Raw genomic sequence first — 53,199 nt, forward strand, 5'->3', positions numbered from 1 at the left:
AAGATCGGCGACGACATGGCCTTGCGCCGGATGGAGCGTGGCGGCATCACTCTCACCGGCACCAACCAAATGGTCGCCGAACTCGTCGGCAACTGGACCACGCCGGAAGGCAGCCAGGTGGTCCAGGTCGTGATGGAGACGTTACAGGCCTGACGCCCCTCACCCCACCTTCAGCGACAGCTCCGTGCCGCCCTTGAGCGGCAGCGTCATCGAGACGAAGCCGTTCTTGGGGTCGCGGATGAAGGCGAGGTAATCGGGCTCGGCGTTGTCGTTCATGACGTAGCCGCCGACGCGCAGCTGCGGCGCGACGATCTCGATCACCTCGCGCGCGAGCGAAGGACTTTCTTCGCGCGGCCAGCCGTCGATCAGGATGAAATCGACGGGCCCGCCGAGATCGCGCAGCGTTTTCCGTGCATCGCCCTCGCGGATCTCGGCATAGTCGGAAAGCCCGGCCTCGGCGAGATTGCGCCTGGCGGTCTCGACCTTGGCCGGAACGATCTCCGAGCCGATCACGGTGCCGCCGCCATTGTCGCGGATTGCCGCCGCGAAATAGAGCGTCGACATGCCGACCGAGGTGGCGAATTCGGCGACGCGCCTGGCACGCAGGCCGCGGCAGAGCAGATAGATCAGCTCGCCCTGCTCGGGATGGATCGAGAAGCCCTGTTCTGCATAGGCGTGAGGGTCGCGGCTGCCGAAGGAGCCGCGCGGCCCGCCGCCGGGCGGACGCTGCCGTGCCGCCTGCATGCGCGCAATGACGGCGTTGACGCGCGGATCCTGGATCGGGCTATGCGATTGAAGGTCCATGATGGTGCTTCCCTGAAGGTTTCGGGATCGACGTTACGAGCGCAGGATCTCTGCGGCGGCGCGGTCCAGGATGCCGGCGATGCGGCGTGCCTCGGCGGCGTCGCAGCCGTGCTTGCTGCGCAGCGCGCGCTTGAGGCCATGGCGGGCGCGGTGCAACTCGTCGGACGCATCCGCATCAAGATCGGTGACGCCGGCAAAGGCCTCGCGCACTTCTTCCATGCGGCCCCCGATCCGCAACAGCGCCTGAAGGATCGCATCCGCCGTGGTGCGGTGCTCGGCGAGATACGCCTCGCCCTGCGCCGTGATGCTGTAGCGCTTGCGTCCGGCATCCTGCTCGACTTGCGCGTGCGCGACCTCTTCGAGATAGGTCAGAGCCGGATAAATCACGCCCGGGCTCGGCGTGTAGAAGCCATCGGAGCGCTCCTCGATGGTCTTGATCAGTTCGTAGCCGTGCGCCGGATTTTCGGCGAGCAGCGCCAGGATGACGAGCTGGAGGTCCTGCGAGGATAGCCGCCGCGCGCCGGGAAAGTCGCCGCCAGGGCCGCGCCCGAAGAAGCCATGCCCACCGCGGCCAAAGCGATGCCGGCCGCCGTGGCGGCCCATGGCAAAGGCGAAGCGGAGCTCCTGGTCATCTCGACCATGTCTATTGTGGTGCTTGTCACGAAACATATCCTATGTCTCCGTTGTTAGATATATCGTAAGATAGGTTTTGAGATATGGAATACAAGGCACAAGTCCGTGATTGTCCGCCGAGGCCCGTTTCACCAGCGAAATCAGCGCACGGGCTTGACACACCTCTGACATACCGCTGGTATGTCAGCTATGTCCACGACCTCCCTGGACCGCGACCGCGCCTACTCCCTGCTCCGCGACCTCGTCATCTCCGGCGAGTTCGCGCCCGACGAGCCGCTGTCCGAACGCAGCCTGTCGACCCGGCTGGCGCTCGGGCGCACACCGATCCGCGAGGCGCTGAAGGCGCTCGCCAAGGACGGCCTGCTCACCATCCATCCGATGCGCGGCACGTTCGTGCGGCAGATGTCATTCGACGACCTGCGCGAGATCCACGAGTTGCGGCTCGCGCTCGAAGGCATGGCGGCCTATCTCGCCGCGGCACGCGGACCGACCGAGCCGCTGCGAAACGTTGCTGAGGAGCTGCGCAGGATCCAGTCCGGTGCGACGCTCGATATCGAGGAAGCGCAGCAGGTCGGCTGGGCCTTCCACGACGAACTCTTTCGCGCGACCGGCAATGGCCGGCTGGCGCAGGCCTACGACAACCTGCGCGCGCAGAGCGGCCTCGCCCTGCAGAAGATGCGGCAATACAGCGTCGAGCGCACGCGCCAGGCCGTCAGCGAGCATCTCGATATCTACGCAGCCGTCGACGCCAACGATCCCAATGCCGCGCAGCAGCGCATGTGGCGGCATCTCTCATCCGCATTCGAAGCGCGCCTCACCGCGCTCGGTGCCATCCGCACGCAATATCCAGGACAAGGAGACCATCACGCATGATCGGACCGCTGTTCAGATTGCCGCTCGTGTTCCAGATGCTGATCGGCCTCGTCCTCGGCCTCGGCGTCGGACTGATCTGGCCGGACTTCGGCGCGAGCCTGCGTCCCATCGGCACCGCCTTCGTCGAGGCAGTGAAGATGATCGTCATCCCGGTCGTGTTCGCCGCGGTCACGCTCGGCCTCTACCGTATGGGCAGCGAGCTGAAAATTCTGGGCCGCATCGCCGCAATCAGCCTCGGCTATTTCTATGTCGCGACCGTGATCTCGATCATGATCGGCCTGCTCCTCAACGCCGCGTTCCATCCCGGCGCCGGCGCGCCGCTGGCCGCGACCGGCAAGGTGCCGCAGAACCTCGCAGTGTCCGTCGACTGGATCAAGTTCTTCATGGACATGATCCCCTCCAACATCGTCGCGGCGATGGCCGAGCAGAAGATTTTGCCGACGCTCGTCTTCGCCATCCTGTTCGGCCTCGCGCTGGCCTCTAGCGGCAAGGTCGGCGAGCCCATGGTCGCCGTGCTCGAAGCGGTGATGGCGGCGATGTTCAAGATCACCCGGTGGATCACGTCACTCGCGCCGATCGCAATCTTCGCGGTGATGGCGTGGCTGTTCGCCACTCAGGGGCTCGCCACCGTGGTCGCGCTCGCAAAGCTTGTCGGCGTCATGTATCTCGGCCTTGCGATCATGGTCGTGATCTTCTGGCTGATGCTGCTCGCGATCGGTGAGAAACCGATCGCCGTCAGCAGAGCGGTGATGGAGCCGATGATCCTGGCCTTCTCCACCCGCTCCTCGGAGGTGACGCTGCCGCTGCACATGGAGAAGCTGCGGGCGATGGGCGCTTCCGAGCGCATCGTCTCGGTGGTGCTGCCGCTCGGCTATGCCTTCAACCGCGACGGCGCCATCATGTATTTCGCGCTCGCCGTGACCTTCCTTGCGGAGGCCTATGGCGTGACGCTGACCTGGTCGACGCTGTTCACCATCGTGATGGTCACGACCATCGCGAGCAAGGGTAGCGCCAATGTTCCCTCCGGCGGACTCGTCGCCATCGCCATGGTGCTGTCGGCGATCGGGCTGCCGATCGAGGCGCTCGCGATCATCGCCGGTGTCGACGCCTTCCTCGACATGGGCCGCACCGCGATCAACGTGTTCGGCAACACCGTTGCCGTGAAGCTGGTCGAGCGGTTTGCCGGCGACGTAGTGGCGGATGAGGCGCAGCCGGCGACGGCGGGCCTGCAAGTGCAGGACGCCTGATGTCTGCGCAAGAGAGCAACTGCGACGACATCGTCGACCTGCGCAGCGACACCGTCACGCTTCCGACCGAGGCGATGCTGGAGCGCATGCAGTGCGCGCCGCTCGGCGACGACGGCCGCGAGGGCGATCCGACGGTCCGCGAGCTCGAGGCCCGCGGCGCCGCGCTGACGGGCAAGGAGGCTGGCCTGTTCGTGCCGAGCGGCACGATGGGCAATCTGCTGGCGATGCTCGCCCATGCCGAGCGCGGCACGGATATCTTCGCCGATGGCTGCGCGCATCTCCTCAATTCCGAGATCGGCAGCGTCGTCACGATCGCGGGGCTCGTGCCCAAACCCATGCCGAGCCACCGCGGCGCGATGGACGAAGCGACGCTCGCAGAGGCGATCCGCGCCTCGGGCCGGCCCGGCATGATCGCGATGGAGACGACGCATAATGGTGCCGGCGGCACGGTGCTGCCCCTCGCCCACATGGCGCGCGTCCATGCGCTCGGGCAGGCGAAGGGCATCGCCGTGCATCTCGACGGCGCGCGCCTGTTCAATGCGTCCGTCGCGCTCGGCGTGCCGACGGCGCGGATCGCCGAACACACCGACAGCGTCATGTTCTGCCTGTCAAAGGGGTTGAGCGCGCCGGTCGGCAGCCTGCTCTGCGGAAGCGAAGCCTTCATCGCGCGGGCGCGCGGCTTCCGAAAGCTCGTCGGCGGCAACATGCGCCAGTCCGGCGTCGTCGCCGCCGCTGGCCTCGTGGCCCTGGAGACCATGATCGAACGCCTGTCCGAGGATCATGCGGCGGCGAAGCGGCTCGCCGCCGGCCTGGCGTGGCTCGATCCCGCGCTCGCCGATCCCGACCAGGCGCAGACCAACATCCTGCGCATCGACGTCTCCGCGAGCCGGAACGACGCAGCCGCATGGGCCGCGGACGTCAAGCAACACGGCATTCTCGTGCAGGCGAGCGGCCGCATGCAGCTCCGGCTCGTCACCCATCGCCACATCGATGACGCCGCGGTGGACCGCACGATTGCCGCTTTCGCGGCGGTCGGCGGCTAGTCGCGCGGCGTTGCAAGCCACATGCGGCGTGGTATCGCTCGGGCCATGACTCCGAGACGCTTTGAAGCCCGCTGCCTGCGCCTGCCCGCCGTCACCAAGGTGGTGCAGTGGGAGGGCACGTCCGTGTTCAAGGTCGGCGGCAAGATGTTCGCGCTGGGCGGCGGCTTTGCCGCGCGCTCGGGCGGCTACATGTTCAAGGTCTCGAACATGGCCTATGCGATGCTGATCGAGCATGGCATCGCGCGGCCGGCGCCTTATCTCGCGCGCGCCAAATGGGTGCAGCTGGTCGGCAACGACGCCCTGCCCGACCCCGAGCTCGCGGCCTATCTCGACCAGGCGCATGCGCTGATCGAAGAAGGTCCGCAAGGAGCTCGGGCTGATCTGACCGTGCGCTCAGCCGCGCCACGTATCACGGCTTCTTCTCGCCGGGCTTGGTGTTGCGCAAGAGATTGTCGCGCAGCCGACTCACCGACTTCTGCACGACCGGAAAGTCTTCGCCGAGGCCGGTGGCCTCGATCAGGGATTCGCCGAGATCCTTGTCGAGCAGCTTTCTCCCTGCGGGCGTGAGGCTCACCCGCACCTGCCGTTCGTCGGCGGGATCGCGTTCGCGGCGGATGTAGCCCGTCTGCTCCAGCTTCTTCAGGATCGGCGTCAGCGTGTTGGATTCCAGGAACAGCTTTTCGCCGAGCGCGCTGACGGTCTGCCCGTCCTCTTCGGCGAGCGCCACCAGGGCGATGTACTGGGTGTAGGTCAGTCCGACCGTGTCCAGGATCGGCTTGTAGGCGCGGCCGAAGGCCAGATTGGCCGAATAGATCGCAAAGCACAGGAAATTCGACAGTTTGCGGTCCGGTTTGGCGGATTTGGCGGGACGGGACACGGGAACCTCCGCAATTCGTGATCTCGCGCCCATATAAATCGCATGCGATTAAATCGGAAGGGCTTGACCGAGGTGTCGGCGCCATTTACTTCAACGCGCACACGATTAGATCGTATACGATATAACTCGATCCTGAAAGGACCCCGTCATGACAACCGCAGCAAAGGTTCTCTTCTCGGGCAAGGCCCACGTCACCTCCGGCTCCGACGGCGCCGCGCGCTCGGCCGACGGCCAGCTCGACATCAAGCTGGCCCAGCCGCACCCGGCCGCCGAAAACCTGTTCGCCGCCGCCTGGTCGGCCTGCTATCTCGGCGCGATCGGCCTCGCCGCCGCCCAGCGCAAGATCAAGCTGCCGACTGAGCCGTCCGTCGACACCGCGATCGATCTGAACAATGCGGGCGGCGCGTTCTTCCTGCGCGCGCGTCTCGATGTGAGCGTCCCCGGCGTCGACCGCGCCGTCGCGCAGGAGTTGATCGAGGCCGCGCACGGCATCTGCCCCTACTCCAAGGCGGTGCACGGCAACATCGAGGTGACCACCACCCTCGTCTGACGCGCAACAGCATCACTGACGCGGACTGGCCGGACCATCGGCCCGGTCCGGCGCGATGCAGCCAACCGGCCGACACAAGGAGCCGACAATGAGCAATTATCTTTTGCGGGCCGCGCGCGTGCTGGCGAGCGCCGCCGTGATCACGATAAACCTTGTCACCCTGTCGGCGGCCGCGCACGCGCAAGCCGCGGGCGTGACGCGGACCGACCTGCAGCGCCACGATCTCAGCGTGCCCGGACGCGAGGCGGTCCAGGTTCGCGTCGACCTCGCCCCTGGCGTCGCATTCAGCCGCCACACCCATCCGGGCGAAGAGATCATCTATGTGCTCGCAGGTGCCATCGAATACGACGTCGAGGGCAAACCGCCGGTGACGCTGAAGGCCGGCGACGTGCTGTTCATTCCGGCCGGAACGGTGCATGCGGCGAAGAATGTCGGCAACGAGACGGCGAGCGAGCTTGCGACCTATATCGTCGCGAAGGACGAGCCGCTCTTGACGCTGGCGAAGTGAGGCCTCCCCGCCCGATTGACCTCCACACGATATCTGACTAAAGTCAGATATATGCTCGACCCCGTCTCCCGCGTCCGCCGCTTCAACCGTGCCGTCACCTCCGCCGTCGGCGCGCTCGACACCTCGTTCCTCGGGCGCGGCCGGCCGCTCGGGGCGGCGCGCGTACTGAACGCGATCGGGCATGGCCGCTCGGATGTCGCCGAGATCCGCGACTATCTCGGCCTCGATTCCGGCCTGATGAGCCGGCTGCTCCGCAGCCTCGAGGACGAAGGGCTGATCGAGACCACGGCGCACGAGGACGATGCGCGCCGCCGTGTCGCGAAGCTGACGCGCGCGGGCCGGCGCGAGTTTGCCGCCTACGAGGCGCTCTCGAACGCACAGGCCGAAGGCTTCCTCGACCGCCATTCGCAAGCCGAGGCGCTGCTGGCGGCAATGGACCTGATCGCCTCTGCGCTGACACGCGACCGCATCTCGCTCGACGAGATGGATCCGCGCAGCGCCGAGGCACGCTACTGCCTCGGCGAGTACTACGCCGAGCTCGGCCGCCGCTTCAAACAGGGCTTTGATGTCACGCTGTCGCGCGATCCCGATGCAGCCGATATGCGCCGCCCACGGGGAACGTTCATCGTCGCGATGTCGGATACGCTGCCGATCGGCTGTGTCGGGCTGAAGGGAACGGATCACGGCTACGCGGAGATCAAGCGTCTGTGGGTTGCGCCCGCAGCGCGCGGGCTGGGCCTCGGCCGGCGCCTGATGCATGCGACGGAAACGGCCGCGCGCGAGCTCGGCATCAAGCTGTTGCGGCTCGACACCAACAGCGCGCTGCCGGAAGCCGGCCAGCTCTACCGCAGGACCGGCTGGAGCGAGATCCCGCGCTTCAACGACGACCCCTACCCCGATCTGTTTTTCGAAAAGCGGCTGTGAGCAAGGCCGAACCCCCTCTTCCCGCGTTATGATCGGAGGCGCAGGAGTTTTGCCATGACGAAGTCCGATCTCGCCGACATTTACCGCGACTACATCGCCTGCCTGAACCGGCAGGATTGGCCGGCGCTCGGACGGTTCGTGCATGATGACGTCGTCCACAACGCGAGGGGGCTCGGGCTGCCCGGCTATCGCGCGATGCTGGAGCGGGATTTTCGCGAGATCCCGGACCTCAATTTCAACATCGCGCTGCTGATATCCGATCCGCCGCGTATCGCCTGCCGGCTGAAATTCGATTGCACGCCAGTTGGTAAGTTTCTGGGGCTCGATGTGAACGGCAGGCGCGTCTCCTTCTGCGAGAACGTGTTCTACGAGTTCCGCGATGGAAAGATTTGGCAGGTCTGGTCGGTTATCGACAAGGCCGCAATCGAGGCCCGGCTTGGGTAGCTCGCATTGGCGCTTAGACTCGTGATTCCGGGACGCGCGACAGCGCGAACCCGGAATCCAGAAGTTGTGACGCGAGATTCCGGGTTCGATGCTCCGCATCGCCCCGGAATGACGGCATCCTCCCTCACGCGGTTGCCGGCGCCGCTTCGGCTTGCGGCTTGGCAAAGGGGCGGAACGTCATCGCCATCAGGAACGCGCCGAGGCCCATCGCCCACGAGCCGATATAGAGCCACGCGTAACTCGAGAAGGCATCGTAGATCAGGCCGCCGGCGAGCGGGCCGGTCGCCATGCCAAGGCTGCCGGCCATCGCCGTGCCGCCGATCACCGTGCCCATCATCCGCAGCGGAAAGTTCTCGCGCGCGAGCACCGCATAGAGCGGCATGGTGCCGGCATAGATGAAGCCGAAGATGGCCCCGACCGCGTAGAATGTCGTGAGCTGACGCGCGAAGACGTAGGCGAGCGCGCCGAACGCCTGCAACAAGAGGCCCGAGACCAGTACGCGCTTGGCGCCGAAGCGATCGCCCATGAGGCCGAAGGCGATGCGGCCGCCCATGCCCGCAAAACCCTCGACGCTGTAGATCGTCACCGCCGCGATCAGCGGGATGCCGCAGCTCACGGCATAGCTGACGGTGTGGATGATCGGGCCGGAATGGGTGGCGCAGCAGAAGAAATTGGTCGCGAGCAGGATGAGGAATTGCGGCGAGCGCAACGCCTCGCCCATCGACATCTCCGCCTGCGGCGCGCCGCCGTCCGACGGCGCGGCCGGCGCATGCGCGAGCGCGGGCGGACGGCGCACCAGCAGCGAAACCGGGATCATGATGGCGCCGACCACCAGCGCCACGATCTGCATCGAGGTGCGCCAGTCGTGGTTGGAGACGAGCCAGGCCGCGAGCGGCGACATCGTCATCGGCGCCATGCCCATACCGGCCGACACCAGCGACACAGCGAGGCTGCGATGGGTGTCGAACCAGCCGGTGACGGTCGCCATCATCGGCGCGAAGATCGCCGCGCAGGAGGCGCCGACCAGAAGGCCGAAGACGAACTGGAACGCGATGAGCGAGGTCGCATGGCTCGCGCCGAACAGGCTCAATGCCAGCACCGTCGATCCCGTCAGCACCACCGGCAGCGGCCCGAACCGATCCGTCGCCGTGCCCCAGGCCATGCTGGTGAAGGCCATCGCCAGAAAGCCGATCGTCATCGCGCTGGAGATTCCGGTCACCGACCAGCCGGTATCCCTGGCGATCGGCTGCAAGAACACCGGCAGCGAAAACATGCCGCCGATTGCGACACAGCCAAGCAAGCCGCCCGCCACGACGATCACCCAGCGATAGATGGAAGGGGTCATTTTGGTCTCCCGTCAGGTCTGTCTGGGTGGAAGACGAATGGGAACGGCGGGGGCCGACATCGGCAATGACCGGACACGACGTTTTTTTGAGGGCGGGTTCCGCGGGGCTCCGGCGAAACCTCTGTACGATATTCCGAATTTCTCATGAAGCGAATTTCGTTGCTGGATCGACGCCCAGGCTTGCGGCTGAAATTAGGTCCGACTTGAGCGCTTTATGCTCCACAACAAAAATATCGAAAACAACCCCATGCAAAGTAGCCGGTGGCTGCCGGCGCCTTGCCCGACCATGTCAGCATGCGATTTGACACGTCGGGCAAAACACCGGCACGATGTCATCATCCAGCCGAACTCAATCTCGCCCCAGACGCCTGCCGATCGCGAGGATAGGCCAGCATGTAGAACGCAGCCACGTGCGTGATCATCAGCAGCGGCACGTAGATGATCGGGATCGCGTAGACGGCGCCCAACTCCCCCGCCAGCGGCGCCAGGCCAAGCTGATTGCCGTGATAGTAGTCGACGAGGATATCGCCTGCCCCGACGAGATTGAACGCAACGACGAGCGGCCAGAACAGTGCGGGCAGTCGCACCGTGACGAACGCAAGCATGGCCAAAAGTCCGGTTGCGAAGTCCGCATAGGCGGCCGTGCTGGCGAAACCGGCGGGCAGATCGTGACCGACCACACCGGGAACCAGGAAGACCAGCCCGAAGAAGCGGAAGCTGTGCAGAGCCGCGATGGCGCGTTGTGCCTCGATGCGGTCGATCGACTTGAGCCAAGGCCACCCATACGTGCTGAAGCAGAGCAGCCATGGCACGTAACCAAGCACGAGATGAATCTGGAAAATGGTTGCCGGTGACATTTTGCGCTCCCTCTCAAGCCTGAATTGGCGCGGCCTCGAACACCGCGGTCAGGATGCCGAGACGGCCTTCCAGGAGGTTTCGCCCGAGGTTGGCGGAGAGCTGGGCGAACTGCGGCCCCATAACCACACCGAGATTTGGCGAAGGCGGCGGCCCGGACGCGCGTAGCTGGGCGATCCAGGCCTTGGCGGCTTCGGTGTCGTCCTGCCAGACGAGCATGCGGAAGCCGGCTGCCTCGATCGCCTCGCGCGTGGCGGCAGCGGACAAGAGGAAACTCGTCGCCGGCGTGCGCGCCCACGGCACCGGATAGAGCGGCTCGCCGCCCCCCATTACGACGTCGAAGGTCGCAAAGCGGCCGCCGATCTTCAGCACACGGCGGATCTCGCGATAGAGCCGCCCCCGGTCCGGGACATTCATGGCCACGTGCTGGAGCCACGCGACGTCGAACCGGCCGTCGTCGAACGGCAGCTCCATCGCGCTTGCCGTCTCAAACGATACGCGCCCGCTTTGACCTGTGCGCGCGGTCAGGTAGCGCGCGGCATGGACAAACGGATCGCTCAGATCGACGCCGATCACTCGGCAGCCGTAGGTCGTCGCGAGAAAACGCGCCGGGCCGCCGACACCCGCACCAACGTCGAGAACCGACATGTCGGCCGCAATTCCAGCGTGCTTCGCAAGGTCGGCGGTCGCCGCAAGGCCGCGGGTGTGGAACTGGTCGAGGGCTGCCAGTTGCTGGGGGGCGAGCGGTTGATCCTCCGGCCCGAGCGCAGCAAGCGCCGCCTTCAGCCGCTCGGTCAGGCCACTCGCCGCATAGTGGTCGCGCACGCCATCAAGGACATCGGTCATTGCAGGACTCCGTGAAAGCTCGACTTCTCGCGGCAGAAATACAGCCGCTTCCGCCAAGCGACTATCCACGATAATGTCGACGGGCTATGAAGCACGACTTCACAATCAGGCAGAGCCCGCTCGACGGCGTGGAGGCCTTCCTCGCCGTTGCCAAGCATCGCAATTTTCGTCGCGCGGCCGCCGAGCTCGCCGTGACCCCGTCGGCGATGAGCCAGGCGGTACGCACGCTCGAGGAGCGCGTCGGTGCGGCGCTGTTCGCCCGCACGACGCGCAGTGTTGGATTGACCGAAGCCGGCGAACGGTTCCTGTCGCGCGCAAAACCCGCCTTCGAGGAGCTCGTCGCCGCGAGCGAGGCCGCGCGCGACCTCGGCCAGCGCCCGGCTGGGTTGCTCCGCCTCGCCGTTCCCCGATCTGTCGTGCCGCTGATCCTCGAGCCGGTGATCGCCGCGTTCTGCCGGGCCTATCCCGAGATCGAGGTGGAGATCGCGGCAAGCGAGGAGATGGTGGATCTCGCCGCGGGCGGCTTCGATGCCGGAATCCGTCTCGGCCAGCTCATCGCGCCGGACATGATCGCGGTGCGGCTGACGCAGCCGTTCCCGTTCATGGTCGTCGGCAGCCCCGATTACTTGCACGGGCGGAAGCGGCCGCAGCGCATCGACGATCTTCGCCAGCACGCCTGCCTGCGCCTGCGTCGCGCCAACGGATCGATCGCGCACTGGCCTTTCGTCGACGGCAACAAGTCCGTCGAGGCCGTCGTGTCAGGGCCGCTCATCGCGCACGACTATTCCACGCTCGTCGGCGCGGCGATCCAGGGCGTCGGACTTGCGCAGGTGCCCGGTCCGCTCGCGAGGGCCCCGATTGCAGATGGCCGGTTGCAGGCACTGTTGACCCCCTTTGCCGTCACCGGGCCAGGCGTCTTTCTGTACTATCCCGGGAAACGTCAGGTCTTGCCAAAACTGCGCGCCTTCATCGAGCACGTCAGATATCGCGGCGCCGATGCACCGCGCGGCGCGATGAGCACTCGGGGATCACGCAAGGCTGATCGCGTAAAGAGCCGTTGATGATCGACCCTGCGCGGGACGAGAGCTCTGCGCATGGTTCCGCGGGGCCGGCTCTTGTTGCACCCCGGACACCCCGCATAAGCTCGGACGGTGAATCTCCGGGACAACACCATGCCAAAAATCGACATCGCTGCCGTGCCGGCCCGCAAAGGCTCCGGCTATCCGGCGCCCTTCAACGCCCCTTGCGCCGAGCGCATTCGCAAACGGCTCGGCAATGCCGGCGGACTGACAGACTTCGGTATCAACCTCATGCGCCTGCCGCCAGGCAACTGGTCGAGCCAGCGCCACTGGCATTCGCACGAAGACGAGTTCGTCTATGTGCTGGAGGGCGAACTGACGCTCATCGAGGACGACGGCGAGACCGTGCTGCGCGCCGGCGATTGCGCCGCCTTCCCGAAAGGCAGCGGCAACGGCCATCACATGATCAACAGGTCGGATACGACTGCAGTCTATCTCGAAGTCGGCTCACGCTCGCCCGACGACCTCATCACCTGCTCCGACATCGACATGATGAGCCCGGCGTCCGACGGCCGGTTCGTGCACAAGGACGGCACGCCGTATGCGGACGGCTGATGCACGCTTGCGGTCGCGACAGGTCTCGCAAAGAGGCGGATCCGTCCGACGGATTTTGCACAGCCGCGCCTAGGCTCGACTAGGATGCGGACTCATTAAGGCGCAGCCATAGCCTGATTGACGCGAGTTGAACGAAGGCAAGGTAGTTGGCAGCAAGCCTATCATAGCGCGTCGCCACCCGACGACATTGTTTGATCCTGTTGAAGAACCGCTCGACCCGGTTGCGAGCGCGGTAGAGATAGGGGCTGAAGCAGATCGGATCGCTGCGGTTGCTTTTCGGCGGGATGTTGGCCCACGCGCCCTTCTTCATGGCAAGCTCCCTGATCCAGTCCGCGTCATAGCCACGGTCGGCAAGCAGCATTGACCCGGATTTCAGACGAGACAGCAGTTGTCCGGCAAGTCGAACGTCATGGGCCGCACCGGGGCTCAGCGCCAGCCGCACCGGCAGACCATTGCTATCGACCACCGCATGGATTTTGCTCGTCAAGCCGCCGCGGGACCTTCCCATCGATTGGCGCTGGTTCCTTGTGATGCGGGATCCGTGCTGATGCACGCGGACAATGGAGGTGTCGATCATCTGGACAGCGGCATCATTGGCAGCGGCAAGTGCGTCTATGATGCGGCCCCAGACACCGACCCGTCGCCAGCGGACCAACCGGTTGTAGCAAGTGGTGTATGGGCCAAACGCCGCTGGTAGATCACGCCAGGGTGCTCCTGATCGGAGGACCCAGAAGATGCCATTGAGGACACGTCGGTCGTTCACCCGAGGAACGCCACGCGGCTTGTTCGGCAGCATCGGCCTTATGGCAGTCCATTCATAGTCGGCGAGTTCGTAGCGCATGATTTGAGCCCCCAGTTTGGGAGTTTGAATCACGGGAGTCCGGCCAAACGCAACGCTTCTGGCTCGGCCCCGGTTCGGCGCTTACGGGCAGAAGCGGACATCAACCTCCCGACAATCCCTGATGAATCCGTCCAAAATGACCCCAAGGCGACATTGCGTCCCGTTTCTGTCGGCCGGCAATGGCGCGGTTCACAACAGTTGACTGCCATGTCCCTGCGCCCGCTGGCAGGATCGAGTTGGCGTGGTCTTCGGCCAGTATAGCCGCATGACCAGATAGATCCGGCCTTTCGGAGCGGGTAGCCAGTTGGCTTCCGTCACGCGATCTCTTTGGAGCGGTCACGTCTGCAGGTGGCCGATCGCGACAACGCTGCAGGTAACGCGATAAAGCTGAACTCGTGTGAATCGCGGAGTCGGGCCGGCTGCAGGACGGCGTGACCCTTTTTCGCAAAAGTCTCGCTCGCAAAAGTCCCGGCGGTCGACCCGAAACGCTGCCTCTACGGCTGCCGATGTGCGGCGTATTACCTCGGGGGCTGCATGTTTATTGCGGACCCCTTATGCGATATGCTCCCTGCCTCAAGCCAGCTGCACATGCATCCGCCACGGCACGGCGTACGGAGCATAGCTATGGCCGAAGTCATCTCACTCAAAAAAGCTGCGCTTGTTCCTGGCAATAGAACGGGTTCGAGCCGTGCGCGTCGTGCATGAAGTAGCCTCTGCAAATTGCGGCCGTCGTGGCTTGAAGACCGCCGCTCGGCAGGAGGTGCCAATGACCCGCGTCAAAATGAGTCCAGTCCTGGAAACGGCTCTTTTATGCGCAGCCCTTGTGGCCGCTGTGCCTGCAGCTGCGGGAGAACAAATGACAGAAAAGAAGGGGACAACACCTTACGTGACACACTTCATTTTTCGCCCGATCATGAGCATTGACATCCCGGGACTTGGCACTGCCACCAACCTGGAAGCCGTCGGGACCACGCAAAATATGAAGGGAGAAAAGATGCTCGACAAGATGTCGGCACGTTGCGCAGCGCTGAGCGTCGCATCAGGCGATAAGAAATACATCGATGGCGCTTGCGTGCTGGCCGACAGCGACGGTGACAAAATCTTCTCGACGTTTGATACGCGCGACGTCGACAAAACGCAGCCAGACATGAAGTGCGGCACGCATATTATTACCGGCGGCACCGGCAAGTACAAAGGCATAACAGGCACCGAGCCATTTGCATGCATAGCGATGCCGGCTCTCGCTGGCCCAGGCGATTATACCGCAATGGATATCCCGCATAACACCGCGTGGGAGATCAAGTGATCGGCTTCATCGGATGAGGCGCGCTTCGTCCTTGTCCTTGCGGGCGTGTCGGCATTCAAAACCGATACGCTCGCGGGCACGGCGAGTGCACAATCTCAGCACGGCACGGCCGGGGCGCTGGGCCTCGATATGCCTTCGGTGCCGCTGCTGATGAGGTGGTCGAATGTTTCGACTAATGTTGCGGCGCATGGGTCCGGAATTGGCCCATCGCGACATTTGCTGCGGTTGCACAAAGGCGGTCGGTGTCGGGGCGAACCGGACATCGACGAAGATTTATGAGTACGCGTCCTAGTTCGCCAGTCCCTGCACACCGATCCAGTCGTTGATCAGCCTGGCGATGTCGTCCGAGTTGCGGTCCATCATCAACATGTGGGTGTTGCCCCTGATCCCCATCCTGGGCAGCTCGAAGGTATCGACCTTGCCGCCCGCAGCGGCGATCGCCTGCCCCCATTTGGTCGGATTGACGACGAGCTTCGACCAGACCGGGACGCGGTCGATGAAATCGCCCCACACGATCAGATGCGGCACGCCCTTGAGTCGGGTTGCGTCGGCCTTCGCGGGATCCGGCGCGCCCGACGGCTCGATGGCGATCAGCGCCTTCACCTTGTCGGGCGCATTGAGCGCGGCCGTGAAGCCGAAATTACCGCCCTGGCTGTGGACCAGGATGATGCACGGGCACACCTTCTGCACCAGGGCGTCGTAGGCCTTCTGCGTGGCCGCATCGTTGGTCGCCCAGCGCGGAATGCCCTGCTTGGCGAACTTGTCGAACGCCTCGACCGGAAACTGCTCCCCGTCGAATGCTTCGCGTTTGCCGCCGACTTCATAGCTGGGCCCGATGCGGAACAGCTCCCAGGCCTCTTTCTTGGGCCGGAAGAACGGCTCGCTCTTGAATATCTCCGGATAGCGCGCCCAGGAGGCGCGGCCGCGTTCGACCGCATCCGAGACGTAGACGTCATAGCCCGCATTGAGGAAGAACTGCTGCCAGCCCGGCTTGCCGTCGGGCTTGGTCTCCCACGTCACGCCCGAAAGCCCGCCGCCATGCCAGAGCAGCAGCGGCAATTTCGACTTCGGCGCTGCCTGCTTGACGAACTGGACGTACATCTGCTCGACCTCGAACTCGCCGTTCGGATCGACCTTGATCGGCGGCGCGCCGGGCGAGAACACGATCTCCTTCGAGGGCAGCCCGCTCAGCGTTTCCGTGTGTCCGCCGACATGGAAGCTGCCGACCTCCTTGACCAGATAGTCGGCCGCGGCCGGCGTTGCCGCAGTGATCGTCGCTGCCAGGGCGATCGCGATAGTGCGCATGAAGTTTTTCCTCCGCTGTCGATGCTTGTTGTTGCTCGCATTGTTAGGCCACGCGCCGATGCAGAGCAAATTCGGACGCAGCTTCCAGCAAAAATGTCGAAAACAACCCAATGCACAGTAGCCGCCCCTGCGGGATCAATGACTTACGATGCGAGCAAATTACGATGCCAAGCCACGATTTGACTCGTCGGGCAAAACACCGGCATCATGTCATGATCCCGCCAACACGATCGCATCAGCCTAACTGAGCCCACTTGGCGCGCTGACGCCATTCGCTCACGGTCAGCCATACCGCCGAGACCAGGAAGTAGATCGCGCCGACCGCAGCATAGCCTGTGACGTTCGCGATCGACGGAGCCGCGGGCATCGTGGCTTGAACGATGAAGAAGCCGCCTGCGAGCGCTGACTGGCCACCGCTGAGCACCATGGCCCACTGCGCGCCAAAACTCCTCCAGCGCCGGATTGCCGTTCCGAGTTGGAGCAATCCGGACAGGATCGCCCAGGCACCGAAGACTCCGAGCACCCGGTTCATGCTCATCTGCAAGGCAAGAAGGACCGCGACAGTGGTCGCAAGGCTGACCAGGACGTTCAGAGCCTGCGTGCGATTTTGATTCAAGCCGCCGCTGCGCAACGCGTCCACGAAGTTGGCCGTGGCGTCCCATGCGGGATAGAGGACGAGCAAGGCGCCGGCGATCACCGGAGACGATGACCCGACAGCAAATGCAGCAACGACCCAGGCGACGGAGAACGCCGCCCGGATGAAGTAGTATTGCTTCAGCCACCGCTCGCGATCGGCAAGAACGAGATCCAATTGATAATGCGCCACTGCACTGCCTCCTTTACCTACTAGTTGGTAGTCTTCACAACGAGACTGCTTTCACCCCGGCCTGCCTGCGGGGTGTCGTAATCGTCTGGCCGATGTTTTTCAGTGCTTGGTGGACAGCCGATCCAGAAGCGGCTCGATGATCACACCGAATATTTTGGGATCGCCATAGGCGCGCGCCGACAGCATCGCGCCGTGAATGGTCGCCATGAATCCTTCAGCCTCGATCCGCGGCGTGCAGGAGAGTTTTAGCCGCCCCTTCCGCTTGCCACGCTCCATCACCGACGTCAGCCAGGACGCGAGCGAGCGGAAGTGCGCGCGGACTTCAAGCGCCACTTCCTCCGGCAAGATCGGAAGCTCGCTGGCAAGCAGCGCACAGACGCAGAAGGGAGCCGTCGCGTCCGAGATGCACGCCTCCCAGTACCCGACGTAGCTTTTGAGCTGTTCGCGGGGGTCCGGGATATTGCGCTCGAGTGCCGCCAGTCCCGCCTCCGCTTCCTCCCGATATCGCGACACGAGGGTGCGGACCAGATCGACCTTGCTGGCGAAATGGTGGTGGATGCTCGGCTTGCGTATGCCGACGACTTCGGCAACGTCGGCGTAGCTGAAGCCGTTATAGCCGCCCGCGATGATCAATGTGCGTGCGCATGCCAGAATGTCGTCGGCAGTCGAGGAAATGTTGGTCATGGCGGACTAACTACCTTCCAGTTGGTAGGCACGTCAAGAACGGGATGCTTCAAGCATCCGTGAGTGGTAGGAGCCTGCATGACCATTCGCCCCCTCGTCCGCTACCCCGACCGGCGGCTCGCGATGCCGGCCCGCCCCGTCACCGCCTTCGACGACGCCTTGTGCGAGCTCGCAGCGGACCTGCTCGAAACGATGCGCGCCGCGCCCGGCATCGGCATCACGGCGCCGCATATCGGCGTGCCCTTGCGCATCGTCGTGCTCGAGCTCGACGACAGGGACGGCCCGCAGACCTATGTCAATCCGGAGATCGAATGGGCCTCGCCCGAGATGATCCTGCACCGCGAAGGCAGCGTCTCGATGCCCGGTGTCAACGACGAGGTCCAGCGCCACGCGCGCGTGCGGATCAGTTATCAGGACCTCGACGGCAACATGCAGACGGAAGACTCCGGCGGCCTGCGCGCCGTTTGCCACCAGCACGAGATCGATCAGCTCAACGGGATGTTCTGGATCCAGCGGCTGTCGCGGCTGAAGCGGGAGCGGCTGGTCAAGCGGTTTGAGAAGATGTCGCGGGGGTGAAGGACTCAGCGCTTTCGCGTACGTGCCTTGCCGTATGATGCGAGGAACGTGCGCACGCCGGCTGCAGCGTGACGTCGGAGTTCCGCCGGCTTGGGAATCGCCTCGTCACCGAGCAGCATGGCCCGATTCAACGGCTCGGCCATGATCAACCAGTTGAACTGGGAGGCGGCGACAGCCGGATCATCGATCGCCAGCAGGCCACGATCGGCCAAACGCTCGAACAGCGATGCGATCGCCGCCATCGCGCGCCTCGGTCCATCATCAAACAGAGTCTTCGCCAATTCGGGGAAGCGGCCGACCTCGCCAATCACCAGACGGCGGAGCTGCATGACGCGCGGCGTGAGCACGACTGTGAGCTGTCGGTACGCATAGCGCTCAAGATATTCGGGCAAATCTTCGCCCTTGGCGATGTCCGGCATCTCATTGTGGACCTTGTCCCCGGCCCGTGTGCTCACGCTGCTTACGATCTCCACGAACAGCGCCTCCTTGCCCGGAAAATTCTTGTAGACGGTCTGCTTCGACACCGCCGCCAGTGCCGCGATCTCATCCATATTCGTGGCGAGATAGCCCTTCTGCAGAAAAATCTCTGTTGCTGCATCGATGATCGCGCGCCGCTTTCGCGCCGAGCGGCCCTGATTTTCGGACTCCTTCGAAGCACCCGCTGATGGCGTGGCCATACCCTTCCTGCTCGTTGACTTACAGTACTGGACAGTCTAGTTTGATTTGGGTCGACATGCAATGTGGGGATCGATGATGCACGTCCAGTTTGCCGAGCTTCCGGTGTTTGATCAGGAGCGAGCCAAAGCGTTCTATGTCGCGCATTTCGACTGCCGCACTGTTGCCGATCAGCCCATGGGAAAAGACCGGTGGCGATGGATCGAACTCAAATTTGCAGACGCCGAAACGACGCTGCATTTCGTCAGGCGCAAGGATGACGTGCCATCCGCTGAACCGGGCCTCGTTCTGGTGGATGCAAATGTCGAGGCGACGGTCGAGAAACTCAAGACGCGCGGCGTGGAAATCGTCACCGAACCAATGCAGGCTCGCTGGCAACCCGGGCGCACTGTCGCGGAGTTTCGCGACAGCGAGGGCAACCGCATGGTGATCGCCAGCAGATGACCCCCTCACCCACCATGTTCGCAACATGCGCCTGCGGCAGCGTCGAACTGAAAGCGTTCGGCCGGCCGATCGTAAGCGCCGTCTGCTACTGCGACGACTGCCAGAAGGGAGCCGAGCAGATCGAAGCTTTGCCAAATGCCGGCGCCGTGCGCGATCCCGATGGCGGCACGGCCTATATCCTCTATCGAAAAGACCGCTTCGAGTGCTCCAAGGGAGCCGAGTTGCTGAGGCGTTACAAGCTCAAGGAAAGTTCGCCGACAAACAGGGTTGTCGCCACATGCTGCAATTCGGCGGTGTTCGTGGATTTCGATAGAGGTCCGCACTGGGTCTCAGCCTACAGAGCGCGATTTCACGGAAAACTTCCGCCCCTGCAGGCGCGGATCTGCACAAAGTTCAAACCGGATGGCGTCGTGCTTTCCGACGACGTGCCGAGCTATCGAAGCTATCCTCCAGGCTTCATCGTCAAGCTTCTCGCATCGCGCATCGCGATGTCGCTGGGTAGATAGACTCGCAGGATTGGGGAGAGACTTGTCCGCCGCAGCTCGACGAGCTACGGCGGACAAGTCGGCTACCCATCCTACGAGTGAAGTGATTTCAGCCGCCCGCCGTCAGGTCTCTCGCTGCTCTCAAACGGCGGCCGGTCTTAGGCCTCATCATCGAACGGCGACGACCATCTCAAGTTCGACGGGCGCGCCTCTCGGCAACTCGGCGACCCCGATAGAGGTGCGCGCGTGGCGCCCCCGCTCCCCGAGCCGCTCGATGAGTCGGTCCGAAGCTCCGTTCATGACTTGCGACTGTTGGATGAATCCTGGTGCCGAGGCGACATATCCGACGACCTTCAGGACCTGAACGATCTTCTCCTCGCCGCCCGCGGCATGGCTGACGGCGGATATGCAGAGATCAACGCAGAAAGCGGCAGCCTCCTGGGCAGCCTTAACGTCGACATCTGCACCGACCTTGCCGGAATAAAGGAGATCCTCGCCACGGCGCGGCAACTGGCCGCTCACATAGGCCAGTCCATTGTGAATGACGACCGGCACATAGTTTCCTCCGGGCTTGTTCAGATCGGCAGGGCTATTCGTGGACATTTCAAGGCACCTTTCCCATCACAGAGTTCAGCAAGTTCATCCGGGTTACCGTAACACCCTCGGCCGGCATTACCATTCCCGATCCAGCGACGCTGATTGCACCGTCACTGCAATTCTCCTCTCACGCCGACGCTGCCGCGTCTATGGGTTCGCTTCGCTTGAGCCATCCTACCAGTGAAGCGATTTCAACCGCCCGCCACCAAGTCCTTCGCCAGTGCCATGTAAGCCGGCAGCGTCACGGGATCGTTGGCGGCGTTGCCTGCAACCGGATGCGAGGCGTAGCGCGCGATCACCATCTCGGCTTTCGGATCGATATAGATGCCCTGGCCATGAACGCCGCGCGCCATGTAGGCGCCGTGCGCGTTGTGCGTGACCCACCATTGGTTCCGGTAGGAGGCGCCAGGCAATGTGGTGTAGCCAGCGGGCTTGAACTTATCGGGATCACCGCCGCGCGCGATGTCTTCGACCACCGATGCCGGCACGATCTGACGGCCATTGAAGCGGCCGTGATTGCGCATCGTCTCGCCGAAGCGGGCGAGATCGCGCAAGCTGGTCGAAAGGCCGCCACCGCCGCTTTCGGTCCCGATACAATCGACGTGATAGTGCGCATCCTCTTCCGCGCCCATCGGTGTCCAGATGCGCTCGGAGAGGAGATCGGACAGCGTCATGCCGCTCGCACGCCGGCAGATCCAGGCGAGCACGTCGGTGTTGACGGTCTTGTAGGCGAAGGCCTTGCCATGCTCACCCTGCTTGCGCTGCACGCGGAGGAAATCGAAGATCGTGGTCGGGCCATCATAGCCCGGCTCGATCGGCGCCATGCCGTTGGCGCGCCGCAATCCCCAGACGGCGGAATTCCTGTCGGTATAGACCTCGGTGTATTCGAGGCCCGTGGTCATATCCATGACCTCGTGGACCTTCGCATCGCCGAACGCGCTGACCTTAAGCTCCGGCACATAATCCGTGACCGGGGCCTGCGGATCGATCCTGCCCTCCGTGACCAGAAGGCCGGCGAGCACGCCGGTGAACGACTTCGTGACCGACATCGCGATATGCGGCTTGTGCGGCTTCAACGCGCCGAAATAACGCTCGTAGATCAGCTTGCCCCGATGCAGCACGGCGATGCCGTCGGCATAGGTTTCCTCCAGCATTTTCGCAAACGTCATCGGACGGCCGTCCATGGTGACCGATGCAGATGCACCGATGTCATGGTCCTCACGCGGAAGCACGGACGCGGGTCCCGCTCCGCGCCAAACGTTCACCGTGGGCACCAGTTGGCGCACATTGCTCCAGGCCCAGCGCAGCTCGGGGAAACTGCGGAACGAGCCGTCCTGAAACGCGATCGTCCGATCCGGCGCCGGCGGAAAGCCCTTCATCCAACCAAGCGTTTCGGGGTCGGTTTCGGTGGCGGTTGTCGAGGCGGACATGAACACATGCTCCGGAAGCGGCGATGAGGATGTCGTATCATGGGAGGGCATGGCGGACATCCCTCGACGCCAACATGCAGCCCCCAGGAGTTGGAGGAGCTGCGCGCCGTCTGCCGCCAGATCGTAGGATGGGTGGAGCGAAGCGATACCCATCAATCCCGTTTTATAGCCACGATGGGCTTTTGCTGCGCTCTACCCATCCTGCGCCGGCAGCCATACAGGTCCGGTCCGCATTCAAAAGCCGCCCTCTCCGTCAGTTCGGTTCGTGACTCAAAGTGGTCACTTGATTTAAAGACCATTTGGTCTATATCTTTCTAATGAGCAACCGAACCTCAGTGCCGTTGCCCCGCGGTCGCCCGCGAAGTTTCGATGCGGAAGCCGCCGTCGAACGCGCGATGGGTGTGTTCTGGTCGCGTGGCTATCATGCCACGGCGCTGCCAGACCTCCTGCGTGCGACGAAGCTCTCGCGTGGCAGCCTTTATGCTGCTTTCGGTGACAAGCACTCGCTCTTCCTGCGCGCGCTCGATTGTTACATTGCCGATGCCGTGACACGGATGGATATCGAGCTTGACCCTCGCAAGGACCCGGTGGACGGCCTGCGGGCCTACCTTGCTGGGTATGTTGAGCGCACGAGCGGCGCCCACGGTCGGCGCGGATGTCTGGTGATTGCCACAACCATGGAACTGGCCGGGCGTGACGCTGACGTTAATCGTCGCATCGCGAGCTTTTTCGAAGTCATGGAGGCGCGGGTGGCGGATGCACTTTCCCGTGCGAAGGCGGCGGGCAGGTTAGCCGACGGTGTCGACCCTGCAAATGCTGCCCGCATTCTCGTCTGTTTCGTTGAAGGGCTGCGAGTGATCAGCAAAACGGCGCCGACGGGAGCCATAACCCAAGCCGCGGCCGACGCTCTGCTCGATCGTTTCATCAGGTAAGCAAACCCGGGCCCCTCCTCACGATCGGCGCGCCGATATCTAGACCAATCGGTCTTTAAAGGAGAATACCATGTCCGCGATCCAGATTGTTTGCGCGGTGGCCGTTCCTTTGCTCTGGGGTTATCAGTTCGTGGTCATCAAAGTGGGCATTACGGAGTTTCCGCCGTTCTTCTTCCTTGCGCTGCGTTTCCTGGCCACCGCGCTCCTGCTTATTCCGTTCGTCAAAAAGCCCACGCGTGAACAGTTGCGTCCTATCGCAGCTATCTCGCTTTTTCTTGGTGGACTGAACTTCGGACTCTTCTACGTTGGTCTCGGGCTCGGCTCGGGAAGCACGACGGCTGTCGCATATCTACTCTCCACGCCCTTCACGGTCCTGTTGGCCTGGCCGCTGCTGGCGGAGAGGCCGTCTCTCACTACCGCCTCCGGAGTAGCGCTTGCATTCGCCGGCGTCTTTGTGTTGAGGGCGGAGCCCGGCCTGTCGTCAAACGGGCTACCACTACTGCTGGTGATCGGAGCTGCCTTCGCGTTCGCGGTATCCAACGTCTTGACGAAACGCTACGGCCCTTTTGATCCCTTGATGTTGATGGGTTGGTCGTCGCTGTTCACGGTGCCGCAGGTGATGTTGATGTCGTTGCTCCTTGAACATGGACAACTGGCGAGCCTCGTTGCCGCGGATGAACGTGGCTGGCTGGCATTCGCCTACACAATTTTTATCGGAGGAATTGTTGGATTTGGCCTTTGGTTCTGGCTGATCGCTCGCTGCTCTATGGGGCGCGTTGCCCCCTTCGGTCTACTGCTGCCGGTGTTCGCCTTGATGTCGAGCGCATTATTTCTTGGCGAGCCGATGACTCCGAAGTTGATTATTGGTGCGCTGCTAGCGATCTCTGGTGTTGCCTTGACACAGTTTAGGCCGAGCGCTCGACCGGTTTGAATCCGAAAGCTGCGTCGTAGCGCTGCCGCGCGTCAGTCGTGCGATATGGACAGTCCCGCGAGAAGCGGCGCGTACGCGGCAAGCCTGCTGGATACGAACTCAGTGAAGAGCCGCACGCGCTTCGTCTTGCGTGTCTCGCCCTGGGTGAGAAGCCAGAGCGCTCCGTACATGTGCAGGTCGGTGCCCGGCACCCTCACCAGTAGGGGGTCGGCATCTCCGACGAAGCACGGCAGTGTCGTCATCCCGATTCCTTGCCGAACTGCAACGATCTGCGCCTCGCCGTCCGTGGTCCTGAACGGAACCCCCTTGGTGCGAACCTCACCCTCGCGGGCCCAATCCGGAATTCCATGAATGCTTATGACGATCCACCGGATGGGATCAGGCGCGCCCGCACGCCACGCGGCTAGTCGATCGCGGGACATGTAGACGCCGCCGAACAGCTCCGGCCCCTTCAGGCCGTGAAGATTGAGCGGCAGGGTTTTGCGGTCGTAGACGACGCGGATCGCGACGTCGGCCTCTCGGTTGGTCAGATTTGCCAGCTCGCCGGACGACAAGATTTCCACCTCGATGTCTGGATGCAGACGCGCGAAATCGGCGAAGTCCGGCATGAGCAGGTGTGTCGCGAGGGGCGGTGCCAGCGTTACCCGCAGAAGCCCGCGCACGCTCTGGTCGCGACCGAACACGCGCGTCTCCAGCTGGTGCGACGACGCTTCCATCTGCTTCGCGAGCTCGAGGACCTCCTCCCCCGCAGCCGTCAGGCGGTAGCCCGAAGGCAGCTTTTCGAACATGTGCGCCCCGAGCCGTTCCTCGAGCTGGGCGATGCGTCGGAGCACGGTTGAGTGGTTCACACCGAGGCGCTCGGCGGCAGCCCGCACCGAGCCCCCGCGCGCGACGGCAAGAAAGTAGCGAACGTCATCCCAGTCGATCATGGTGCAATCCCGCACCGCAGGGTTTGCCTTCGAAAGTCCGTGTCCAACACCATCGAACATCCTCTCGAATGTGGGGTAGCACGGTCGGGTGATCACTGCCTATGCCGACAAGCACGGCCCAATTCCGAACGGCGGGCACCGATCGCGGCTGGCGTCAGTCGTCCCGCCGGATCGATTTCGCACCACCGATGTGCGCGCTTCCGCACTCAACGCCTGACGCCGGCAGACCTATGTCGAGGTTCTCGGGGGCCTCCCCGAACGACCAAAGGCGGAGCCTGAAAGGAGAAGTCATGGGAAAGCTTGAGGGTAAGGTTGCAGTCATCACGGGTGGATCGAGCGGCATGGCGGCGGCGAGTGCCAAGCGGTTCGTTGAAGAAGGCGCCTATGTTTTCATCACGGGCCGGAGGCAGGAGGCGCTCAACGAGGCCGTCAGGCTGATTGGCCGGAACGTGACCGGCGTGCGCGGCGACGCGGCCAATCTCGACGACCTCGACCGCCTGTTCGACACAGTCAAACGGCAAAAGGGCAAGATCGACGTCCTGTACGCGAGCGCCGGCACGGGCGAAGCAGTCCCACTGGGCGAGATTACCGAGCAGCACTTCGATGCGGCCTTCGGCCTGAATACGCGCGGCACGCTGTTTACGGTTCAGAAGGCGTTGCCGCTGTTCAACGATGGCGGATCGATCTTCATGACCGGGTCAGTTGCTTCGGTGAAAGGTTTTCCTGGCTACGGCGTGTATTCGGCAAGCAAGGCGGCGTTGCGCTCATTCGCACGCACTTGGCTCAACGAACTGAAGGGCAGGAATATCCGGGTGAACGTGCTGAGCCCGGGGCCGATCGCCACACCGATGCAGGACCAAGTTCTCACCGAGGAGGCGAAGCGGATGTTTGAATCCCTGATCCCGCGGGGAAAGATGGGTCGTCCTGAGGAAATTGCGGCGGTCGCGGTGTTTCTTGCTTCTGACGATTCCAGCTTCGTGAATGGGGTGGAGCTGTCTGTCGACGGCGGCTTCTCGGCCATCTGAAATCGCGCCTGATCGCGGGAAGTGGCTGACCGTCCGGCCGCGTGGAAGTCGTTCACGGGAGGACGTCTACGCAATTCAAGAATTCGAAGCGATGACGCGCATCGCTTGGGGTGGCGGTCCGAAGATCTCGCGAAGGTCACCATGCATCGAAACGGATAACCCAGCGCCATTGAAGGCCGGGGAATCAATATCAACACGGATCGGAGAAGTATCATGAGCTATGCGATTGTAGGATTCGGTGCGGTAGGCCAGGCCCTCGCCCGGGCCTTCGCCCGTAAAAACATCAAGCTGGCCGTCGCGAGCCGCCGGCCTCCCGAGGCGTTGGCGCCGCAGGCTCGGGCGATTGGACCCACGGTCGTCGCCAAGTCGCTGCGGGATGCACTCGAGGCCGACACAATCATCTTGGCGGTCCCGTTCGGGGAGCATCGCGAGGTTGCGAAGGCCCTGCCGAGCTGGAAAGGCAAGACGGTCATCGACGCGATGAACGCGTTGCTTCCCCCTGAGGAGCTGGACGGTCTCCCGTCCTCCGCCTTCGTCGCGAAGGCGTTCACCGGCGCCAAGTTCGTCAAAGGCTTCAATCACCTGATTGCGGCCACCCTGGCTGCCGATCCGATCGTCGAAGGCGGCCACCGGGTCGTCTTTCTGTCGAGCGACGACGAGGACGCGACCGCTCCCGTGGCGGCCTTGGCCAAACAACTCGGGTTCGCACCCGTCAAGCTGGGAAAGCTCAACGAGGGTGGCGCGCTGGTGCACGCACGCGGCCGCACTTGGGGCCAGCTCATCTTCCAGGATTTGTTCAAGAAGGAGCAGTAATCGATCTACGACCGTGTGATTTGGCCCGAGGAGTACGATCCCGAAACGTCGGCCATCTATGTGCTCAATGACATCGACATGACGGCGCCCCCTCAAGCGGTGTGACGCCGACGGAGCGGCGGATCCACGGGTCGCTTAGCATCTATCGACTGCTATCGATGGCCTAGGATTCGCCCGAGTGTCCTCTGCTATCCGATACTGCTCCATGGTACTCCCCCTCACTCCCACTCGATTGTTTTAAGCCGTGGTAATGTGCTGATTTTGGAGCGCAAATTGTTTCTGCGCCCGACGAAGAACCGTCTCGCCAGTCCGTCAGAAAATTGCGCTCTTGATTTCAAACAAGATTTTTGACGATACGCGATCTGCTCGGTTTCAGTGACTATCGACATCAATTGGTCGATTTTTCGCTTCGCTAGCACACGCACATTCGGCATAGCGCCTGATAAAAGACCGTCAGCAGTAAAGCGCATGGGCGAGAGAGACCGTTTCGCGACGGCCTCTCCTACTTCCACTCCGCGGTTATCGGCAGTCGTCAGCCGTTTTGAAGACCACTGAGGTGATCTGCCCTTTTTGGGCTAACCGCGCTTAGAGAATTCCTCGGCTGCGATACGAACCGCCTGCTGTGTCGCGGGATAGCCGCTGTAAGGAATGAGGTTTACGAGCGTTTCCAGAATTTCTTCCCGCGTCGCGCCAACGTTCAACGCGGCGTTGATGTGCACGCGAAGCGGAATCTCTGTCGTGGCAGACCCAACGGCTGCCAGAGCAGCGCAGGCGCTGAGTTCCCGAGACTTCATGTCGATCCCGCTCCGCGAGAACACCTCACCATAAGAATGCTCGACGATCATTCGACCGAGATCAGGTGCGACATCATCGAAAGTGCGGACCACGGCATCGCCCGATGAACCGGACGTTTTTGCAAGCGTAGCACGCCCGCGTTCCAACCGGTCTGCGCGGCTCTCGACCACGGCGGGTGGGGGCACGTTTGCCCCAATCGTTGCCGACCCGGCAGCGAAGATATCCTTGGCGACGGCGAAGGCGTTCAGCGCTGCCGGAAAACCCCGATAGACGCTGAGCTGGATCAGCACCTCGATGATTTCCTCTCGCGTCACGCCATGGGCAAGCGCGCCGGCGAGATGAAGACGGAGCGTCGCCGCACGGTTGCCACTGGCGGCAAGCATCGAGATGATTGCGAACAGTTTGGCTTTTTGGTCGAGGCCGTCGCGCGCCAGCATTTCACCAAAGGCGAACTCGATGGAGAGTTGCGCGAGGTCAGGCGAACCGGCAGCAAAGCCATCGAAATATGCCTGCACATCGCCTCCAGAGAGCCGGTCGAGCGTCTCCAACCCGGCCTGTCGGCGTGTCGATCCATCGCCTGCGGAGGGCTCGATGGGTTCGAAAGCAAGCTTGCGCTCAGCGAACACCGCACGAATAAGGCCGATCGCATTTACCGTTGGCGGGAAGCCGAGGAGCGCTACAGATATAAACATGAGTTCGATAAGCGCCTTCGGCTCGCCGCCGGCGTTGAGGAAGCCCGCCATATGAAACTTCAACTGCGGCTGGGCGCTTCCGTCGGCAAGCAGCATTGAAATAGTGCACAGCTGACGCAATGGGAGGTCGAGACCTGGCCGCGATAGAACGTCTCCGTATGGGTATTCTACGGTGAAACGAGAAAGGTCGACGGATGTCTCGGCAAGACTATTAATCGGCTCGTCGAAATTCTCTCCGCCAATCTGCCGTAAGATTTCAAGACCGCGTGAATAACGACTATATTGAGATGTTGCTGTCATTGCATATGCCTTCTGATTGATTGTGGCGGGAGTCCCACCCACGGCGACAAGGGCAGCTCCAAAAAACTCTGGCCGGAGGCGGGTGCGCTGTGCTCGGTTATTGCTGCGTTAGGGCGACACGACATCGGCGATCTCTCTCACGAAGCGCCCCGGACTTGGCCGTGAAACCAAAGAAGGCATCGCGGAACTAGCCATAGTCGAAGGCGCTCGACAAGGAATGCTGGTCGCGACCGCCCCACACCAGGCATAGCCGGATTCGATACAAACCCTCGGAACGTGACCTCTGCAGTCCGAGGGTTTGTATCATCAGAACCGACGCTAATGCCGGCTGATCCCAGTCATCGCAAATTGAGAACTATCGGCTACTTTTGCTGTGCTGGTATTGCCTACAGCGCGATATCCTATCCTACTTTACTCCACAGCACGCCCCGTCACTCCCACTCGATCGTGCCCGGCGGCTTGCTGGTCACGTCGTACACGACCCTATTCACGCCCTTCACCTCGTTGATGATGCGCGTGGCGGTCTCGCCCAGAAACTTCATGTCGAACTGGTAGAAGTCGGCGGTCATGCCGTCGGTGGAGGTGACGGCGCGGAGGCCCACGACGTAGTCATAGGTGCGGCCGTCGCCCATGACGCCGACGGTCTTCACGGGGAGCAGCACGGCGAAGGCCTGCCAGATTTCGTCGTAGAGGCCTGCTTTCCGGATCTGGTCGATATAGACGGCATCGGCCTGGCGCAGGATCTCGAGCTTGTCCCTCGTGATGTCGCCGGGGCAGCGGATGGCGAGGCCGGGGCCCGGGAACGGGTGGCGGCCGACGAAGATTTCGGGCAGGCCGAGCTCGCGCCCGAGCTTGCGCACCTCGTCCTTGAACAGTTCGCGCAAGGGCTCGACGAGCTTCATGTTCATGCGCTCAGGCAGGCCGCCGACATTGTGGTGCGACTTGATCGTCACCGAGGGGCCGCCGGTGAAGGAGACGCTCTCGATCACATCGGGGTAGAGCGTGCCTTGCGCGAGGAAGTCGGCGCCGCCGATCTTCCTGGCCTCCTCTTCGAATACCTCGATGAAGAGGCGGCCGATGGTCTTGCGCTTCTTTTCGGGATCGGTGACGCCTTCGAGCTCGCCCAAAAACTGTTTTGAGGCATCCACGTGCACGAGCGGGATGTTGTAGTGGTGGCGGAACAAATCGACCACCGTCTCGGCCTCATTGAGGCGCATCAGGCCGTGGTCGACGAAGACGCAGGTGAGCTGGTCGCCGATCGCCTCGTGGATCAGCACGGCCGCAACGGCTGAATCGACGCCGCCGGACAGGCCGCAGATCACCCTGCCCTTGCCGACCTGGGCGCGGATCTTCTGGATCTCCTCCTCGCGGAAGGCGCGCATGGTCCAGTCGCCGGAAAGGCCTGCGATCTTGCGCACGAAATTGCGGAGCAGTTTTGCTCCGTCCACGGTGTGCACCACCTCGGGGTGGAACTGCATCGCGTAGAACTTGCGCTTGTCGTCGGCGATGACGGAGATCGGCGAGCCCGCGGCTTTCGCCACGCCGCGAAAACCGTTGGGCAGTTTTGTCACCCGGTCGCCATGGCTCATCCAGACGTCGTAGCGGCCGCCCTTCTGCCAGACGCCCTCGAACAGCGCGCAATCGTCGGTGACCTCAATTGTTGCGCGGCCGAATTCGCGGTGATGGCCGGCCTCGACGGTGCCCCCCAACTGCTGCGCCATGGTCTGCTCGCCATAGCAGATGCCGAGGACCGGCACGCCGGCGGTGAGGATCGACATGGGAGCAGCCGGCGCGTTGTCGTCGAGCACCGAGGCTGGTCCCCCGGAGAGGATCACCGCCTTGGGCTTCATCTCCTTGAAGGCTGCGTCCGCCTTGTTGAACGGGACGATCTCGCAATAGACGCCGTCTTCGCGCACGCGACGCGCGATCAGCTGCGTCACCTGGCTGCCGAAATCGATGATGAGAATCTTGTCGTGCGCCGAGGCCACGGAGGGCGTCGACGACTCGCGGGCGTTCTGTGCTGCTGTCATGGCAAGCAGATACGCGACGAGGGCCGCGCCCGCAACCGCGCGTGCGAGCACGCCCACATTCTTCTTTGGGCATGGACAAAGCGATATAGGTCAGTAAAGTTGACCTAATTTGCTTCGCGCGATGGCGGCCGTTCAGGCGGGAACCTGTCGTTGAGCGGCCGCGGAAAGATGGCTCCTCCTGCCAAGGCCCGCGCGTCGTCAGCGATTGCGCGCGCCGACTTTCCTCACCCTGGTATCGGACCATGTCAGCGGCCGGCCGGCTCGCGATGGAAGCATGAGCTGCCCGACCGGCTGGCCCGCCTGGTCCACCAGGTCCGAATGCGCTTCGCCGCGCGCATAGAGATGCGCCTCACCCCATTGCCGCAGGCTGACGACGACCGGAAACAGGTCGCGCCCTTTCTTGGTCAGCGCATATTCCTGATAGGCGCTGCCGTCGGAGGCCGGAACCAGCTCGAGCACGTCGAGCTCCACCAGCTTGTGCAGGCGCGCGCTGAGCATGCCCCTGGCAATGCCGAGGTTCTTCTGGAAATCGCCGAACCGGCGCAACCCGTCGAACGCGTCGCGCACGATCAGGAGCGACCACCAGTCCCCGATCGCGTCCAGCGCGCGCGCCACCGGGCAGTCGGCCTTGGCAAAACCGGTCCGCTTCATTCGCCGCCGCTCCTCTCCAAACTGGTCCTAAAATAAGACTGGACAGCACGGCGCGCAACTGGTCTTATTATAGGACTAGATTGAACTGTGCCGGAGATAGCAATGATGAAGGACGACATCGCGCCAGCCGGACCGAGGAACGCCGGCGACACGGCCGGTCGCGGCCTCTCCCGCGCGATGGCGGTGCTGTTCGCGCTGACCTGCGGCCTGAGCGTCGCCAACATCTACTTCGCGCAGCCCCTGCTCGACGCGATGGCGCACGACCTCGGCATCGCCCCTGCCGCGATCGGCATGGTGGTGACCTTCACCCAGATCGGCTACGGGTTCGGCCTGATCCTCATCGTGCCACTCGGCGATCTCTGGGATCGCCGCCGCCTGATCGTCGGCCAGACCGTGCTGTCGGCGATCGCCCTCCTCGTCGTCGGCACGGCGTCGCACGCCGCCGTGCTGCTCGCGGCAATGGCGCTGGTCGGCCTGCTCGCCGTCGTCGTCCAGGTGCTCGTCGCCTTTGCCGCAACGCTGGCAACACCAGCCGAGCGCGGTCGCGCCATCGGCACGGTCACGAGCGGCGTCGTTGCGGGGATCCTGCTGGCGCGTTTCGGCTCGGGCGCGCTGGCCGACATCGGCGGCTGGCGTCTGGTGTATCTGGTCTCGGCCGGCCTCATGCTCGCCATGGCCGCGCTGCTCCTGCGCGTTCTGCCTCGCGCACCGCAGGCAGCGATGGCCGGATCCTCCTATCTGTCGCTGCTACGCTCGACGGCCGCGCTGTTCGTCGAGGAACCGATCCTGCGCGAGCGCGCGCTGTTTGCGTTTCTGATCTTCGCCAATCTCAACGTGTTCTGGACCTCGATCGTGCTGCCGCTTTCGGTGCCTCCCTTCGCCCTGTCGCACACCACGATCGGACTGCTCGGAGTAGCCGGGGTCGCCGGAGCGCTCGCGGCGCGCAATGCCGGCCGCCTCGCCGATCTCGGATGGGCCCAGCGCACGACCGGACTGTCGCTGATGCTGATGCTGGCGGCCTGGGCTCCGATCGCCTGCCTGCAAGCCTCGCTCTGGCTGGTCGTCGCCGGCGTGATCATGCTCGATTTCGGGCTCCAGGCGGTGCACGTGACCAGCCAGAGCCTGATCGTCGCCGCGCGCCCAGATGCGGCGAGCCGGCTGGTCGGTGGCTACATGGTGTTCTACTCGATCGGAAGTGCCGTTGGCGCGATCGCCTCGACGACGGTGTACGCCATGGCCGGCTGGATCGGTGTCTGCGCGCTCGGCGCGGGGATCAGCGCGGCCGCGCTATTGGTCTGGGTCATCATCGTGAGCAGGGTGCCGGTGCCGGCGGACTGTGCGCTGACGCACTAGCCGCGGGCATCACGTCGGATCCGCGATTTCCGGCGAACCCGTGTCGCGGCGCGATTCCAAAGATGGAGACTGTGGCCAAAGCGTACGATAACGAAACCACAGCCAGCGCCGAGACAGGATTACCGCCATGAAACTCCCCACCTCGCCCTTCACCGTCACTGACTGGAGCCAGGTTGCGCCGACGGTGCATCCCGGCGAAACCGGCCAGGCCTTGTGGCGGACGCTGAACATCGGTGATCTCCGCGTGCGGATGGTGGAGTATTCGCCGGGCTACCTCGCCGATCACTGGTGCGACCGCGGCCACGTGCTCTACGTGCTGCAAGGCGAGCTCGACACCGAGCTGCGCGACGGGCGCAGGTTCAAGCTCACGCCGGGGATGAGCTACCAGGTCTCGGATTTCGGCGACGCCGCGCATCGCTCGTCGACGGCCACGGGCGCGACGCTCTTCATCGTGGATTGAGACGTGCCTGCGAAGCCCGAGAAGCCGAATTTTGCAGCGCAAAATAGAGAACTGGCGCAACATCCCGATCCACGGGTGCCGCCTTGAAGTAGCCCCAATAACTCGCTAGATTGTGAACATCGATACTTGGCCGAACGACTGGGCCGCTTCGCCTCGTTTCTGACAGGCGCGCACGCTTCAGATGATTTCCCCCAAACATCGACTCATCAGGATTATGGGCGCCAATGCGTACCGGTCCACGTGCGTATCTTATCAACAAAGGAAATTCCCATGGCTATGGGTACCGTGAAGTGGTTCAACAATCAAAAGGGTTTTGGCTTCATTCAGCCGGATGATGGCAACAAGGACGTCTTCGTTCATATCAGCGCGGTGGAACGCGCTGGCCTGAGCACCCTCAACGAGGGCCAGAAGATCTCGTTCGACATCGTCGCAGACCGCCGGAGCGGCAAGTCCTCCGCTGACAATCTCCGCGTCGGCTGATTCGCCGCGCAACCGCGCTCTGACCACGGACGTACTGGCAGAGCGCAACCTGTCGAGCCCCGCGACCGAAATTCGGTCCGCGGGGCTTTTGCTTGGGCAGAACAGCGCCGCCCTACCCGCGGTCCCGTAGGTGGGTTAGCCACCGTACGAGGTGTGTTCGTCAATCCGGGGCGGCCGGAGGGCGGACCCGGAATCCATCGCGCGGCGATCTCTGCGGCTCAATGGATTCCGGGTTCTCGCTTCGCGAGCCCCCATTGCTCACTTGCGCAATGTGGAATGACGAAGTGTGGTCAGCCAGCCTTCTTCATCACCGAGACGTAGAACCCGTCCGTTCCCGTCCGCCGCGGCGTCATCAGCCAGCCTTCGTCGGACTGCAGCGCTGCCTTGGCAAAATCCTCGGCCTTGTCCCAGAGCACGCTTGCGGTCTGCTCGGGCGGCACGACCGAAAACTCCGGATGGCGACCGACGAACGCCCTCACCTGCTCGCCATTCTCCTCAGTCAGCACCGAGCAGGTGATGTAGGCGATGCGGCCGCCCGGCTTCACCAGCGGCACGGCGCGCTCCAGCACCTCGGCCTGGTCGCGCAGGCGGATCTCCAGCGCGCCGGGGCGCATGCGCCATTTGGCGTCGGGGTTGCGGCGCCAGGTGCCGGTTCCCGAGCAGGGGGCGTCGATCACGACGAGATCGGCCGAGCTGCGGATATCGGACAGCGGATCGGCCTCGCCCTTGGGCGTGCGGACGTCCGCGTTGTGGACGCCGGCGCGCGACAGCCGCTCGTGGATCGGGGCGAGCTGGCGCTTGTCGCGGTCAGTCGCGATCAGCCGGCCCTTGCCCTGCATCAGGGCGGCGAGCGCCAGCGTCTTGCCGCCGGCGCCGGCGCAAAGGTCGATCACCTGCTCGCCGGGTTTTGCCGCGGTGAAGGCGGCCGCAAGCTGCGATCCCTCATCCTGCACCTCAATGGCGCCCTTGATGAAATCCTCTTCGGCCTGGATGCCGGGGTTGCGCGCGTCGGCCGAAAGCTCGATGCGCAGGCCGGTTGGCGACCACGGCGTCGGTTTCGCATGAAGATGAGCAAGCGTGCGCAGCGCCTTGTCGCGATTGGATTTCAGCGTGTTGACGCGCAAGTCCAGCGGCGCCCGGCTCGCCATTGCGGTCGCCTCGGCGGCGCGGTCATCACCGAACACTTTTGCGAAGTGCGGATCGAGCCATTCCGGATAGTCGCCGGCGACAGCGGCGGGTGCGTCCTTGAGGGAGCGCGAGGCGAGCGCCGCCTGCTCGGCCTCGGTCAGCGGCGACGGGGCAAACCGGCTGCCGTCGAACATTGCGGCCATGGTCGGCGTGTCCATATTGCGCTCGAGGCGGAGCATGCCGATCAGCCGCGCCCGTGCGGTGTCGGCGTCCATCAGGAACGCGCTCGAGGCATAGCGGCGCAGCACGTCCCAGACGAGGCCGGCGATCGCGGCGCGGTCGCCGGAGCCGGCAAAGCGGTGCGCGGTGCCCCACTCCTTCAGCGCCTTCGCCGCAGGCACGCGGTCTTTCTCGATGGTGTCGATCAGTTCGATGGCCGCGGACAGCCGGGCAGCGGGGGTCATTTTGAATCTTTCAGATAAGGATTCTAGAGCGCGATCCTATGAGCGCGTTCTAACGTTTTGTGATTACGCATGATCTTGTCGGAAAACCGGTGGCCACTTTTCCGGATCATGCGCGTGCATAAGCGCTCAGATCAGCAACAAGATCTTCAGCGCGAAGTAGATCCACATCGCGAGCAGCACGAGCACTCCGGCGAGCCAGACCGTCGAGCGCCGGCCGAGATCATTCGAGGTGACGAAGACGCCGGCATGGGCAAAGCGCGTTACCACGAATACCCAGGACATCAGCACGATGAAGAGATCGGCATGGCGTAAGGGAAGCGCCAGCGCGATCAGGGCGTAGAAAAGCACCGGCAATTCGAACTGGTTGCGGTAGCAATTGCCGATTTGTGTGGCGCCCTTCGGCCAGTTCGGCTCGCCCAGCGCAATATCGCGGATCTTGGTCTCGCCCGAGACCAGCGTCTCGCGGCGCGCCAGCACCATCCAGATCACGAGCGCGAAGGTAAGGGCGACCTGCGCGAAGACCGGCAGCAAGACCATTTGAATGGACATCGGAACTTTCCCGAAAATGAGGCGGCCGGACGGCAGCCCAAGGCAACCACCGCTACACGGTGCGATCGAATTCGACAACGCCGGACTTGCTCAGGCCGATCTTGCCGCCCTGCCCGACCGCTTCCGCCGGATGCGGCAGACCGCACGGTCCCGGCAATGCCGACGACTGTCTCAGCACGCAAATCTGCGGCAAGTTCAATGCCGCGACCCGCGAGCGCCGCGCGGCGCCGGCAATGGCGGCGGCGGAACAGGACTTCAGGATCCGATGCAGCATCGCGGCCAATCCATTTGAGCTGCCACCGGAATTGCCCTCGGCGCGGCCGGCGGTGTCGGCGTCAAACGGCCGGCCCTCCGCGGGCGGGCAGCGTCGGGCCAGGACGCTACACGATCCGCTACCACGTGCTCCAGCGTCATCGTTCGGTCTCGTGGTGAGGCTATGCTTGCAGCATGCCCGAATTCCGCCTGACGCAGATTTCCGACACGCATCTCGGCCGGCGCTTCCCCGGTCTGGTCGCGAATTTCCACCGCGTCAGCGAGCATATCGACGCTGATAGGCCCGATCTCATCGTCAACACCGGCGACGTCTCCTTCGACGGGCCGACCAGCCGCGACGATGTCGAGTTCGCGAAGAGCCTGCACGACGCCCTGCCCGTCGCCTGCCGCTACCTCCCGGGCAATCATGATATCGGCGACAATCCGACCGCGATCGGGCCAGCGCCCAAGCCACCGGTCGAGGAAGCGCACCGCCAGCAATTCTGCACCGTGATTGGCGAGGACCATTGGTCGTTCGAGGCCGCGGGCTGGTGCTTCATCGGCCTCAACTCGCTTGTGATGAATTCCGGGCTGGCCTTCGAGGCCGAGCAATTCGACTGGCTGGCCTCGGAAATTGGGCGCGTGAACGGCAAGCCGGTCGCGCTGTTCCTGCACAAGCCGGTGTTTCTCAACCTCCCCGACGATCCCGAGTCGGTCGAAACCTCGATCCGCTACGTGCCGCAGCCGGCACGCGCGCGATTGATCGAGATGTTCTCGACCGTCGATCTACGCCTCATCGCCAGCGGTCACGTGCACCAGCGGCGCGACTTCACGTTCCGTCATACGCGGCACATCTGGGCCCCGTCAGCCGGCTTCAAGATCAACGATGCGCGCCAGGATCGGATCGCGATCAAGGAAACCGGCCTCGTCGAATACCGCTTCCGGCCCGATAGCTTTGAGGTCCGCCACGTCCGCGCGGCGGGTCAGGTCGATGTCGACATCGAAGAAGTCCTCGCCCAATGGGACGGGCACTAGCTCGCCCAATCCTCGGGGACTTATCCCCGGTGATCTCGCCGTGCTCGGCTTCGGCGACAACGACTCAGCGACTCAGATCACGCCTGGCCGCGCCACCATCACCTTCGATTCCGCCGCGCTCGGCCACATCGCCGGCCAGCTCTTGCTGGCGCGCCTGACCGGCACGCCAAACACCGAGCCGCGACGCGCGGTCGAGCGTTCCTTCGTCGAGCGCGGCAGCGTCTGAGGGGGCCGGCCCTCGATCAAACCGCAATCACCCTTCGCACCCGCCGTCAGAATGGCGAGGCGGTGAAATTGAACGGCTGCGTCACATCATAAGCCGCTTTTGTGACAGGCACGGCGTAGTTGACGGCGAGCGCACCGAAGGGCGAGGCCCAGGTCAGCCCGACGCCGACGGACGAACGCAGGATGCTTCCGCTCGCCACATTGACCGTTTGGCCGCCGAAAGTCGTGGGTCCCGCGTAGCGAAACACGCTTCCGGCATCGACGAAGGCCGAACCCTTCAAACCGTATTCATCGGGTACGCCGGGAAGCCCGCTCTGCAGTTCCGCCGTGGTCGCCCAGAAGAGACTGCCGCCGACATTATCCATCGCGCTGCCGCTGGTCAGGTCGCGCGGGCCGATGCCGTTGGGTGCGAAACCGCGCACCATGCTGGGGCCGCCGAAGAAGCTGTTGATCAGCGGCGCCTGTTGACCGCCCCAACTGGTGATGTAGCCGCCTTGCGCGCGAACCATGCCGACGAGGTCGCCGCCGAGAGATTGATAATAGCGCACATCCTCGGTCGTCCGAAGGAAACGGACATCGCCACCGAGGCCGGCGAGGTCCTGGCTGAGTTGCGAGTTGACGCCGCTCGTCGGGCTCTTCGTGTTGTCGAGGGTGCGGTAGGTCGTGGTGCTGCCGACCGCTGAGACCCAGGCAGGCCCGGCCGCGGCGGCCTGCTGGATCGGCAGCGACACCGCCGCACCCGACGAAGTCGGTGCAAGCGTGACGCTCTGGTTGGTAATCGAATAGCGCCACTGCACGCTGGTCTCTTCCGTCATCGGCGTCGTGAGCGTGAAATTGGCACCATAGCTGTCGGTCCCGTAGGACTGATAGCTGCTTGCAAAGGTCTGCCTGCCGAACAGCTCGGCGCCTGCCGTGCCGCGGCTCTCGAGGATATCCGGTTCGGACACCGAAAGATCGGCACCGCGCGAATACTGGCCGTAGCTGACTTTCGTCTGCACCGCTGCGCCAGTGCCAAGAAAATTGCGATCGCCCAGCTTGACCTCGCCGAGCCATCCGTCGGTCGTTGAGTATCCGCCGGATACGAAGAAATCGCCGGTCGGCTGGTCGACGGTTTCGACGTCGAGCACGACGCGATCGCTCGCCGAGCCCGGCCGGCTCGTGATCTTGACGTTCTTGAAATAGTTCAGGCTCTTCAATCTTCGTTCGGCGCGATCGACCAGCGTTTGGTTGTACGCATCGCCTTCCGCGAGATCGAATTCGCGGCGGATTACGTATTCGCGCGTCCTCGTATTGCCGTGGATGTCGATCCGCTCGATGTAATTGCGCGGTCCCTCATCGATCACAAAGGTTACATTGACCCGCCGCGCCTCCGCGTTTCGATTTGTACGCGGCGTTGCGTGAGCGAAGGGCGAGCCGAGCTTCTCCATCTCCCGCGCAAGCGCTTCGCAGCTCTTGTCGAGCAAGCTGCCGTCAAAGGGTGCGCCCGAGCGTGCCTGTATCCAGGCACGCAGCCGCTCAGACTCGACCCCCGCAACGTGCGACTCGAGATCGACATTGCCGAAGCGATAGGGCTCGCCCTCGTCGATGACGAAGGTGATCGCAAAACCCTGGCTGGTTGGATCATATTCGGCGCGCGCGTCGGTCACGCCAGCGTCGGCATAGCCGTGGTTGCGGTAGTAGCGCCGAAGCAGATCGCGGTCCTGCGCAACCCGATCGGGGTCGTAGATGTCTGCATGAGTGAGAAAGCTCAATACATTCGTCGCGGACGTGCTGATGACGGCGGCCAGCTGACGTCGGCTGAACGCGTGATTGCCGACGAAATTGATCTGCCGTACCGTCGTTTTCGTGCCCTCCGTGACGGTGAAGACGAGATCGACCGTTTCGTTGCCGCGCTCGATCGTCTCCGGAACTACTTTGACTCCGTCGCGACCGACGTGCCGATAGAACTCCATCATGCGCCCGACGTCGGCCTGCACCATGGCCCGTTGGAATGGACTGCCGGGCTTCGATTGGACGGCGGCGGCGAGATCCTGATCCGTGACCTTTTTGTTGCCCTCGAATGCGACGCGGCCAAGGAGCCTCGCTTCGGTCAAGCGCACGACAATCCCGTCCCCGGCGCGATCAATCTTGACCTGATCGAACAGGCCCGTGCCGATCAGTCCTTTCAACGCGGCGTCAAGCGAGGCCGCGTCGTAACGGCCATCGGCCGCGGGATGGAAATAGGACCGCACCGTCGCGGCCTCGACGCGCCGGCTGCCTTCGACGGTGATCGTTGCTGCAGGATCGGTTGCGAGCGCCTGCGAAGCCGATAGCGCGAGCACAACGGCGAGCAGCGCCGCTGCATGCCGCCGCCACGCCCGCGCTTCGGGTACTCCCCTCACACCTGCCTCATAGCTCACGGGGCAATATCGAATTTCCCGCACCGGGCAAAAGAATGTCAGAGGCAAGGTCAGTTGCAGACCAAACATGAACGCCGTCACAATTTTGACGCGCCCTCGGCCTGCCCTCCCAAGATTCGTCGTATGGCTGCTTCAAACGCTGCGTAGCCAAGGGGGCGGGAGCCTCTCGTGATGCATGTCGTCACGAGGGCGATGGAGCATCACATGCGTTACGCAACCCTCATCCTCACAGTGCTGGCTCTGATTGGTCCGACGCGCGCCGACGCGGTCGCTCCCCAGATCGATCCGCGCGCCTCACTCGGCGTGGTGCAACAATGGATCTACAACTACCGCACCAAGCCGGACTATGCGCACGTGCCGGCCGCCGTTCGCGTCCTCTTCCATTCGCAGACATTTAAGGAACCCGAAAACGCAGGGATCTATCTCGGCTTCATCGCCGGTGCGATAGCGTCGAATCCGCTGAAAGCCGAACAGCTGGTAAACAGCTTCTTCCCCGTGCCTCCCGAAGACGAGTGGGTCATCGTGCGCGCCATTGCCTATTCGGGATTGCCCGACTGGCGCGACCTGCTCCGGCGGGTCGCGCCGAAAATGCCGGAACGGCGGGTCATGATCGACAGCTACCTCAACGGCACGTTACCGACGCTCGCGGAAATTCCGCTGGAGGAGCCGAAGCCGGGCATGTTCGACAAGCTGCGCAACAGCTTCACCCGCAATCCGTTCAAGAAGGAAGAGAAGAAGCTCGACACCAAATTGACCTTTGCGACGAGCCAGGATCTCTTGGACACGCTCTGGGGCTATTATTTCGCGACGGGCTCTCACGTGCCGATCATGAGGATCACTCAGATGCTGCCGTGGTCGAAGAGTCGCGACACCCTCGACAAGCTCACGGTGGGCAGCATGGCGCGTTACACGCTTGCAAGCTATGCCGTGCGTGACAATGCCTTGCGGGAATTCCTGCGTGGCGAGCTGGCGCTGCGGCCTGAACCGGTGAAGGGTCCGCTGACCGAGGTCATTCAGGCCGCCGATACCGTTCAACTCAGCGCCTTGCGACGCGATGCCCTCGCCGCAGTCGAGGAGCTGAAGACGAAGGGATCGGACGCCCGCCGCAACCTCGATTTCTGGGGCCAAGTTGGGGTCGGCGCGCTCGCCCTGGGCTGTGTGTCCGCTGCTGCGCTTGGACAAGTCGCCGTCGGTGTTCCCTGCGTGATCGGCGGCGCCACGTCGCAGGGGTTGCTGTCGTTCTGGGAGAAGCAGCAATAGCGCCGTGTCGGCTGGCCCGGTCAAACGGCTAGGCGACGTCCCTCAGGTCAGGTCATGCTGGATCGCGGCAAGCAAGGATTGCAGGGCCGCGCTGTTCGCTCAGAGGTCAATGAACCGACGGTCACGCCTGCGGCCTTTACAGGCCGGGTGTCGCCGATAGGCGACTCTTCCTTAGCCATTCTCCGACCCGAAGGGGTCGGACTCCGGCTCCGGAGGAGCCGGAGACGCCGGCTACGCCTTGTCGGGGCCGACCCGGACCAGTTGCTTGCCGAAATTGGCGCCCTTCAGGAGGCCCATGAAGGCGCTGGGCGCGCTTTCCAGGCCCTCGGTGACGAACTCCTTGTATTTCACCTTGCCCTCGCGGACCCAGGCCGACATGTCGCGCAGGAAGTCGCCGTGGCGTGCGGCGAAGTCGCTGACGATGAAGCCGCGGAAGGTCAGCCGCTTGGTCAGGGTCGCACGCATCATGCTGGCGGCCCATTTCGGCGGCTTGGCCTCGGTGTCGTTGTAATGGGCGATCAGACCGCAGACCGGCACGCGCGCGAAGGGATTGAGCAGCGGAAAGACCGCCTCGAACACCGCGCCGCCGACATTCTCGAAATAGACGTCGATGCCCTTCGGGCAGGCGAACTTCAGCTTGGCCGCGAAATCGGTTTCGCGGTGATCGATGCAGGCATCGAAGCCGAGCTCTTTGACCACGTAGTCGCACTTGTCCTTGCCGCCGGCGATGCCGACAGCACGCGCCCCCTTGATCTTCGCGATCTGGCCCACGGCCGAACCGACCGCGCCGGAGGCGCCGGCGACGACCACGATCTCGCCTGGCTGCGGCTTGCCGATGTCGAGCAGGCCCGTATACGCCGTCATGCCGGGCATGCCGAGCACGCCGATCGAGGTCGAGATCGGTGCGAGTTTTGTATCGACCTTGATCAGACCCTTGCCGTTGGAGATTGCGTGCGTGAGCCAGCCGGCGCGCGTCCGCACGATCTCGCCCTTGGCGAAGTTCGGATTGTTGGAAGCCGCGACCTCGCTGACCGTCTCGCCTTCCATCACGCCGCCGACCGGCACGGGCGCGGCGTAGGACGGACCCTCGCTCATGCGACCGCGCATATAGGGATCGAGCGACAGCCAGATCGTGCGCAGCAGGACTTCACCCTGCCCTGGCGTCGGGATCGCGAATTCCTCGATGCGGAAATCAGACGGCTTGGGCTCGCCGACGGGACGCGCGGCGAGAACGATGCGTTTGCCTTGGGACATGGTGGTTTCCTCCGGATTGTCTTTCGACCCGAACGGAAGCGGAGGGACTGGAGCGCGTCAATACAAAAGGACTGGAGCGCTTGGTCGCCCATGTTGTCGCTGACGAATTTGAGAAAGCCGACGCCTCATTCTCCGTCGTCATGCCCGGGCTTGACCCGGGCATCCACGATGCCAAGGAGCAAGGCGCAAGACGCGGATGGCCGGGTCAAGCCCGGCCATGACGAGGAAGAGAGCGGCGACTAACCCCCGCCCGGATAGTTCGGTGACTCGCGCGTGATGGTCACGTCGTGGACGTGGCTCTCGCGCAGTCCCGCGCCGGTGATGCGGACGAACTGCGCCTTCTCATGCAGCTCGTTGAGGTCGCGCGCGCCGACATAGCCCATCGCGGCGCGCAAGCCGCCGGCGAGCTGGTGCATGACGTTGCCAACCGGGCCCTTGTAGGGCACCTGGCCCTCGATGCCTTCAGGCACGAGCTTCAACGTGTCCTTGATGTCCTGCTGGAAGTAGCGATCGGCGGAACCGCGCGCCATCGCGCCGACCGAGCCCATGCCGCGGTAGGCCTTGTAGGAGCGGCCCTGCCACAGGAACACCTCGCCCGGCGTCTCGTCCGTGCCGGCGAGCAGCGAACCGACCATCGCGATGTCGGCACCGGCGGCGAGTGCTTTCGCCAGATCGCCGGAGAACTTGATGCCACCGTCGGCGATGACGGGGATGTCGGCTTTCTTCGCGGCCTCCACCGCATCCATGATCGCGGTGAGCTGCGGCACGCCGACGCCGGCGACGATGCGCGTGGTGCAGATCGAGCCCGGGCCGATGCCGACCTTGATGCAGTCCGCGCCCGCGTCGATCAGCGCCTGCGCGCCGTCCTCGGTGGCGACATTGCCGGCGACGACCTGCACCGAGTTGGACAGGCGCTTGATGCGGTTGACAGCGTGAAGAACGTGGCGCGAATGACCGTGCGCGGTATCGACCACGACGAGGTCGACGCCCGCATCGATCAGCCGCTCGGTGCGCTCAAAGCCGGTGTCGCCGACGGTGGTGGCAGCGGCGACCCGCAGGCGGCCGTGCGCGTCCTTGCAGGCCAGCGGATGGGCAACCGCCTTCTCCATGTCCTTCACGGTGATCAGGCCGACGCAGCGATACTGGTCGTCGACCACGACCAGCTTCTCGATGCGGTGTTTGTGCAGCATCCGCCTGGCCTCGTCCTGGCTGACGTTCTCGCGCACCGTGACGAGATTCTCGCGCGTCATCAGCTCGGAGACTTTTTGCCGGCGGTCGGTCGCAAACCGCACGTCGCGGTTGGTGAGGATACCGACCAGCTTGCCCGGCGTGGTCTTGCCCGCGCCGGTGACGACGGGAATGCCGGAGATGCCATGATCGCTCATCAGCTTGAGCGCATCGTCGAGTGTGGCATCGGGGCTGATGGTCAGCGGATTCACCACCATGCCCGACTCGTATCGCTTGACCTGCCGCACCTGGGCGGCCTGCCCTTCGGGATCGAAGTTGCGGTGGATGACGCCGAGGCCGCCGGCCTGCGCCATGGCGATGGCCATGCGCGCCTCGGTGACCGTGTCCATGGCCGAGGCCATGATCGGTATGTTGAGCGGAATGGCGCGAGTGACGCGCGAGCGGATGTCCACCTCGGAGGGAAGCACGTCCGAGAGGCCCGGTTTCAACAGCACGTCGTCGAACGTAAAGGCTTCGCGGATGCCTTGAAGACCTTGCACCGTGGCCATCTGCCAACTCCTTCCTGCGGCCATGCCGCAAATGCTTATGGATGAGCGCCGCCCTCGGCGTACCTTGCGGCAGCGCCGTCGAATCGGAGCCCATCGGTGGGGTTGACGCCGGTCGATAGCACGGCCGGATGACGAATCAAAGCAATTCGGACCGCTGGCCAGCCATGCACAGGCTTTTTAAGCAAATCAGCGTGGATAGCCTGGCGGCGGCCCGTGCTGGCGGATGGCATCCACGACCTCCCGGTGCCGCCGGTCCTCCCGCTTCATGTGCACCGCGATCACGGCATGGGCCGACGGCACCAGCAGCAGAATGTGGAAGACCAGGCCGAAAATCGCGCAGACGACGCAGAGGATGAGGTTGAAGATCGCCGAAAACGGCTGGCCGTTCAGGAGCAGCCCGATCGGCGGCAGGAGCGCGGCAAGGATGTAGATCATCACGGGATCCCCGGCGTCCGGCGCAACCGAGAGGGGTCACACCGTTGTTACGCAGGATCTAGGTGCTATGCGTGGTTCCGCAATGGTCTCGGGTGGGTGGCGGTGATAAGCCGCAATTCTCGCCCTTCCTTCTGATTTCCATTACCAATCTGTCATGTCGGTCGACAAGCAACGCGTGATTCCGCTGATCGTGGCCACCGCTCTGTTCATGGAGAACATGGACTCCACGGTCATCGCCACCTCGCTGCCCGCGATCGCCGCCGACATCGGCACCAGCCCCCTGACGCTGAAGCTCGCCATCACCTCCTACCTGCTGTCGCTCGCGGTGTTCATCCCGGCGAGCGGCTGGACCGCCGACCGGTTCGGCGCGCGCATGGTGTTTGCGATCGCGGTCGGCGTGTTCATGGTGGGCTCGGTCGGCTGCGCGCTGTCGACCTCGGTCACCGACTTCGTGTTCGCGCGCATCCTCCAGGGCATGGGCGGGGCGATGATGACGCCGGTCGGGCGGCTGGTGCTGCTGCGGTCAGTCGACAAGAGCGCGCTGGTCAATGCCATGGCCTGGGTGACGATCCCGGCCCTCATAGGTCCCGTGATCGGACCGCCACTCGGCGGCTTCATCACGACGTATGCATCCTGGCACTGGATCTTCCTGATCAACATCCCGATCGGGTTGCTCGGCATCTTCATGGCGTTGCGTTTCATCGACCCCATCAGGAGCGAGACCCAGGAGAAGTTCGATCTCTACGGCATGGTGCTTGCTGGCATCGGGCTCGCCGGCATCGCCTTCGGGCTGTCGGTCGCCGGCCTCAACCTGTTGCCCTGGAGCACGATCGCCGCCCTGGTGGTGGGTGGATCGATCTCGATGACGCTTTATGTGCTTCATGCCCGGCGGACGGGATCGCCGGTCCTCGACTTTTCGCTGCTGAAGCTGCCGACCCTGCGCGCCGCGATCCTCGGCGGGTTCATGTTCCGGCTCGGGATCGGCGCGTTACCGTTCCTGCTGCCGCTGCTGATGCAGATCGGTTTCGGGCTGTCGCCGTTCCAGTCCGGCCTCGTGACGTTCTCCTCCTCGCTTGGCGCCATGGGCATGAAGACGCTGGCGGCGCGCATCATCCGCGCCTTCGGTTTCCGCAACCTGATGACGGTGAATGCGATCATCAGCGCGTTCTTCCTCGGCGTGTGCGCACTGTTCACGGTGACGACGCCACTGCTGATCATCATGGTCATCCTGGTGGTCGGCGGTTTCTTCCGCTCGCTGGAGTTCACCGCGATCAATACGGTCGCCTATGCCGAGGTGGAGACGGCGCAGATGAGCCGCGCCACCACGCTCGTAAGCGTCAACCAGCAGCTCGCGGTCTCGGCTGGCGTCGCCGTCGGCGCGGCCTCGGTGGAGACGACGATGTGGCTCAGCCATGTCAGCGATCTCAATGCGACCGTGTTCGCGCCGGCCTTCGTCGTCGTCGCGCTGACATCGGCGGCATCGAGCTATTTCTTCTGGCAGATGCCCGACGACGCCGGCCACGAGATCTCCGGCCGCAAGGCGGTGGAGATTTCCAGCCGCAAGGGCGCGGCAAAGAGCGCGGCGAGCGCCGCCGTCAAGGCGGCGACCGAGGATACGCAGGACATGCGGGATCAGCGGCTGGGCTGAGGCGCGCGCTTCGCCGCTAGCCCTGAATCCGGAAGAAGGTGACACCCAGCTTGAGGCTGCTCGCGGGCAACAGAACCTTGCCGTTCTGCACCGGCACGGAAAACGGAGGCTCGGCCGACTGGAGGCTGGGATCGGATTGATCGGGGTTTTTGAGGAAGACGGCAAGATTGCTATGGGTCGAGTCCACCAGATAGTGCTGAACGGTCACCATCCCATCGGGTAGCGGCAGATTGTCGATCTCCACGGAGAAGTTTTCCGGCGTGTCGGGCAGTGAATTGTCGGCGTTGCCGAACACCAGCGTGGGATTGTAGTTGAAGACGACGATGCTTGCGGTCTTCTGGACGGGATCGCTGACGGCGAATGCCCCCAGATTCGAGCTCGTGCCCGACGTCGACAGCGTCACCGGCCGGCGCGTCCCCGTCATCAGGGCGAACATCCTGAAAACGTTCGCGGCCGGCTTGGGCAAGTAATGGACGGCCTTGTTGATGTCCGTATATTTGTGCATCAGGCTCGCCTGCGTCAGGAACGGCTCTGCTTTGGGATCGCCCTGCCCGTCCTCGAGAATCAGGTAGGATCCCATCGAAATCCCCTGCGCAACCGCCTCGGTCAGAAAGGCCGCCGCCCACGCCGCGCCCTTGTGCGACTGGTTGATGTCGCCGTCACTGGCTTCGCTCGGTCCCCATTCGGAGAGGAACAGCTTGAGCCCGGGATATTTGTTCCGCACCGTCGTGACGACCTGCCTGAACAGCGCAAACGGCGTGGTCGGATCCTTGGCGTAGTCGAGGCTACCGTAGAAGTGGAATGAAAAGCGGTTCAGCGCCGAGCTGAACGGCAAGTTCGGCGTCAGCGTCTGGTCCAGAAAGACCTCTTCCAGAGTCGGAAGATTCCAGCCGGGATAGTAATAGAAGCTTCTGCTGGTGAACGCGGGGCCCGCGATTTCGATGGTCTTACCCGAATAGCTGCTGTTGCTGGCGAGCTCCGTCCTGACGGTGTCGATCGCCTCGGCAAAGATCTTGTGCATCGGCAAGATGCCGTGATCGAGCCGCCGCATGTCGTATTCATACGGGTACGACAGGCCGAAATTGTTGTAGGGATATGTGTTGGCCTGGTACGCCGGCCACTGATGCAGCGTATAGCTGTCGGGATTGATCCACCACAGCCAGCGTCCGAACGGCCCGAGCGGCTTGAGCGAATAGGCGGCGGGATTGGTTTCGCTGAAGTGCTCTGGTGTCCGCTCGGCGCCGTCGAGTTCGTTGCTCACCTCGAAGATCACCGATTGCGCGCCCTTGTCGAAGGCCTGGGTCACGATGTAGCGCACCAGCTTCTTGGCGTAGATCTGGTAGCGCGCCTGGGACGGCCAGCTCTCGGCCGAGTTGTAAGGCGCGTTGTTGGCGTCAGCCATGAAGCTCGGCGGCATGAACGATGCGACGGCGACATGAAGGGACAGACCATTGCCGAACGACCACGGGAACGTCCAGTCGAGCATGTTGCACCCGCCCGGGGTCAAGGACGGCTGGGGGGTGAACGTATAGCTGCCGTTTCCATCAACATCGACTTTGAAGCTGCCCAGATTGTTGCTGGCATCGAGGTCGCACAGCACATCGCTCTGAAGGAAGCGGAGCCGTTTCATCTTGAGATCGGTGATGATCTGCTTCAGGTCGTTGGGCTGCGGATCGGACCACGGCTCGGACGGGGCATTCGCGCCCTGGAACATGCCCTGCACTGTCGCGAGATCGTCGCCGCTCTCGCTCTTGACCGCCGCGGCGTCAACCAGGATGGATACGTCGGCGCGTGCCGAAGTCGCTCCACCCAGAGCCAGCGATGTCGAGGCGAGCAATGCGAGAACAAGCTGTCGCTTGGAATCAAAGAAACAATCGAGATCGACCAGATACCACATGTTCGCCGCCACCCGCACTCGTTGAGATTGTTACGAGAGCGACTATCACGTGCGAATGTTATGTCGATGTGAACGGTAGAACATCCGGCGTGTGACAACCAACAGCAAGTCAGGATGTCGCACCGCCCCGAAATCCCGTAGCGAGCACGTAACGTTCGGAGGAATCCTGCCGGCTCGCGGCGGGCTTCACGTGACGCACCGTTGCAAAATCGCGCTTGAGCTGGGCGAGCAGCTCGGCGTCGGCGCCGCTCTGGAACGTCTTTGCCAGGAACGTGCCGCCGGGCTTCAGCACGTCGCAGGCGAACGCCGCGGCGGTCTCGACCAGGCCGACGATGCGGAGCTGGTCGGTCTTGCGATGGCCGGTGGTGTTGGCGGCCATGTCCGACATCACGACGTCGGCGCCGCCTCCTAACATGGCGGTGAGCCTCGAAGGCGCGTCATTGTCCATGAAGTCGAGCTGCGCGAAGTCGACGCCGGGAATCTCCGGCATCTCCAACAGATCGATCGCAACCACCTTCCCCTTGCCGTCGACCGAACCGACGCGCTTGGCGGCGATCTGGCTCCAGCCGCCCGGCGCCGCGCCGAGATCGACCACCGCCATGCCGGGCTTCAGCAGGCGAAATTTGTCGTCCATCTCGAGCAATTTGAACGCGGCACGCGAGCGATAGCCCTGCGCCTTGGCCTTGGCCACATAGGGATCGTTGAGCTGCCGCTCCAGCCAGAGCTTTGAAGACAGTTTGCGCTTGCCGCCGGTCTTGACCTGGACGTGCAAGCGGCCGGTGGTGTCCTTGGCCATCTCACCAGCTCCTGAGCGCGCCGTCCTCGCGCATCATCTCGACCAGCATGCCTTCGCGTAAGCCCCGGTCTGCCACGCGCAGGCGCGGCAGCGGAAAGGCGCGGCGGATGGCATCGAGGATGGCGCAGCCGGCGAGCACGAGATCGGCGCGCTCGACGCTGATGCAATTGTTGCCGGCGCGCTCCTCGTAGCTCATGCCGAGCAGCTTGTTGATGGTCGCGGTGATGTCGGCATCGTTCATCCAGATGCTGTCGATGCGGCGACGATCGTAGCGCGGCAGGTTGAGATGGATGCCCGCGAGCGTCGTCACGGTGCCGGAGGTGCCGAGCAGATGCATGTCCGCGAGATCGCGGCCATGCTCTTCCGCGAACGGCGCCACATGGCCCGCGACCTCCTGCTCCATCGCGGCATAGATCTCCGGCGTCACGTCACGGCCGCCAAACTGCTCGGCGAGTGTCACGACGCCGAGCGGGATCGACATCCAGGCCTTTATGCGCGGCTGGGGATCTTCGTCGGCCGGATCGCGCTCGATCCGCACCAACTCGGTCGAGCCGCCGCCGATATCGAACAGGATCGCGCCCCGCCCCCTCGGGTCGACCAGCGGCGAGCAGCCAAGCACGGCCAGCGCCGCCTCGGTCTCGCGGTCGATCACCTCGAGCTCGATACCGGTCTCGGCCGCGACGCGGCTGCGAAAGCCTTCCGCGTTCGACGCCGCGCGGCAGGCTTCGGTCGCGATCAGCCGCAGCCGCCTCGCCTTGCGCAGGTTGATCTTGTCGCGGCAGATGCTGAGCGCGGCGATCGCGCGCTCGATCGCCGCCTCGCTGATGCAACCAGTCGCCGAGACGCCCTCGCCGAGCCGGATGATGCGCGAGAAGGAATCGACCACGCGAAAGCCGTCGCTGGTCGGACAGGCGATCAGCAGCCGGCAATTGTTGGTGCCGAGGTCCAGCGCCGCGTAGACGCCGGTTCCCGGCGCATGCGCGGGGACGGCCGACCCGGTGGCCAGCGCCACCGTCGCCATCGCCCCCTCCAGGCCACCGAGCGGCGCATGGCCATCGCGGAGCCGCGTGTGGTCATTCATACAAACTGTCTTTCCGCGGCCCATTGGGCCGATCTGGAATTGCTTTTTTCGCCTGAAACTTTAGCAGCGCGGGAGGCCTGCGCAACAACGCATCACATGGGACCATGCCCATTCGTACGTTGTCGTGAACGGGTCCGTGGGTTATCTGATCGGGGTCGGTCCTTCAGGCGCCCGCGAAACCCGCGCAAATGCCGGCTTTTCAGGACATTTCCATGCAAGAACACACCAAATCGTCCACGCTCGAAAACGCTATTGCACTGCAAAAATACGGTGTCGGACAGCCGGTCCGCCGCAAGGAGGACGACACGCTGGTGCGCGGCCAGGGCCGCTATACCGATGATTTCAACCTGCCCGGCCAGGCCTACGCCGTGATCGTCCGCTCGACCCATGCCCATGGCATGCTCCGCGGCATCGGCACCGCGGCGGCCAGGGCGATGCCGGGCGTGCTCGGGGTGTGGACGGGAACGGACCTTGACGCCGCCGGCTATGGCCCCTTCACCTGCGGCCTGCCGCTGAAGAGCCGGGACGGCTCGCCCCTGCTCCAGACCAACCGCCAGCCGCTCGCGACCGACAAGGTCCGCTTTGTTGGCGATCCCGTCGCCTTTGTCGTGGCAGAGACGCTGGCGCAGGCGCGCGACGCGGCCGAGGCGGTCGAGGTCGACGTCGAGCCGCTGCCGGCGGTGACCGATCCTGAGGATGCGGCCAAGCCGGGGGCGCCGCAGCTCTACGACCACATCCCCAACAACGTCGCGCTCGACTATCATTATGGCGACGTGGAGAAGGTGAATGCCGCCTTCGCCGGCGCCCCCCATGTGACCAAGCTCGACATCGAGAACACCCGCGTCGCCGTGGTGTCGATGGAGCCGCGCGTGGGGCTCGCCTCCTACGACAAGAAGACCGAGCGCTATACCATCCAGGTGCCGACGCAGGGCGTCGCGGGCAACCGCGCCAACCTCGCCAAGAACCTGAAAGTGCCGAACGAGAAAGTGCGCATCCTCACCGCCAATGTCGGCGGCTCCTTCGGCATGAAGAACATCAACTACCCCGAATACATGTGCATCCTCTACGCGGCCAAAGAGCTGGGACGCCCGGTGAAATGGCTCGACGAGCGCTCGACCAGCTTCCTCTCCGACAGCCACGGCCGCGCACAAAAGATTCATGCCGAGCTTGCGCTGGATGCCGAGGGACATTTCCTCGCGGCCAAGCTCTCCGGCTACGGCAATCTCGGCGCCTACATCACGGGCGTTGCACCGGGGCCGCTCTCACTCAACACCGGCAAGAATTTCTCCAGCGTCTATCGCACGCCGTTGATGGCCGTCGACATCAAGACGGTCCTGACCAACACCACGCTGATGGGCGCCTATCGGGGCGCCGGCCGGCCCGAGGCAAACTACTACATGGAGCGGCTGATCGACCGCGCCGCCGACGAGATGGGCCTCAACCGGCTTACCTTGCGCAAGCGCAACTTCATCAAGCCGAACCAGATGCCGTTCCCGGCCTCCTCCGGCGTCACCTATGACAGCGGCGACTTCCAGTCGGTGTTCAACAAGGCGCTCGAAATCTCCGACCATGAGAATTTCGCCAAGCGCAAGAAGGAGAGCAAGAAGGCCGGCAAGCTGCGCGGCATCGCGGTCGGCTCCTATCTCGAGGTCACCGCGCCGCCGAGCGTCGAGCTCGGCAAGATCGTGTTCGACCCCGACGGCACCGTGCAGCTCATCACCGGCACGCTTGACTACGGCCAGGGCCACGCGACGCCGTTCGCGCAGGTGCTGTGCGCGCAGCTCGGCGTTCCCTTCGAGAGCGTCAAGCTGGTGCAAGGCGACAGCGACATCGTCCACACCGGCAACGGCACCGGCGGCTCGCGCTCGATCACGGCGAGCGGCATGGCGATCGTGCAGGCCTCCAAGCTCGTGATCGAAAAGGGCAAGCGCGCCGCGGCGCACATGCTGGAAGCCTCCGAAGCCGACATCGAGTTCGCCGACGGCAGCTTCACCATCGCCGGCACCGATCGCAGCATCGACATCATGGAGCTCGCCAAGCGCCTGCATGACGGCAAGGTGCCGGAGGGCGTGCCCGATACGCTCGACGTCGACCACACCAGCGACGTTGTGCCGTCGGCCTTCCCGAACGGCTGCCACGTCGCCGAGGTCGAGATCGATCCGGACACCGGCGTGGTGCAGATCGTGCGCTACAGCGCGGTGAACGATTTCGGCACCGTGATCAACCCGATGCTGGTCGCAGGCCAGCTCCATGGCGGTGTCGTCCAGGGCATCGGCCAGGCACTGATGGAGCAGATCCGCTACGACGAGAGCGGCCAGCCGATCACGGGCTCGCTGATGGACTACGCGCTGCCGCGCGCCGAGGACGTACCGTTCATGACGGTCGGCGATCACCCGGTGCCGGCGACGAGCAATCCGCTGGGCACCAAGGGCTGCGGCGAAGCCGGCTGCGCCGGCAGCCTGTCGACCGTCGTGAACGCGGTGGTCGACGCTCTCTCCGACTACGGCATCAAGCACATCGACATGCCGCTGACGCCGGAGCGCGTCTGGCGTGCGATCCAGGAGGCGAAGGGGGCGGCGTAAGGCCGACGCTCTCTCCGTCGTCATGGCCGGGCTTGACCCGGCCATCCACGTCGAGGTGCGCTCGCAGCCTCCACACTCACCACTGTCATCGCCCGCCTTGTGCGCAATTGCGCACTGGGGCGGGCGATCCAGTATTCCAGAGACGTCGGAGGAATACGGAAAAGCCGCGGCGTACTGGATGCCCCGCCTTCGCGGGGCATGACAGCGAACTTGGTGGAAGAGCCTACAGCCCAGCGGCCACTTAAGCCGCCGCCTGCTCGCGGGGCTGGTAGATCGCGGTGTGCTGGCAGTGCGCCAGCGGCGTCGTGCCGTTGGCGACGACCAGCGCGTCGAGCTCGACGAAGCGATGACCCTTCTTCTCGTAGTTTGCGGTGACCTTCGCCCGTGCTGTGATTTCGTCGCCGGCGCGTGCAGCCGACAATAGCTGCATGCGGCTGCCGACATGGATCCACGGGCCCAAGATCGTGTTGTCGACCAGCACGCGGTTCATGACGCGCTGGATCAGGCCGGGATGGCCAAGCCCCTCGCGCGCGAAGATCGGATCGGCTTCCCTTATGTCTGCGAGATAGTCCGCGGCCTCCTGTCCGGCCCAGCGGCGCGGCGCCGTGCCGAGCCATTTGCCTGTCTCAAAAGTCGCGGGGCCGACCGGCTTGCGTTCGGCCACGGCCGGGACCTCGACATAATCGCTCAAGGCGACCGCGGGCGCAGTGGCCGGCAGCGAGGCCGTTCCGGTCGCGCAGAGCTCGGTGCGGCTGAACACCTCGATCGTGAGCAGGCCATTATGCTCGGTCGCGTCGACATCCGCCGCCTCGCCGTCATAGACCGGCTTGATGAAGCGTGCCTCGATCAACCCACGCGACAGGAAATCGCGGCCCCAGTGGGCGACCGGCACGTGCATCATGTACGCGAAGACGTCGACGCCCGGCACCAGCCCGCCGGAGAAGCCGAAGCGGCGCGCCACCGTGTCGTCATGCATCTTGTTTTCGGATTGCTTGGCCGTGTTGTAGGCCTGCACGCGATAGGTCTCGAGCCGGTTCGGCATGGGTTCGCCTTCCCTGAATTCTTGTTGTTTCGGGCTGATCGTAGGGCCTGAGGAACCGGGGTCAATCCCCTCGCCTTTGCGGCCCGAATGGGGTACCACGCGGCCGATGACGCATCCTCCCGACAGCCCCCGCATCTATGTCGACGCCGACGCCTGTCCGGTGAAGGACGAGATCTATCGCGTCGCGATTCGGCATGGTGTGCCGGTGAGCGTGGTCGCCGGCAATTTCATCCGCGTGCCGCAGGACCCGCTGATCGAGCGCGTCGCGGCGGG

Annotated in this window: 55 protein-coding genes and 2 pseudogenes (1 of these 57 running past the window's edge); 28 read left to right on the forward strand and 29 right to left on the reverse strand. The window is 63.9% G+C overall.

The features are described 5' to 3' along the window. On the forward strand, positions 1-153 hold the end of the coding sequence (locus AYJ54_RS16370; protein WP_063700073.1) for an isochorismatase family protein. It extends 432 nt beyond the left edge of the window; 153 of the gene's 585 nt are visible here — the last part of the coding sequence; its start codon lies beyond the left edge, outside the window; the stop codon is at positions 151-153. Between the two features lie 6 nt (positions 154-159). On the opposite strand, the gene AYJ54_RS16375 is transcribed toward AYJ54_RS16370, so the two are convergent. Beyond that, a complete protein-coding gene (locus AYJ54_RS16375; RefSeq protein ID WP_063700075.1) occupies positions 160-804 on the reverse strand; it encodes an O-methyltransferase in 645 nt (214 codons plus the stop codon). Between the two features lie 33 nt (positions 805-837). Beyond that, positions 838-1,473, reverse strand: a complete 636-nt coding sequence (locus AYJ54_RS16380; protein ID WP_063700077.1) for a PadR family transcriptional regulator — start codon at positions 1,471-1,473, stop codon at positions 838-840. A gap of 153 nt (positions 1,474-1,626) precedes the next feature. On the opposite strand from AYJ54_RS16380, the gene AYJ54_RS16385 reads away from it, so the two are divergent. The 4 genes and pseudogenes from AYJ54_RS16385 to AYJ54_RS47205 all read left to right on the forward strand — a co-directional run. Further along, a complete protein-coding gene (locus tag AYJ54_RS16385; RefSeq protein ID WP_245329034.1) occupies positions 1,627-2,310 on the forward strand; it encodes a GntR family transcriptional regulator in 684 nt (227 codons plus the stop codon). Continuing rightward, positions 2,307-3,557 (forward strand): dicarboxylate/amino acid:cation symporter, encoded by a 1,251-nt coding sequence (locus tag AYJ54_RS16390; RefSeq protein WP_063700081.1) that lies wholly within the window; start codon positions 2,307-2,309, stop codon positions 3,555-3,557. The genes AYJ54_RS16385 and AYJ54_RS16390 overlap by 4 nt, the downstream gene beginning before the upstream one ends. Next, the gene (locus AYJ54_RS16395) at positions 3,557-4,600 is read left to right on the forward strand and encodes a threonine aldolase family protein (protein WP_063700083.1); all 1,044 of its coding nucleotides are present in this window, start codon (positions 3,557-3,559) and stop codon (positions 4,598-4,600) included. The genes AYJ54_RS16390 and AYJ54_RS16395 overlap by 1 nt, the downstream gene beginning before the upstream one ends. Positions 4,601-4,645: 45 nt before the next feature. Then, positions 4,646-4,951, forward strand: a pseudogene (locus AYJ54_RS47205) (MmcQ/YjbR family DNA-binding protein); the annotation flags it as partial. Between the two features lie 58 nt (positions 4,952-5,009). Here AYJ54_RS47205 and AYJ54_RS16400 read toward each other — a convergent pair. Beyond that, positions 5,010-5,510, reverse strand: a complete 501-nt coding sequence (locus tag AYJ54_RS16400; RefSeq protein WP_201724201.1) for a MarR family winged helix-turn-helix transcriptional regulator — start codon at positions 5,508-5,510, stop codon at positions 5,010-5,012. 115 nt (positions 5,511-5,625) lie between these two features. On the opposite strand from AYJ54_RS16400, the gene AYJ54_RS16405 reads away from it, so the two are divergent. The 4 genes from AYJ54_RS16405 to AYJ54_RS16420 all read left to right on the forward strand — a co-directional run bounded on the left by AYJ54_RS16405 (position 5,626) and on the right by AYJ54_RS16420 (position 7,903). Continuing rightward, positions 5,626-6,027: an Ohr family peroxiredoxin gene (locus tag AYJ54_RS16405; protein ID WP_063700087.1), complete on the forward strand. Its 402-nt coding sequence runs from the start codon at positions 5,626-5,628 to the stop codon at positions 6,025-6,027. Positions 6,028-6,115: 88 nt separating this feature from the next. Further along, positions 6,116-6,535 (forward strand): cupin domain-containing protein, encoded by a 420-nt coding sequence (locus AYJ54_RS16410; RefSeq protein WP_082905689.1) that lies wholly within the window; start codon positions 6,116-6,118, stop codon positions 6,533-6,535. A 51-nt stretch (positions 6,536-6,586) separates the two neighbouring features. Then, positions 6,587-7,459, forward strand: coding sequence for a bifunctional helix-turn-helix transcriptional regulator/GNAT family N-acetyltransferase (locus AYJ54_RS16415; RefSeq protein ID WP_063700089.1), 873 nt, complete (start codon positions 6,587-6,589; stop codon positions 7,457-7,459). A gap of 54 nt (positions 7,460-7,513) precedes the next feature. Beyond that, positions 7,514-7,903 (forward strand): ester cyclase, encoded by a 390-nt coding sequence (locus AYJ54_RS16420; protein ID WP_063700091.1) that lies wholly within the window; start codon positions 7,514-7,516, stop codon positions 7,901-7,903. A 124-nt stretch (positions 7,904-8,027) separates the two neighbouring features. Here AYJ54_RS16420 and AYJ54_RS16425 read toward each other — a convergent pair whose 3' ends face one another. The 3 genes from AYJ54_RS16425 to AYJ54_RS16435 form a co-directional block, all read right to left on the reverse strand. Then, the gene (locus AYJ54_RS16425) at positions 8,028-9,248 is read right to left on the reverse strand and encodes an MFS transporter (protein WP_063700093.1); all 1,221 of its coding nucleotides are present in this window, start codon (positions 9,246-9,248) and stop codon (positions 8,028-8,030) included. Between the two features lie 335 nt (positions 9,249-9,583). Next, complete coding sequence (locus AYJ54_RS16430; RefSeq protein WP_063700095.1) at positions 9,584-10,105, reverse strand: hypothetical protein; 522 nt, start codon at positions 10,103-10,105, stop codon at positions 9,584-9,586. A 13-nt stretch (positions 10,106-10,118) separates the two neighbouring features. Further along, positions 10,119-10,949, reverse strand: a complete 831-nt coding sequence (locus AYJ54_RS16435; RefSeq protein WP_063700097.1) for a class I SAM-dependent methyltransferase — start codon at positions 10,947-10,949, stop codon at positions 10,119-10,121. Positions 10,950-11,035: 86 nt separating this feature from the next. Here AYJ54_RS16435 and AYJ54_RS16440 point away from each other — a divergent pair, with 86 nt between their 5' ends. Both AYJ54_RS16440 and AYJ54_RS16445 read left to right on the forward strand, forming a co-directional pair. Further along, entirely contained in the window at positions 11,036-12,010 is a 975-nt protein-coding gene (locus AYJ54_RS16440; RefSeq protein WP_063700100.1) for a LysR family transcriptional regulator, read from the forward strand. A 111-nt stretch (positions 12,011-12,121) separates the two neighbouring features. Further along, positions 12,122-12,583, forward strand: a complete 462-nt coding sequence (locus AYJ54_RS16445; RefSeq protein WP_063700526.1) for a cupin domain-containing protein — start codon at positions 12,122-12,124, stop codon at positions 12,581-12,583. A gap of 79 nt (positions 12,584-12,662) precedes the next feature. Here the strand turns inward: AYJ54_RS16445 and AYJ54_RS47210 are convergent, their stop codons facing one another. After that, on the reverse strand, positions 12,663-13,424 hold the full coding sequence (locus AYJ54_RS47210; protein ID WP_082905679.1) for an IS5 family transposase: 762 nt from the start codon (positions 13,422-13,424) through the stop codon (positions 12,663-12,665). A 184-nt stretch (positions 13,425-13,608) separates the two neighbouring features. Next, positions 13,609-13,736, reverse strand: a pseudogene (locus AYJ54_RS52375) (DUF1254 domain-containing protein); the annotation flags it as partial. A gap of 454 nt (positions 13,737-14,190) precedes the next feature. On the opposite strand from AYJ54_RS52375, the gene AYJ54_RS16455 reads away from it, so the two are divergent. Beyond that, the gene (locus AYJ54_RS16455; protein WP_063700530.1) at positions 14,191-14,730 is read left to right on the forward strand and encodes a hypothetical protein; all 540 of its coding nucleotides are present in this window, start codon (positions 14,191-14,193) and stop codon (positions 14,728-14,730) included. 288 nt (positions 14,731-15,018) lie between these two features. On the opposite strand, the gene AYJ54_RS16460 is transcribed toward AYJ54_RS16455, so the two are convergent. The 3 genes from AYJ54_RS16460 to AYJ54_RS16470 form a co-directional block, all read right to left on the reverse strand. Beyond that, positions 15,019-16,035 carry an alpha/beta hydrolase gene (locus tag AYJ54_RS16460; RefSeq protein WP_063700532.1) on the reverse strand — a complete coding sequence of 339 codons (1,017 nt, stop codon included), beginning with the start codon at positions 16,033-16,035 and terminating at the stop codon, positions 15,019-15,021. 235 nt (positions 16,036-16,270) lie between these two features. Beyond that, entirely contained in the window at positions 16,271-16,861 is a 591-nt protein-coding gene (locus tag AYJ54_RS16465) for a hypothetical protein (protein ID WP_063700101.1), read from the reverse strand. Between the two features lie 99 nt (positions 16,862-16,960). Further along, the gene (locus AYJ54_RS16470) at positions 16,961-17,545 is read right to left on the reverse strand and encodes a TetR/AcrR family transcriptional regulator (protein ID WP_063700103.1); all 585 of its coding nucleotides are present in this window, start codon (positions 17,543-17,545) and stop codon (positions 16,961-16,963) included. 78 nt (positions 17,546-17,623) lie between these two features. Between AYJ54_RS16470 and AYJ54_RS16475 the strand changes: the two genes are divergently transcribed. Then, on the forward strand, positions 17,624-18,121 hold the full coding sequence (locus AYJ54_RS16475; protein WP_063700105.1) for a peptide deformylase: 498 nt from the start codon (positions 17,624-17,626) through the stop codon (positions 18,119-18,121). Positions 18,122-18,126: 5 nt separating this feature from the next. Here the strand turns inward: AYJ54_RS16475 and AYJ54_RS16480 are convergent, their stop codons facing one another. Then, a complete protein-coding gene (locus AYJ54_RS16480; RefSeq protein ID WP_063700107.1) occupies positions 18,127-18,798 on the reverse strand; it encodes a TetR/AcrR family transcriptional regulator in 672 nt (223 codons plus the stop codon). 76 nt (positions 18,799-18,874) lie between these two features. Between AYJ54_RS16480 and AYJ54_RS16485 the strand changes: the two genes are divergently transcribed. Further along, on the forward strand, positions 18,875-19,240 hold the full coding sequence (locus AYJ54_RS16485) for a VOC family protein (protein ID WP_063700534.1): 366 nt from the start codon (positions 18,875-18,877) through the stop codon (positions 19,238-19,240). Further along, positions 19,237-19,746: a GFA family protein gene (locus AYJ54_RS16490; RefSeq protein WP_063700110.1), complete on the forward strand. Its 510-nt coding sequence runs from the start codon at positions 19,237-19,239 to the stop codon at positions 19,744-19,746. Before AYJ54_RS16485 ends, AYJ54_RS16490 begins: the two co-directional genes overlap by 4 nt. Before the next feature lie 147 nt (positions 19,747-19,893). On the opposite strand, the gene AYJ54_RS16495 is transcribed toward AYJ54_RS16490, so the two are convergent. Continuing rightward, entirely contained in the window at positions 19,894-20,328 is a 435-nt protein-coding gene (locus AYJ54_RS16495; RefSeq protein ID WP_063700112.1) for a RidA family protein, read from the reverse strand. Positions 20,329-20,513: 185 nt separating this feature from the next. Next, on the reverse strand, positions 20,514-21,752 hold the full coding sequence (locus AYJ54_RS16500) for a serine hydrolase domain-containing protein (RefSeq protein ID WP_063700114.1): 1,239 nt from the start codon (positions 21,750-21,752) through the stop codon (positions 20,514-20,516). Between the two features lie 395 nt (positions 21,753-22,147). On the opposite strand from AYJ54_RS16500, the gene AYJ54_RS16505 reads away from it, so the two are divergent. Continuing rightward, a complete protein-coding gene (locus tag AYJ54_RS16505) occupies positions 22,148-22,684 on the forward strand; it encodes a TetR/AcrR family transcriptional regulator (RefSeq protein ID WP_430641431.1) in 537 nt (178 codons plus the stop codon). Positions 22,685-22,754: 70 nt separating this feature from the next. Beyond that, positions 22,755-23,615: a DMT family transporter gene (locus tag AYJ54_RS16510; RefSeq protein WP_063700118.1), complete on the forward strand. Its 861-nt coding sequence runs from the start codon at positions 22,755-22,757 to the stop codon at positions 23,613-23,615. Positions 23,616-23,647: 32 nt separating this feature from the next. Here AYJ54_RS16510 and AYJ54_RS16515 read toward each other — a convergent pair whose 3' ends face one another. Beyond that, complete coding sequence (locus tag AYJ54_RS16515; protein WP_063700120.1) at positions 23,648-24,544, reverse strand: LysR family transcriptional regulator; 897 nt, start codon at positions 24,542-24,544, stop codon at positions 23,648-23,650. A gap of 290 nt (positions 24,545-24,834) precedes the next feature. Here AYJ54_RS16515 and AYJ54_RS16520 point away from each other — a divergent pair, with 290 nt between their 5' ends. Both AYJ54_RS16520 and AYJ54_RS16525 read left to right on the forward strand, forming a co-directional pair. Continuing rightward, positions 24,835-25,569, forward strand: coding sequence for an SDR family NAD(P)-dependent oxidoreductase (locus AYJ54_RS16520; RefSeq protein WP_063700121.1), 735 nt, complete (start codon positions 24,835-24,837; stop codon positions 25,567-25,569). A gap of 213 nt (positions 25,570-25,782) precedes the next feature. Then, positions 25,783-26,382 carry an NADPH-dependent F420 reductase gene (locus AYJ54_RS16525; protein ID WP_063700123.1) on the forward strand — a complete coding sequence of 200 codons (600 nt, stop codon included), beginning with the start codon at positions 25,783-25,785 and terminating at the stop codon, positions 26,380-26,382. A 575-nt stretch (positions 26,383-26,957) separates the two neighbouring features. On the opposite strand, the gene AYJ54_RS16530 is transcribed toward AYJ54_RS16525, so the two are convergent. The 3 genes from AYJ54_RS16530 to AYJ54_RS16540 form a co-directional block, all read right to left on the reverse strand. After that, positions 26,958-28,169 (reverse strand): carboxymuconolactone decarboxylase family protein, encoded by a 1,212-nt coding sequence (locus AYJ54_RS16530; RefSeq protein WP_063700125.1) that lies wholly within the window; start codon positions 28,167-28,169, stop codon positions 26,958-26,960. Positions 28,170-28,600: 431 nt separating this feature from the next. After that, entirely contained in the window at positions 28,601-30,199 is a 1,599-nt protein-coding gene (guaA, locus tag AYJ54_RS16535) for a glutamine-hydrolyzing GMP synthase (RefSeq protein WP_063700537.1), read from the reverse strand. Positions 30,200-30,397: 198 nt separating this feature from the next. Continuing rightward, positions 30,398-30,850: a winged helix-turn-helix transcriptional regulator gene (locus AYJ54_RS16540; RefSeq protein ID WP_063700126.1), complete on the reverse strand. Its 453-nt coding sequence runs from the start codon at positions 30,848-30,850 to the stop codon at positions 30,398-30,400. A 102-nt stretch (positions 30,851-30,952) separates the two neighbouring features. Between AYJ54_RS16540 and AYJ54_RS16545 the strand changes: the two genes are divergently transcribed. The 3 genes from AYJ54_RS16545 (at position 30,953) to AYJ54_RS16555 (ending at position 33,143) form a co-directional block, all read left to right on the forward strand. Then, a complete protein-coding gene (locus AYJ54_RS16545; protein WP_063700128.1) occupies positions 30,953-32,203 on the forward strand; it encodes an MFS transporter in 1,251 nt (416 codons plus the stop codon). A gap of 127 nt (positions 32,204-32,330) precedes the next feature. Further along, the gene (locus AYJ54_RS16550) at positions 32,331-32,663 is read left to right on the forward strand and encodes a DHCW motif cupin fold protein (RefSeq protein ID WP_063700130.1); all 333 of its coding nucleotides are present in this window, start codon (positions 32,331-32,333) and stop codon (positions 32,661-32,663) included. 270 nt (positions 32,664-32,933) lie between these two features. Next, positions 32,934-33,143, forward strand: a complete 210-nt coding sequence (locus AYJ54_RS16555; RefSeq protein ID WP_063700132.1) for a cold-shock protein — start codon at positions 32,934-32,936, stop codon at positions 33,141-33,143. 290 nt (positions 33,144-33,433) lie between these two features. Here the strand turns inward: AYJ54_RS16555 and AYJ54_RS16560 are convergent, their stop codons facing one another. The 3 genes from AYJ54_RS16560 to AYJ54_RS16570 form a co-directional block, all read right to left on the reverse strand. After that, the gene (locus AYJ54_RS16560) at positions 33,434-34,735 is read right to left on the reverse strand and encodes an RsmB/NOP family class I SAM-dependent RNA methyltransferase (RefSeq protein WP_063700134.1); all 1,302 of its coding nucleotides are present in this window, start codon (positions 34,733-34,735) and stop codon (positions 33,434-33,436) included. Between the two features lie 126 nt (positions 34,736-34,861). After that, complete coding sequence (locus AYJ54_RS16565) at positions 34,862-35,284, reverse strand: MAPEG family protein (RefSeq protein WP_063700135.1); 423 nt, start codon at positions 35,282-35,284, stop codon at positions 34,862-34,864. 52 nt (positions 35,285-35,336) lie between these two features. Beyond that, positions 35,337-35,567 (reverse strand): hypothetical protein, encoded by a 231-nt coding sequence (locus tag AYJ54_RS16570; protein ID WP_063700137.1) that lies wholly within the window; start codon positions 35,565-35,567, stop codon positions 35,337-35,339. 164 nt (positions 35,568-35,731) lie between these two features. On the opposite strand from AYJ54_RS16570, the gene AYJ54_RS16575 reads away from it, so the two are divergent. Together AYJ54_RS16575 and AYJ54_RS16580 are read left to right on the forward strand one after the other, a co-directional pair. Next, the gene (locus AYJ54_RS16575) at positions 35,732-36,571 is read left to right on the forward strand and encodes a metallophosphoesterase family protein (RefSeq protein ID WP_063700139.1); all 840 of its coding nucleotides are present in this window, start codon (positions 35,732-35,734) and stop codon (positions 36,569-36,571) included. Further along, on the forward strand, positions 36,528-36,797 hold the full coding sequence (locus AYJ54_RS16580; RefSeq protein WP_082905680.1) for a substrate-binding domain-containing protein: 270 nt from the start codon (positions 36,528-36,530) through the stop codon (positions 36,795-36,797). The genes AYJ54_RS16575 and AYJ54_RS16580 overlap by 44 nt, the downstream gene beginning before the upstream one ends. A gap of 46 nt (positions 36,798-36,843) precedes the next feature. On the opposite strand, the gene bamA is transcribed toward AYJ54_RS16580, so the two are convergent. Then, the gene (bamA, locus tag AYJ54_RS16585; RefSeq protein ID WP_245329035.1) at positions 36,844-39,195 is read right to left on the reverse strand and encodes an outer membrane protein assembly factor BamA; all 2,352 of its coding nucleotides are present in this window, start codon (positions 39,193-39,195) and stop codon (positions 36,844-36,846) included. A gap of 204 nt (positions 39,196-39,399) precedes the next feature. Here bamA and AYJ54_RS16590 point away from each other — a divergent pair, with 204 nt between their 5' ends. After that, entirely contained in the window at positions 39,400-40,455 is a 1,056-nt protein-coding gene (locus AYJ54_RS16590) for a hypothetical protein (RefSeq protein WP_063700541.1), read from the forward strand. 231 nt (positions 40,456-40,686) lie between these two features. Here the strand turns inward: AYJ54_RS16590 and AYJ54_RS16595 are convergent, their stop codons facing one another. The 3 genes from AYJ54_RS16595 to AYJ54_RS16605 form a co-directional block, all read right to left on the reverse strand. After that, positions 40,687-41,709 (reverse strand): NADP-dependent oxidoreductase, encoded by a 1,023-nt coding sequence (locus AYJ54_RS16595; protein WP_063700142.1) that lies wholly within the window; start codon positions 41,707-41,709, stop codon positions 40,687-40,689. A gap of 239 nt (positions 41,710-41,948) precedes the next feature. Then, positions 41,949-43,445 carry an IMP dehydrogenase gene (gene guaB / locus AYJ54_RS16600; protein ID WP_063700144.1) on the reverse strand — a complete coding sequence of 499 codons (1,497 nt, stop codon included), beginning with the start codon at positions 43,443-43,445 and terminating at the stop codon, positions 41,949-41,951. Positions 43,446-43,631: 186 nt separating this feature from the next. Continuing rightward, positions 43,632-43,880, reverse strand: coding sequence for a hypothetical protein (locus AYJ54_RS16605; RefSeq protein ID WP_063700146.1), 249 nt, complete (start codon positions 43,878-43,880; stop codon positions 43,632-43,634). A gap of 154 nt (positions 43,881-44,034) precedes the next feature. Here AYJ54_RS16605 and AYJ54_RS16610 point away from each other — a divergent pair, with 154 nt between their 5' ends. Next, on the forward strand, positions 44,035-45,528 hold the full coding sequence (locus AYJ54_RS16610) for an MFS transporter (protein ID WP_063700148.1): 1,494 nt from the start codon (positions 44,035-44,037) through the stop codon (positions 45,526-45,528). A gap of 16 nt (positions 45,529-45,544) precedes the next feature. On the opposite strand, the gene AYJ54_RS16615 is transcribed toward AYJ54_RS16610, so the two are convergent. The 3 genes from AYJ54_RS16615 to AYJ54_RS16625 all read right to left on the reverse strand — a co-directional run bounded on the left by AYJ54_RS16615 (position 45,545) and on the right by AYJ54_RS16625 (position 49,302). After that, on the reverse strand, positions 45,545-47,437 hold the full coding sequence (locus AYJ54_RS16615) for a hypothetical protein (RefSeq protein ID WP_136623736.1): 1,893 nt from the start codon (positions 47,435-47,437) through the stop codon (positions 45,545-45,547). Between the two features lie 97 nt (positions 47,438-47,534). Continuing rightward, positions 47,535-48,221, reverse strand: coding sequence for an RlmE family RNA methyltransferase (locus AYJ54_RS16620; RefSeq protein WP_063700153.1), 687 nt, complete (start codon positions 48,219-48,221; stop codon positions 47,535-47,537). A gap of 1 nt (position 48,222) precedes the next feature. Next, a complete protein-coding gene (locus tag AYJ54_RS16625; RefSeq protein ID WP_063700154.1) occupies positions 48,223-49,302 on the reverse strand; it encodes a Ppx/GppA phosphatase family protein in 1,080 nt (359 codons plus the stop codon). Positions 49,303-49,514: 212 nt separating this feature from the next. Between AYJ54_RS16625 and AYJ54_RS16630 the strand changes: the two genes are divergently transcribed. Then, entirely contained in the window at positions 49,515-51,884 is a 2,370-nt protein-coding gene (locus AYJ54_RS16630; protein WP_063700156.1) for a xanthine dehydrogenase family protein molybdopterin-binding subunit, read from the forward strand. A 241-nt stretch (positions 51,885-52,125) separates the two neighbouring features. Here the strand turns inward: AYJ54_RS16630 and AYJ54_RS16635 are convergent, their stop codons facing one another. Next, positions 52,126-52,926, reverse strand: a complete 801-nt coding sequence (locus AYJ54_RS16635; RefSeq protein WP_063700158.1) for a hypothetical protein — start codon at positions 52,924-52,926, stop codon at positions 52,126-52,128. 106 nt (positions 52,927-53,032) lie between these two features. Between AYJ54_RS16635 and AYJ54_RS52380 the strand changes: the two genes are divergently transcribed. After that, on the forward strand, positions 53,033-53,199 hold a 167-nt coding region (locus tag AYJ54_RS52380; protein WP_488226333.1), incomplete at its 3' end, for a DUF188 domain-containing protein.

This window comes from Bradyrhizobium centrolobii, from assembly GCF_001641635.1.
Classification (GTDB): Bacteria; Pseudomonadota; Alphaproteobacteria; order Rhizobiales; family Xanthobacteraceae; genus Bradyrhizobium; species Bradyrhizobium centrolobii.

Coding starts and splice junctions, on each gene's coding strand:
- AYJ54_RS16375 (WP_063700075.1), bottom strand. CDS start 804: ATGGACCTTCAATCGCATAGCCCGATCCAGGATCCGCGCGTCAACGCC.
- AYJ54_RS16380 (WP_063700077.1), bottom strand. CDS start 1,473: ATGTTTCGTGACAAGCACCACAATAGACATGGTCGAGATGACCAGGAG.
- AYJ54_RS16385 (WP_245329034.1), top strand. CDS start 1,627: ATGTCCACGACCTCCCTGGACCGCGACCGCGCCTACTCCCTGCTCCGC.
- AYJ54_RS16390 (WP_063700081.1), top strand. CDS start 2,307: ATGATCGGACCGCTGTTCAGATTGCCGCTCGTGTTCCAGATGCTGATC.
- AYJ54_RS16395 (WP_063700083.1), top strand. CDS start 3,557: ATGTCTGCGCAAGAGAGCAACTGCGACGACATCGTCGACCTGCGCAGC.
- AYJ54_RS16400 (WP_201724201.1), bottom strand. CDS start 5,510: ATGGGCGCGAGATCACGAATTGCGGAGGTTCCCGTGTCCCGTCCCGCC.
- AYJ54_RS16405 (WP_063700087.1), top strand. CDS start 5,626: ATGACAACCGCAGCAAAGGTTCTCTTCTCGGGCAAGGCCCACGTCACC.
- AYJ54_RS16410 (WP_082905689.1), top strand. CDS start 6,116: ATGAGCAATTATCTTTTGCGGGCCGCGCGCGTGCTGGCGAGCGCCGCC.
- AYJ54_RS16415 (WP_063700089.1), top strand. CDS start 6,587: ATGCTCGACCCCGTCTCCCGCGTCCGCCGCTTCAACCGTGCCGTCACC.
- AYJ54_RS16420 (WP_063700091.1), top strand. CDS start 7,514: ATGACGAAGTCCGATCTCGCCGACATTTACCGCGACTACATCGCCTGC.
- AYJ54_RS16425 (WP_063700093.1), bottom strand. CDS start 9,248: ATGACCCCTTCCATCTATCGCTGGGTGATCGTCGTGGCGGGCGGCTTG.
- AYJ54_RS16430 (WP_063700095.1), bottom strand. CDS start 10,105: ATGTCACCGGCAACCATTTTCCAGATTCATCTCGTGCTTGGTTACGTG.
- AYJ54_RS16435 (WP_063700097.1), bottom strand. CDS start 10,949: ATGACCGATGTCCTTGATGGCGTGCGCGACCACTATGCGGCGAGTGGC.
- AYJ54_RS16440 (WP_063700100.1), top strand. CDS start 11,036: ATGAAGCACGACTTCACAATCAGGCAGAGCCCGCTCGACGGCGTGGAG.
- AYJ54_RS16445 (WP_063700526.1), top strand. CDS start 12,122: ATGCCAAAAATCGACATCGCTGCCGTGCCGGCCCGCAAAGGCTCCGGC.
- AYJ54_RS47210 (WP_082905679.1), bottom strand. CDS start 13,424: ATGCGCTACGAACTCGCCGACTATGAATGGACTGCCATAAGGCCGATG.
- AYJ54_RS16455 (WP_063700530.1), top strand. CDS start 14,191: ATGACCCGCGTCAAAATGAGTCCAGTCCTGGAAACGGCTCTTTTATGC.
- AYJ54_RS16460 (WP_063700532.1), bottom strand. CDS start 16,035: ATGCGCACTATCGCGATCGCCCTGGCAGCGACGATCACTGCGGCAACG.
- AYJ54_RS16470 (WP_063700103.1), bottom strand. CDS start 17,545: ATGACCAACATTTCCTCGACTGCCGACGACATTCTGGCATGCGCACGC.
- AYJ54_RS16475 (WP_063700105.1), top strand. CDS start 17,624: ATGACCATTCGCCCCCTCGTCCGCTACCCCGACCGGCGGCTCGCGATG.
- AYJ54_RS16480 (WP_063700107.1), bottom strand. CDS start 18,798: ATGGCCACGCCATCAGCGGGTGCTTCGAAGGAGTCCGAAAATCAGGGC.
- AYJ54_RS16485 (WP_063700534.1), top strand. CDS start 18,875: ATGCACGTCCAGTTTGCCGAGCTTCCGGTGTTTGATCAGGAGCGAGCC.
- AYJ54_RS16490 (WP_063700110.1), top strand. CDS start 19,237: ATGACCCCCTCACCCACCATGTTCGCAACATGCGCCTGCGGCAGCGTC.
- AYJ54_RS16495 (WP_063700112.1), bottom strand. CDS start 20,328: ATGTCCACGAATAGCCCTGCCGATCTGAACAAGCCCGGAGGAAACTAT.
- AYJ54_RS16500 (WP_063700114.1), bottom strand. CDS start 21,752: ATGTCCGCCTCGACAACCGCCACCGAAACCGACCCCGAAACGCTTGGT.
- AYJ54_RS16505 (WP_430641431.1), top strand. CDS start 22,148: ATGGGTGTGTTCTGGTCGCGTGGCTATCATGCCACGGCGCTGCCAGAC.
- AYJ54_RS16510 (WP_063700118.1), top strand. CDS start 22,755: ATGTCCGCGATCCAGATTGTTTGCGCGGTGGCCGTTCCTTTGCTCTGG.
- AYJ54_RS16515 (WP_063700120.1), bottom strand. CDS start 24,544: ATGATCGACTGGGATGACGTTCGCTACTTTCTTGCCGTCGCGCGCGGG.
- AYJ54_RS16520 (WP_063700121.1), top strand. CDS start 24,835: ATGGGAAAGCTTGAGGGTAAGGTTGCAGTCATCACGGGTGGATCGAGC.
- AYJ54_RS16525 (WP_063700123.1), top strand. CDS start 25,783: ATGAGCTATGCGATTGTAGGATTCGGTGCGGTAGGCCAGGCCCTCGCC.
- AYJ54_RS16530 (WP_063700125.1), bottom strand. CDS start 28,169: ATGACAGCAACATCTCAATATAGTCGTTATTCACGCGGTCTTGAAATC.
- guaA (WP_063700537.1), bottom strand. CDS start 30,199: ATGACAGCAGCACAGAACGCCCGCGAGTCGTCGACGCCCTCCGTGGCC.
- AYJ54_RS16540 (WP_063700126.1), bottom strand. CDS start 30,850: ATGAAGCGGACCGGTTTTGCCAAGGCCGACTGCCCGGTGGCGCGCGCG.
- AYJ54_RS16545 (WP_063700128.1), top strand. CDS start 30,953: ATGATGAAGGACGACATCGCGCCAGCCGGACCGAGGAACGCCGGCGAC.
- AYJ54_RS16550 (WP_063700130.1), top strand. CDS start 32,331: ATGAAACTCCCCACCTCGCCCTTCACCGTCACTGACTGGAGCCAGGTT.
- AYJ54_RS16555 (WP_063700132.1), top strand. CDS start 32,934: ATGGCTATGGGTACCGTGAAGTGGTTCAACAATCAAAAGGGTTTTGGC.
- AYJ54_RS16560 (WP_063700134.1), bottom strand. CDS start 34,735: ATGACCCCCGCTGCCCGGCTGTCCGCGGCCATCGAACTGATCGACACC.
- AYJ54_RS16565 (WP_063700135.1), bottom strand. CDS start 35,284: ATGTCCATTCAAATGGTCTTGCTGCCGGTCTTCGCGCAGGTCGCCCTT.
- AYJ54_RS16575 (WP_063700139.1), top strand. CDS start 35,732: ATGCCCGAATTCCGCCTGACGCAGATTTCCGACACGCATCTCGGCCGG.
- AYJ54_RS16580 (WP_082905680.1), top strand. CDS start 36,528: ATGTCGACATCGAAGAAGTCCTCGCCCAATGGGACGGGCACTAGCTCG.
- AYJ54_RS16590 (WP_063700541.1), top strand. CDS start 39,400: ATGCGTTACGCAACCCTCATCCTCACAGTGCTGGCTCTGATTGGTCCG.
- AYJ54_RS16595 (WP_063700142.1), bottom strand. CDS start 41,709: ATGTCCCAAGGCAAACGCATCGTTCTCGCCGCGCGTCCCGTCGGCGAG.
- guaB (WP_063700144.1), bottom strand. CDS start 43,445: ATGGCCACGGTGCAAGGTCTTCAAGGCATCCGCGAAGCCTTTACGTTC.
- AYJ54_RS16605 (WP_063700146.1), bottom strand. CDS start 43,880: ATGATCTACATCCTTGCCGCGCTCCTGCCGCCGATCGGGCTGCTCCTG.
- AYJ54_RS16610 (WP_063700148.1), top strand. CDS start 44,035: ATGTCGGTCGACAAGCAACGCGTGATTCCGCTGATCGTGGCCACCGCT.
- AYJ54_RS16620 (WP_063700153.1), bottom strand. CDS start 48,221: ATGGCCAAGGACACCACCGGCCGCTTGCACGTCCAGGTCAAGACCGGC.
- AYJ54_RS16625 (WP_063700154.1), bottom strand. CDS start 49,302: ATGAATGACCACACGCGGCTCCGCGATGGCCATGCGCCGCTCGGTGGC.
- AYJ54_RS16630 (WP_063700156.1), top strand. CDS start 49,515: ATGCAAGAACACACCAAATCGTCCACGCTCGAAAACGCTATTGCACTG.
- AYJ54_RS16635 (WP_063700158.1), bottom strand. CDS start 52,926: ATGCCGAACCGGCTCGAGACCTATCGCGTGCAGGCCTACAACACGGCC.